This window comes from Amycolatopsis sp. NPDC051061 (assembly GCF_040682935.1).
GTDB lineage: Bacteria > Actinomycetota > Actinomycetes > Mycobacteriales > Pseudonocardiaceae > Amycolatopsis.
The window spans coordinates 1-56,273 of the sequence record NZ_JBFBBZ010000006.1 but is presented as its reverse complement, the minus strand read 5'-3'; the positions used below and the strand labels follow the sequence as shown (position 1 = coordinate 56,273).

Genomic DNA, 56,273 nt, shown 5'->3' with positions numbered 1-56,273 from the left:
GTCGGCGACCTGGTCGCGACGTGCTCGTCGCCGCTTTCGCGCAACCGGACGTTCGGCGAGCGCCTCGGCCGCGGCGAGACCCTCGAACAGGCGCAGGCGGCGGGCGGGGGACAGGTCGCCGAGGGCGTCATGTCGTGCTCGTCGATCCGGGCGCTGGCCACGAGCGTCGGTGTCGACATGCCGATCACCGACGCGATGCACCGCGTGTGCCACGAGGGTGTCGACCCGCGTCAGGCGGGCGCGGAGCTGCTGGGCCGCTCGCAGAAGCACGAGTGGTCCTGACGCGAAAGCCGTGAAGGCCTCCTTACCGGCCCAAGATGCCGTGAAGGGGGCCTTCACGGCCTTTCGCCCGGCGGTGTGACCTACCGCCCGGATGCTGGGAGCGGCTTGACCGGGCCGCGGTGGTGCGGAACTCTGGTCGCCATGTTCGCGCACGAGATGACTGAGCTGCGGGGCCGCCACGGCCTCGGCGCCGTCATGTGCGCGTGTCGCTGTTGTCGGTGAACCCCGCCCCGGCCCAGTTCGACACTCCCCTTTCTCTGCCGTGAGGACCCTCATGTTCGCCGTTCCGGACAACACCCTGCTGCGTCCCGAGAACCCCGCGTTGCGCCACCCGGTGCGCGTCGCGCTGGAGGTCGCCGCCGATCGCGACCGCTGGAAGCACCTGCTGCGCTACGACCCCGACCAGCGCTTCGCGACGCTCGTCGAGAAGGACGAGCAGCAGGAGGTCTGGCTGATGAGCTGGCTGCCCGGCCAGCGCACCGACCTGCACGACCACGCGTTCGCCAGTGGCGCGTTCACGCTGGTCAGCGGCCACCTGACGGAGGCGGTGGCCCGCCGCGCGCCGGGCGGCCGCGCGGTCACCGAGCTGCACGCGCTCTCGGCGGGGCAGTCGCGGGTGTTCGGTCCGGGGTACGTGCACGAGGTGCGCAACGACGGCCCGGACCCGGCGATCTCGATCCACGTCTACCGCGACGCGGAGCGCGCGATGCGCTCGTACCACCTCGACGCACTGGGCGGCCCGGTCCTGGACTGACGACCGGCTCGCGCTGTTGGCGGCCCGCCAGCGCCCCAAGGCGGCCTTCGGTGCGTTCAACGCACCCAAGGCGGCCTTCGGTGCGTTCAACGCAACCAAGGCCACATTGGGGCGCTCGGGGCCTGCCTAGTCCAGGTCGCCGCGAGCGCGGAACTCGCGCTCGATCGCCTCCCGGTCCGCGCCGCCCGCGAGCAGCGTGTGCAGCAGGATCCGCGACTTGCGCGCGTCCAGCCAGCCGGCCATCGTCGCGCCCATCGCGATCAGGCTCGACTCGGAACCGTGGAAGCCGTACGTCGACCGCAGCGTCGGCCCCGCGCCCGTCCGGGACGCGACGACCACCGGCACCGACGCCACCAGTCGCGAAATCACATCCGCCGTCGCGGAAGACACGTGGCCCGCGCCCGTCGCCGCCACCACGACTCCGCGCACGCCCGGCTGCGAAGCCACGTGCGAGAGCACCGCGCCCGAGTCGTCCAATCCCGCTTCCACCACCGGGACCAGCCCCGAAAAGTCCGTCCCGGACAAGGCGGGCGGCCGCGGCGGCGACGGGTGGAACCAGTGCACCGCCCGCTCGACGAGCATGCCGAGCGGACCCGCCGGCGCCGACGAAAACGCCTCCAGGTGGCTCGAATGCGCCTTCCGCACCCAGCGCGCCGCGTGGACGTCGTCGTTCAGCGTCACCAGCACGCCGCGGCCGCGGCTGCGCGGATCGGCCGCCACTGTCAGGGCGCCCCGCAGGTTCGCCGGGCCGTCCGGGCTGAGCAGGCCCGCGTTGCGCATCGCCCCGGTGATCACCACCGGGACCTCCGACGGCCAGCACAGCTCCAGGAAGTACGCCGTCTCCTCCAGGGTGTCCGTCCCCTGCACGACGACGAACCCGTCGGCGTCCTGCCGCAGCCCCCACTCGCGGCACCGCAGCAGCGTCGCGAAGTCCAGTGACGCGCTGCCGATCCCGGCGAGGGTCTCGGCCAGCACGTCCATCGGGAGCTCGCCGAGGCCACCGAGCAGTTCCGAAGCGCCGAGGCGGGGGACGGCGCCGCCCTCACCGGAGACGGGGGCCATCGAGATGGTGCCGCCCAGCGTGGCGACGGCGATCAAGGGACGTGCCATGCCGTCACCCTATTCAGCCGCCCTTGACCGCCTGGAGCGTGTAGCTCGCGGCCACCCGCGACGGCGTGTCCGTCATCCGCCACTCGTCCGCGGCCTCGTCGCGCGTCATCTGCCCGGGGATCGCGTTCCACGGGACGCTGTCGTGCTCGGTGAACCCGGTCAGCGCCAGGCCGTTCTCCAGCAGCGCCGTGATGATCTCGCCGAGGGAGTGGTTCCACGAGTGGCTGATGCTGTTCTCCAGCTTCCGGTCGACCGCGACGTACGTCTCGGGCTCGTCGAAGACCAGCGGTTCGGCGTGCTCGAAGTACGGGTACCGCGGCCACGCCGGGTCCGCGGTCTCGTCGAGCGCCCACAGCATCGGGTGGCCTTCGCGGATGAAGAGCCGGCCACCGGGCCGCAGCAGACCGGCGACGACCGACGCCCAGCGTGCGATCGAAGGCAGCCAGCACAACGCGCCGATCCCGGTGTAGACCAGGTCGAACCGCCCGGCACCGAGCACTTCGACGGCGTCGTAGACGTTGGCTTCGTGGAAGTCGACCGAAGCGCCCGTGGTGGACGCGAGCCGCCGCGCCGCCGTCAGCGCCGCGCCCGAGAAGTCCAGTCCGGTCATCGAAGCGCCCAGCCGCGACAGCGAAACGGTGTCCGTCCCGAGGTGGCACTGCAGGTGGACCGCCCGCAGCCCGGTGATGTCGCCCAGGCGCGGCCGGTCGAACCGGACGACGCCGCTCAGGTACGCGGGGTCCGCCGCGAGGGCCGCGTAGCTGTAGTCCGGCGATGCCGCGTGCAGCACCGCGCGTTCGTCCCAATTGGCCTTGTTGACGGCGAACGAGTCCGTCACGGCGTCGCCGCTCGCTCGGCCGCGCTGCGCAGCACGCAGAACTCGTTGCCCTCGGGGTCGGCGAGCACGGCCCAGCCCTTGCCGTCCGGCTTGCGGAGGTCGTTCACCAGCGTGGCGCCCAGGCCGAGGATGCGCTCGACCTCGTCGTCGCGCGGGTCGTCCGGCTGCAGGCAGACGTGCAGGCGGTTCTTGACCGTCTTCGGCTCCGGGACGCGCAGGAACAGCATGTCGATCCCGCCTTCGAGCTCGATGCCGCACTCGTCGTCCCCGGGCTGGTCCTCGTCGGGGACCGGTTTTCCGGTGACCTGGCTCCAGAACTGGCAGAGCGTGTAAGGGTCGGCGCAGTCGACGGACACGTGCAGGACGGACGACGGCATGGCACTCCTCGAGGTCGGGTGGTCCCGAGTCTGGCCGAGCGTCCGCGCGAGGTCGAACCGATTCAGGACGCCAGGGCGAGCCCGGCCGTCCGGTGCACGCGGCGGCTGTCGTCGACGATCAGGATCTCGCAGTCCGGCCGGTCGGCCGCCCAGGTGATGCCCTCGGCACCCATCGCGAAGGCCGCGGTGGCCAGCGCGTCGGCGGTGACCAGGTCGCCGGCCACGACGGTGACGCTCAGCAGCCCGGTCGCCGGCGTCCCCGACCGGCCGTCGAGGATGTGCGAGCCGCGCTCGTAGGCCGCCGACGTCGCGATGGCGCCGTTGCGCGACTCCAATACTGCGCACACGGCGAGGGGCTGCTCGGGGTGGCGCACGCCGACCCGCCACGGACGTCCCGGCTCCGGCTCGCCCGCCGTGACGACGTCGCCGCCGGCGTTAAGGCAGAACGTCCTCGCGCCGTCGGCCTTGAGCAGCTCGGCGGCGCGCTGCACCGCCCAGCCCTTCACGACCGCGCACGGGTCGAGCCCCCGGCCGGGCAGCCGCGCGCGGAACGCGCCGCCCGAGAGCTGCTCGTAGTACGCGCAGAGCTCCAGGACCTCCAGGAGATCGTCGGTCAGCTCGTCGGCCGCGAGCTCGCCGCGGTCGTACCGGCTGACCTCGCTGTCCTCCTTGAACGGGCTGAACCGGGCGTCGACGTCGCGGAACCAGGCGAAGACGTCGTCGACGATCTCGGCGAAGTCACCTTCGTCGCGCAGGTCCAGGGAGATCGGCAGGCCCATCACCTGCTCGACGCGGGTGGTCATCTGTTGCCCCGGGCGTCGATGGCGGCCTGCAGCGACGTCTTGTACGACTCGCTCGTCTCGGTCGCGCCGGTGATCGTGTCGATGTCGGCGCTCTGCGCTTTCATGGCTTCTTCCTGCAGACGCGGCAACGCGGTGAGCGCGCGGCCGTCGTCCGGGGCCTGCAGGAGCGTGACCGCGACCATCCGGGTGCCGGTGAACGTCACCGAGACCTGGACCGTCCCGTAGTTGCTCGACTGGGGCGTGCCCTGCGTGGTCACCGTCGCGTTTGCACTGTCCGGAGTGGACGGAACGGCGCCCGTCGAAGCCGGCGGGGCGGGCGCTGTCGACGGTGCGGCGACGCTCGGCGGCGGTGCGGCGACGGCGGTGTTGTGCACCGGCCCCGGTTCGAACCGCCAGACCGCGATGAACCCCGCGACCGACAGCGCGACGACGAAGATGGTCCGTTTCACGACAAGTCCCCTCTAGGCCGCGAGGCTGAAGCGTTCGGCGTGGACCTGGGCCTTGGGCACCCGCAGCTCGCGCAGGCTGCGCAGCACGGCCGACGTCATCCCCGGCGGGCCGCAGACGAACACGTCCCGCTCGTGCACATCCGGCACCATCATGTGCAGGTTCGCCGGGCCGAGCATCACCCCGCGCGGGCCGACCGCCTGGTCCGATCCGGTCAGGACGCTCACCACCGCGCCGCGGGCCTTGGCGAGCCCGTTGAGCTCGGGCAGCAGCACCGCGTCGGCCTGGGTGCGCACCCGGTACAGCACGACGACGTGGCCGTCGATGTCCTCCAGCAGCGCGCGGATCGGCGTGATGCCGACCCCGCCCGCCACGAGCAGCGCGTTGGGCCGCTGCTGGTGGATCGTCGTGAACGCGCCGTACGGGCCTTCGGCGAACACCCGCGTCCCGATCCGCAGGCTGCGCAGCGACGCGCTGGAGTCGCCGAGCGCCTTCGCGGTCAGGCGCAGGGTGCGGCCGTCGGGCGCGGCGGACAGCGAGAACGGGTTGGCCTGGTACCAGCGGTCCTTCGTGAGGAACCGCCACAGGAAGAACTGGCCCGCGCGCGCCGGCATCTTGTCGAGGTGCTTGCCGGTCATGTACACCGAAACGACGTCCGGGGCCTCGGAAACGACCGCGGTGACGCGCAGCTGGTGGCGCAGGTTCCGCCACAGCGGGAGCACGACGCGCCCGGCGAGCACGGCGGCGCCGGCACCCAGCCAGAGCGTCCACCAGTAGGCCTTGGCCGTCGGGGCACTGGCGAACGACGTGCCGAGCGCGATCTGGTGCGTGAACGCCAGCACGATCGCGGCGTAGGTGTAGAGGTGGATGAAGTGCCACGTCTCGTAGGCGAGGCGCTTGCGCGCGAACTTCGCCGAAGCCGCGCCCACGATGAGGATGACGGCGAACGCGACCAGCGCCCGCAGGATCCCTTCGAGCGTGTCGGCCATCTCGACCAGTTCGTCGACGACGCCCTTGCTGGAGACCTCCGCGTACCCGAACGCGATGAACACCAAGTGCGCCAGCAGGGTCCAGAGGATCGTGAAGCCGGTCCACCGGTGCCACGTCGTGAGCCGGTCCATCCCGATCCGCCGGTCCAGCCAGGGCAGCCGGGCGATGAGCAGGAGCTGGAAGGCCATCGCCAGCGCGCCGTACATCCCGGCGAGCCTGCCGATGCTGATCAGCACGTTCTGCGACAGCCCGGCTTCGGCGAAGAGCAGCGTGACGGCGGCCACGTTGGCGCCCAGGAAGGTGAAGAGGCCGGATTTCGCGGCGATCCGGGGGCGGATCGCCGGGCGCGTGGCCTCGGCGGTCTGCGTCATGCTGGTCACACGGATCCCCTTCGGTTTCGGTTCACGAAGGCCAGCTTCGCCACGGAGCCTATGGCGAGTCTGGGTAACGGCTGTCGGATTCCTGTCGGCCCGCGCCACCGCCTCGCCCCTCGCCCGCGCGCCGGGAGAAGATGGGGTGGTGCAGCCCTCCGAGCCCGTGCGCCTGCTCGTCGTCGACGACGAGCCGCACATCGCCGACCTCGTCGCCACCGTCGCCCGGTACGAGGGCTGGCACGCGGTCACGGCCGGGTCCGGCCGGGCCGCGCTGGCCCAGGCCGCGGAGTTCGGGCCGGACATCGTCGTGCTCGACCTGATGCTGCCCGACCTGGACGGCTTCACCGTGCTCGACCGCCTCCGGGAGAACGGCAGCACGGTGCCCGTGGTGTTCCTCACGGCCAAGGACGCGACGGCCGACCGGATCGCCGGGCTCACCCGTGGGGGTGACGACTACCTCGTGAAACCGTTTTCCGTCGAGGAGCTGATGGCGCGGCTGCGGGCGGTGCTGCGGCGCAGCACCGGTGTCGCGCACCAGGCGGCGGCGCGCGGTGCCGTGCTGCGCGTCGGCGACCTGACGCTGGACGAGGACACCCGCGAGGTCCGCCGCGGCGAGCAGCCGCCCGCCGAGCTGACCCCGACCGAGTACGAGCTGCTGCGCTACCTCATGCGCCGCTCGCCCGCGGTGCTGACGAAGGCGCAGATCCTCGACCACGTCTGGGAGTACGACTTCGGCGGAAGGTCCAATGTGGTCGAACTCGTCGTCTCGCACCTGCGGCGCAAGGTCGACGCGGGCGACGGCGAACCGCTGATCCACACCGTGCGCGGCGTCGGGTACGTCGTGCGCCAGGTCAACCGGTGAAGCGCTTCTTCCGGAAGTGGTACGGGGCCTGGCAGCGCACGCGGCTGGGCACCCGGATCACCCTCGGCCTCGGCGCGCTCGCGCTGGTCGTGTTCGCGGCCGTCGGCGTCACGATGGTCGGGATCATGCACGGCTACCTCGACCGGCGGCTCGACGAGCAGCTGTCCAAGAGCCAGAACACCCAGCTGCCGCAGCTGCGGGAAACGCACGGCTCGCCGCAGTCGATCTACTCGTGGTACTCGGCGCTGTACAAGGTGCGCGACGGCGTCGCGTCGCCCGAGCCGGGCGGCCGGCTGCCCGGCGACGCCAAGCAGCTGGCGGAGATCGCCGCCGACGCGGCCGGCGGCGACGTCACGCGCAACATCTACCTGCACGACGACGGCCCGTACCGCGTGCGCGCGTGCCCGGTCGACAACGGTTCGGTGCTGCTGTCGGCCGCGCCGCAGAAGGACCTCGACGGCACGGTCCGGCAGTTGATCTGGGTCGAGGTCGGCGCGTTCGCGTTCGCGCTGGCCGTGCTGGTGGTCGTCGGGCGGCTGGTGCTGAGCCGCGGCCTGCGTCCGCTGGCCGACATGGCAGGCACCGCACACGACATCGCGTCCCACGACCTCGCCGCGAACCCCGCCCTGCCGGTCCGCGCGGCGGGCACCGGCGGCGGCGCCGAAGTCGAGGAGCTGCGGACGGCGTTCAACGTGATGCTCGCGCACATCGACACGTCCCTGGCGGCGAAGACCGAGGCGAACGAGCGGCTGCGCCGGTTCGTCGCGGACGCGTCCCACGAGCTGCGGACGCCGCTGACGTCGATCCGGGGCTACGCCGACCTTTTCCGCTACGCGGCGGCGAACGAGCCGGCGGAGCGGGAAGCGCACCTGGCGAAGATCCGTTCCGAGACGGCGCGGATGAGCGTCCTCGTCGACGATCTTCTGCTGCTGGCCCGGCTCGACGCGCGCGCGGCCGAGACGCCGTTGCGGCCGGAGCGCGTCGACCTGGCCGAGCTGGCCGGCGACGCGGCGGACGCCTTCACCGCCGGGCGGCCCGATCACCCGCTGACGACTTCCCTGGACGCGGCGCTGGTGGACGCCGACCCGGTGCGGCTGCGGCAGGTGTTCGACAACTTGCTGACCAACGCCGCCGTGCACACCCCGCCCGGGACCGCGGTGCACGTCTCGGTGGCCGCTTCGGACTCCGAAGCGGTCGTGCGGGTGACCGACGCGGGGCCGGGGATCGCGGTGGCCGATCAGGAGCGGATCTTCGACCGGTTCTTCCGCGTCGACGACTCGCGCACCCGCGGCAACGGCGGCACCGGGCTGGGGTTGTCGGTGGTCCGGTCCCTGGTGACGGCGCACAGTGGCACGGTCGCGGTGTCCTCGGAGCCGGGCCGCACGACGTTCACGGTCAGGCTCCCGCTCGCCCGCTGACGTGGTCCGGCGTCGACCAGCCGGGGGAGAGGTCGGCCGACGGCTCGGGTGCGCCGAAGACCGTCCGCACCGGGAGAACGCCGGCCCAGGCGGCGTCCGCGTCGAGGTCCTCCGGCTCGTCGTCCGGGCCCTCGGCGCGCATCTTCACCGACGCCTCGGCGAGGTCGAGGGAGAGGAGGCTCACCGCCGCGAACTCCTTGGCGTTGACCTCGCGCGCGTGCTCCCACGAGCCCGGCGCGAGGTGGTCGGTCAGCACCTTCAGACCGTGCATCTTCGCCTCGGGATCGGTGACCGGCGTCGCCTTCCCGAAGACGACCGCGCTGCGGTAGTTCATCGAGTGGTTGTTCACCGACCGCGAGTAGACGACGCCGTCGAGGAGCGTCACCGTGACGCAGACGTCGAAGTCCCGCGTCGCCGCGCGCAGGCTCGACGCGCCGGTCGACCCGTGCAGGTAGAGCGTGTCGCCGTCGCGGCCGTAGCCGGTCGGGAGGACCACGGGCGCGCCGTCGCGGACGATGCCGAGGTGGCAGATCAGGCCCTCGTCCAGGACGGCGTACAGCATCGAGCGGTCGGTCACGGCCCGGTGCTTCTTGCGGCCGAGCGTGGTGCGGGGCGTGGTGGACAGCATGCGACCAGCGTCTCCCAGCACAGTGGCATCGGGAAACGTCCACTTCTCGTACACTTGGGAAGTCCACTCGAGGAGGTCCCGTGACCCACGCCGACACCGCGCTCCCGGTCAGCCTCGACCGTGCGGCCGTGACGCCGCTGGCCGTCCAGCTCGCGGACGCGCTGCGTGAAGCGGCCGCTTCAGGCCACCTCCGGGGCGGCGACCGGCTGCCGTCGACGCGGGCCCTGGCCGGGCGCCTCGGCGTCAGCCGCACGGTGACGTCGGCGGCGTACGAGCAACTGCACGCCGAAGGGTGGATCGCCGGGCGCCACGGCTCCGGCACGTACGTGACGACGCCGCCTTCGTCGTCGGCTTCGGAGGTCCCGGCGCCTCCCGTTCCGGCGCCCGAGACCGAAGCGCCGTCGCTGCTCGACCTCGGCCCCGGCACGCCGTGGGCGGACGGGCTGGACCGCGCGGCCTGGCGCCGCGCCTGGCGTGCGGCGGCCGACCCCGACCCGCTGGTCCGCGCGCACCGCGCCGGGCTGCCGGAGTACCGCGCGGCCGTGTCGGAGCACCTGCTGCGCCACCGCGGCCTGGCCGCCGGTTCGGTGCTGGCCACCGGCGGGACGACGGCGGCGGTCGTCGAGCTGGCGGCGGCGGTGCTCGAACGCGGGGACGTCGTCGCCGTCGAGGAGCCCGGGTACCAGCGCGCGGTGCAGGCGTTCCGCCGGGCGGGCATGCGGGTGGTGGGCGTGCCGGTGGACGACGAGGGCCTGCGGCCGGACGCGATCCCGGCGGGTGCCCGGGCGGTGTACTGCTCGCCGGCGCACCAGTACCCGATGGGCAGCCGGCTGAGCGCGGCGCGGCGGGTCGCGCTGGTGGAGCGGGCGCGTGCTTCGGCCATGTTGGTGATCGAGGACGACTACGACGGCGAACTGCGCTTCGACGTCGCCCCGCTGCCGATGCTGGCTTCGCTGGCACCGGACGTCGTTGCGCATTTGGGGACGACTTCGAAGATCCTCACGCCGACTTTGGGGGCGGGGTGGATGGTGGCGCCGGAGGCGATCACGTCGGCGGTGCTGGCGTACCGGGATTCGACCGGGACGCGGCCGTCGCCGGCCGGGCAGCGGGTGTTGTACGAGTTCGCGCGGAACGGGGACTTGGGGCGTCACCTGCGGAAACTGCGCCGGGAGATGGCCGAGCGGCGGACGTTGCTCGCGGGGGCGTTGGCCGCGGCCGGGGTTCCGGTGCGCGGCGACGACGCGGGGGCACACCTGGTAGTGCCGTTTTCGTCGGCTTCGGTGGAGGTTTCGGTGATCGCTTCGGCCGAGCGGCGCGGGATCCGGCTGGACGGGCTGGCGCGGCACTTCGCGGGGGAGCCGTCGGCGCACGGGGTGGCGATCGGGTACGCGGGTTGTGCGCGGGAGGCTTTGGTGGCGGCGCTGCCGACGCTGGTCTCGTTGCTGCGCTGAGGCGTTGTCCACAGCCCGGTCGTGATGTGGACAACCGTGCCCTGGCGAGGGCTTTTCCCGATTTTCGTCGGTCGGTCTCGGTACGCTGGAGCGGGGATGGTCCCCCTGGGGAGGGCGGGCTCCGGCGAGGGTGGGCTCCGGCAAAGTCGGCGCGGCCCGAGTGCCGGCCGCTCGGCAAAAGTCTTGAATGAGTCATTCAAGACCTCCCAAGACCTGGGCTCCGGCAAAGTCACGGCCGCGCGCGGAGTCGGGTGTCGCGAATGAGTCATTGGGGGCGCCGGAGGTCGCGAATGAGTCATTCGCGACGTTGGCGGGGGGTTGGCGACGTCATGAACGACTCTTTCCTGTCGTCCAGCGTCATGAACGACCCTTTCATGACGTCCCGCCCGGCAAACGCGACTTGGCCGGAGCCCCTGGGGAGGGCGGGCTCCGCCCGGGCCCACCGGTGCCTCGATGTACCAGACGCGACAACGCCCGCGCAGGTTGCGCCGGCCGCCCGCGACGGTCCGCCCGGCGCACGGGGCTCGGCTGTTCGCCGAGGTCACCGGGTACGGTGGCTCACCATGAGCGAGAAGATCCGGGTGGCGGTCGTGTTCGGCGGGCGCAGCAGCGAGCACACCATCTCCTGCCTGTCCGCCGGCAGCGTCCTGGGGAACCTCGACCCGGAGCGGTTCGAAGCCGTCCCGGTCGGCATCACCCGCGCGGGCCGGTGGGTGCTCGGCAGCGGGGACTCCGCTCAGCTCGCCATCCGCGGCCGCGAACTGCCGTCCGTCGACGACGGCAAGGGCCTCGTCCTCGCCGGTGATCCCTCCAGCCAGGGTCTCGTGGCCGTCGAAGCGGGCCGCGAGAGCGAACTCCTGTCCCAGGTGGACGTCGTCTTCCCGGTGCTGCACGGCGCCTTCGGCGAGGACGGCACCATCCAGGGCCTCCTCGAGCTCGCCGGCATCCCGTACGTCGGCCCCGGCGTCCTCGCCAGTGCCGCCGCCATGGACAAGGAAACCGCGAAGAAACTCCTGGCCGCCGAAGGACTTCCGGTCGGCACCTTCGCCGCACTGAAGCGCAGCGAGTCCACTTTGGACGAACAAGACAAGACCAAGCTCGGCCTGCCCGTCTTCGTCAAGCCGTCGCGCGCCGGGTCGTCCGTCGGTATCAGCCGCGTCACCGACTGGGACGACCTCGACGCCGCCATCGAGCTCGCCCGCGCCACCGACCCCAAGGTCCTCGTGGAGGCCGCGGTCGTCGGCCGCGAGGTCGAGTGCGGGGTCCTCGAGTTCCCGGACGGCCGCGTCGAAGCCTCGCTGCCCGCCGAGATCCGCGTCCTGTCCGAGGACGAAAACGCTTGGTACGACTTCGAAACCAAGTACCTCGGCGACGACGCGGAGCTGGACATCCCGGCCAAGCTCGACGACGCGCTCACCGAGAAGCTCCGCGCGATGGCGGTGAAGGCCTTCCGGGCGCTCGACTGCCAGGGTCTCGCCCGCGTCGACTTCTTCGTCGGCGCCGACGGCGAGCTGACCATCAACGAGGTCAACACCATGCCCGGCTTCACGACGAAGTCCGCCTACCCGAAGATGTGGGAGGTCACGGGCGTGGACTACGCGACGTTGCTGACCACGCTCATCGAGACGGCCATCACCCGCGGCACCGGCCTGCGTTAAGAGAACCGCAGCGGCCGCGGCGGCAGCTTCGCCGCGACCGTGTCCGAGATCTGCTGCAGCGGTCCCGTCCCGGCGCTGTCCGGCACCGTCAAAGCGGCGTAGACCTCGCGGTCCACCACGTACCACGTCGAGGCGCCGTCGCCCGGCACCTGCAGCCACTGCACCTTGTTCACCAGCCGCAGCGCCGCGGTGGGCGTCAGCTCCGGGGGCCGGTCCAAGCCGCACCGCAACACCAGCGGGTCGGCCGAACCCCAGGCCACCGTGGCCGGCGGGGCCGGGTCCGCCAGGGTGCGCACCTTCAGAGAAGTCCCGTTCGACGTCAGCTCGGTCGGCACCGCGCCCAGCAGCGTCGTGCAGCCCGGGGCCGTGGCGAAGGGCGCCGGCACGGGGACGAGCGGCAACGGGCCGTCCGAAGAGTCCGAGGAATCCGAGGAGCGCTGGGTCAGCGCGAAGACGGCGACGGCGACCGTCAGGGCCACGGCGAGCGCGGCCGCGGTGACGAGCACCACCCTGGGCGGGGCACCGGTCTCGGAGTCAGGCACCCGCCCACTACACCACAGTGACATTGCACGGGGGTCGACCCCCGGACCCCCGGAACCCCGAAGTCAGAGATGTACGACCGGGCAGGTCAGCGTCCGCGTGATGCCTTCCACGTTCTGCACCTTCGCGACCACGAGCTGGCCCAGCTGGTCGACGCTGTCGGCGGCCGCGCGGACGATCACGTCGTACGGTCCGGTGACATCCTCCGAACTGGTGACGCCCGCGATGCTGGAGATCTCGGCAGCCACCGCGGCCGCCTTGCCGACCTCGGTCTGGATGAGGATGTATGCGTGGACCACGGCGCGCCCTTTCGTCGAGATCGGTCAGCTCAGGTAGGAACGTATAGCCAGCTCACCGAAAAACATAGGGCATCCGACTATCGGTGATCGATCTTTGTCCCGGTAGAGAAAGCAGAGGTGACCGGTGTCACCGAACGACGCGACGGTCGCCGAGACCGGGGAGTTCGCGCTCATCCGCGCCGTCACCGAAGGACGGCGCCAGCCGCCGGGCACGCTGCTCGGCCCGGGCGACGACGCCGCCGTCGTCGCCGCCCCCGACGGCCGCGTGGTCGCCAGCACCGACGTGCTCGTCCAGGGCGTCCACTTCCGGCTCGACTGGTCGCCGCCCGAGTACGTCGGGCGGAAGGCCGTCGCGGTCAACCTGGCCGACATCGCCGCCATGGGCGCCACCCCGACCACCGTCCTGGTCGGCCTCGCCTGCCCGCCCGACACCCCGCGCGAGCTCGTCACGAGGCTCGCCGACGGCATGTGGGCCGAGGCCGAGCGCGCCGGCGTCGGCGTCTCCGGCGGCGACATGGTCCGCGCCGACCAGCTCGTGATCAGCGTCACCGCGCTCGGTGACCTGGGTGATCGCGAGCCGGTGACGCGCTCGGGCGCCCGCCCCGGCGACCTCCTCGCGGTGTGCGGGAAGCTCGGCTGGGCCGCCGCCGGCCTGGCCGTGCTCGGCCGCGGGTTCCGCTCCCCGGTCGGCGTCGTCAACGCGCAGCGCTGCCCGGAACCGCCCTACGACGCCGGTCCGCGCGCCGCCCTCGCGGGCGCCACGGCGATGATCGACGTCTCCGACGGGCTCCTGGCCGACCTCGCCCACATCGGCGCGGCCTCCGGCGTCGGCATCGACGTCCGGACCGCCGACCTCGACGTTCCCGCGCGGCTCACCGAAGTCGGCGCCGCGCTGGGCGCCGATCCCCTGGACTGGGTGCTCACCGGCGGCGAAGACCACGCCTTGGTCGCCACGTTCCCGCCCTTCGCCGAGCTGCCGGAAGGTTGGCGCACGATCGGCGTCGTCACGATGGCGGACTCCGGGATCACCGTGGACGGCAAGCCTTTCTCGCGAGAAGGCGGCTGGACCCACTGGCGCTGATCTAGAGTCGGTGGACGTGAGAATCGTTCCGGTCCCCTACGACCATCCCGACGCGGCCAAGCTCATGTCCGCGGTGCAGCAGGTGTACGTCGAGCGCTACGGCGACGAGGACATGACCCCGATGAGCCCGGCGGACTTCGATCCGCCGCAGGGTGTGTTCCTCGTCGGTTACCAGGGCGACGAAGCGGTCGCCTGCGGGGCGTGGCGCGCCCACGACGGCCCCGAGCCCGACTTCCAGGAGGGCGACGCCGAGTTCAAGCGGATGTACGTCGCCGATTCCGCGCGCGGCCGCGGCTTCGCGCGGATGATCCTGTCCGAGCTGGAGCGCACGGCGGCGCTGTGCGGCCGCAAGCGCGCGGTGCTGGAGACCGGCACCAAGCAGCCCGAGGCGATCGCGCTCTACACGTCTTCGGGGTATGCCGAGATCCCGAACTTCGGCGTCTACAAGGACGAGCCGGAAAGCCGCTGCTACGGCAAGGACCTCACCTCGGTGTGAGCTTCAGCAAGGCCGCGGCGTGCGGGCGCAGCGACGCCGAGACGTCGGTGCCGACGTCCTGGTGCGTCCACAGGTCCCGCACGCTCCAGGCGCCCGGGATCGCCGCGGACACGGTCGCGGTGGTGGTGCCGGTGTTGAGCAGCACCACCGCGAACCCGCCGTCGCTCAGCGGTTTCCCCCACACCTGGTAGCCGGGACCCGCGGCGAGCTGCCGGCCCTGGCCGCCCGCGAAGTCCTGGTCGACGGCGATCGCCTCGGCGTTGCCGAGCGTCGCGAGGTCGGTGTCGCTCAGCTTCGCCGGGTCGGTGCCGGCGAACAGGGGCGCGTTCAGCACGGCCCAGACGCTGAAGTGCGCGCGGGCCTCGTCCGCGGTGAGCGTGCCGTTGCCGACCTGCAGCATGTCCGGGTCGTTCCAGCCGCCCGGGGCGCCGCTGTGCGGGGCGACGGCGGCCTGCTGGTCGATCGTCGCGAGCACCGAGTCCCAGGTCGCGACGAGGTCGTTGGTCGTCCGCCAGAGGTTCGCCACCGGCCGCGCCCAGGTCCACGGGCTGGAGACGCCGTATTCGGAGATCGCGTAGACGATCGGGCGGGGCAGCGCGACGAGCTCGTCGCGCATCTTCTCGAAGGCCGCTTTCCGGTCGAGGCCGTCGACGGTGTCGGCGTTGCACCAGTCGTACTTGAGGTAGTCGACGCCCCAGCGGCCGAACGCCTCGGCGTCCTGGCGTTCGTGGCCGAGCGAGCCGATGCCGGACGCGGGGTAGGCGTCGTTCGCCATCGCGCAGGTCCGGCTGCCGGGCACGGCGTAGATGCCGAACAACAGGCCGCGGGAGTGCACGTAGTCGGCGAGGTCGGCGATGCCGTGCGGGAAGCGCGTCGGATCGGCCTGCAGCGAGCCGTCGGCGGCGCGCTGGGGTGCTTGCCAGCAGTCGTCGACCACGACGTAGCGATAGCCGGCATCACGCAGGCCCGTGTCGGCGAGCGCGTCGGCCGCCTTCTTCACGACGTCCTCGGTCAGGTCGTAGCAGCGGACCTGGTTCCAGCTGTTCCAGCCCATCGGCGGCGTCGTGGCCAGGCCGTTCGCCAGGGCCGGGGACGCGGTCGGCAGGCTGAGCACCCAGGTCAGCACGACGAGGAGGAGCACGAGGGCCGTGCTCCCGGTACTGGCTTTCCGGTCCGTGGTGATGCCGTGATCCAATCGCAGAACACGTGAAACCGCAGTTGTCAGGAGGTGGCATGCCGATCTACGCACTCGGTGATCTCGAGCCGACGATCCACCCCGACGCCTACGTCCACCCGGACGCGACGGTGATCGGCGACGTCCGGATCGGCGCGCACGCGTCGGTCTGGCCGCAGACGGTGCTGCGCGGCGACCACGGCTACATCGAGATCGGCGAGCGGTCCAACGTCCAGGACGGCTGCGTCCTGCACTGCACCGAGCGGCACCCGACGATCCTCGGGCCGTCGTCGGCGATCGGGCACGCGGTGCACGTCGAGGGCGCGACGATCGGCACCGGCTGCCTGATCGCGTCCGGCTCGGTGGTGCTGAACGGCTCGGTGATCGAGGACGGCGGCATGGTCGGCGCGGGTGCGGTGCTCTCGTACGGCTCGCACGTCAAGGCCGGGGAGATCGCGCTGGGCGTGCCGGCGAAGACGCGCGAGAACAAGTCGTTCAGCTCGGCGAACATCGCCATGGTGGTCGATTCGTACGTCGAGCGCGGCCGGCGGTTCCGGACCGAGCTGAGGCGGCTCGACCCGCTCGGGTGACGTCGGCCACGCCCGGTAGGCTGGCGCGCCGTGACCGCACGACCGCTGCAGGACATCGTCGAGGCAGGCTGGGCGCAAGCCCTCGAACCGGTGGCGCCGCAGGTGTCCGCGATGGGGGAGTTTCTCCGCGCGGAGATCGCCGCCGGCCGGACCTACCTCCCGGCGGGTGAGCACGTGCTGCGGGCGTTCAAGCAGCCGTTCCACGACGTCCGGGTGCTGATCGTCGGCCAGGACCCGTACCCGACGCCCGGGCACGCGGTGGGCTTGAGCTTCTCGGTGGCGCCGGACGTCCGGCCGATCCCGAAGAGCCTGGTCAACATCTACAAGGAGTACGCCGAGGACCTCGGCCACCCGCTGCCGTCGAACGGCGACCTGACGCCGTGGGCCGACCAGGGCGTGCTGCTGCTCAACCGGGCGCTGACGGTGCAGCCCGGCAAGTCGAACTCGCACCAGGGCAAGGGCTGGGAAGACGTCACCGAGCAGGCGATCAAGGCCCTCGCCGCGCGGTCGGAGCCGATGGTGGCGATCCTGTGGGGCCGCAACGCGCGGAACCTGCGTCCGATGCTGGGCGAGGTCCCGTGCATCGAATCGGCCCACCCGAGCCCGCTCTCGGCGCACAACGGCTTCTTCGGGTCGCGGCCGTTCAGCCGGGCCAACCAGCTGCTGGAGCAGCAGGGCGCGGCGCCGGTCGACTGGAAACTTCCGTAGGTTCGGTGTCCGGAACCGTGTGACGGCTCCGACCAGGGGAAAACGGAATCTTGGAGGAACCCATGAACGTCACCTCGGCCGACGGCACCCCGATCGCCTTCGACCAGACCGGCGCGGGCGCGCCGGTGATCCTGGTCGGCGGCGCGTTCAACGACCGGACGACCGTGGCCGGCCTGGCCGAAGTCTTGTCGAGCGACTTCACGGCGATCGCGTACGACCGCCGTGGCCGGGGCGCGAGCGGTGACGCTCCCGCGTACGAGGTCGAGCGCGAGATCGAGGACATCGCGGCGCTGATCGCGCACGTGGGCGGCTCGGCGTCGGTGTTCGGGCACTCGTCGGGGGCGGTGCTGGCCCTGGAAGCGGCGGCGGCCGGTCTCCCGATCGACAAGCTGGTGGCGTACGAGCCGCCGTACGCGACCGACGAGCACGCGCGGGGCGACGTCCTGGAGCAGGTGCAGGCGCAGCTCGCGGCGGGCGACCGGGACGGCGCGGTGGCGACGTTCCTGATGGTCGCGGGCACGCCGGCGGAGATGGTCGAGGGCATGAAGCAGGCCCCGGTGTGGGGCTGGTTCACGGCGCTGGCGCACACGCTGCCGTACGACCTGACGATCTGCGGCCCGGGTGCGCGGCCGCGCACGGACCACCTGGCGAAGATCTCGATCCCGACGTTGGTCATCGGCGGCGGCGCGAGCCCGGACGCCCTCCAGGCGGGCGCCCGCGTAGCGGCCGACGCGGTGCCGGGGGCTCGTCACGAGACGCTGGAGGGCCAGGACCACGGGGTGCTGCAGTTCCCGGAGACCCTCAAGGACCTCCTGACCGGCTTCCTCAAGTGAGGCGACTGCTCAAGCGACCCCGCCGGGGGTCCAGGGGGCTTGCCCCTGGCGGGGGTCTGGGGGTTCGACCCCCAGGAGGCACGTAAGGCGAAAAAAATGGCGAGCGCTCTCCGCGAGCACTCGCCACCCTTCTTTTCGCCTTACCCGCGAACGACCTTGCCCGCCTTGATGCACGAGGTGCACACGTTCAGGCGCTTGCGCTGGGAAATACCCACCTTGGCGTGGACGGTCTGGATGTTCGGGTTCCACCGGCGGTTGGTACGCCGGTGGGAGTGCGAGACCGACTTGCCGAAGCCGGGTCCCTTGCCACAGACGTCGCACACGGCAGCCACGTCGAACTCCTTTGGATCTGGGTCATGGAGATGAGCCCAGACGTGCTGGGCAACTCGACCATAGTAACCAGCGGCTTCCCGGGCCCGAGCACCGGGTCGATACGCTGCCCGGGACCGGTCAGGAGGTTACGGGGTGCGGGTGCTGGACACGGCGATGGTGTCGGCCTGGGCAGCGGGCTGTGTACGCACTCTCGCGAGCCTGCGGCCGGCCATCGACGAGATCAACGTCTACCCCGTCGCGGACTCCGACACCGGCTCCAACATGCTCTTCACGATGTCCGGCGCGGCCCAGGAACTCGAGAAGTCCGAGCCCGCAACAGCCGCCGAAGCGCTGAAGATCCTCGCCCGGGGCGCCGTCGCTTCGGCCAAGGGCAACTCCGGTGTGATCCTTTCCCAGGTCGTCCGCGGGCTCGCCGACAGCGCTCAAGGAGAGCTCGACGGCGAGTGGCTGGCGAAGGCGCTCGGGCACGCCGATGAGGTCGCCACCGGCGCGGTGAGCCGCCCGGTCGCCGGCACCATCCTCACCGTCCTGCACGCCGTCGCCCTCGCCGTGCGCGGCGAGACCCGGTCCCTCGCCGAGGTCGCCCAAGAGGCCGCGAAGGAAGCCGCGCACGCCCTCGAGAAGACGCCGCTGCAGCTGCCCGCGCTGGCCAAGGCGGGGGTCGTCGACGCTGGCGCCCGCGGGCTCGTCGCCGTGCTCGACGCCCTGGTCGGCGTGCTCACCGGCGCCCCGCTCCAGCAGGAGCACCCCCTCGAGGTGCACGCGATCCCGCAGGCCGCGGCCTACGCCTGGGAGGTCATGTACCTCCTCGACGGCGTCGAGGAGGCGAGCCTGCCGACGCTGCGCAAGGAGCTGAGCGGCCTCGGCGACAGCGTCACCGTGGCCGGCGACGGCTCGGGCAACCACGCCGTGCACGTCCACTGCGCCGACATCGGCGCCGCCATCGAAGCCGGGCTCACGCTCGGCCGTCCGCGCAAGATCCGCGTCGAGCCGCTGCTCACGCCGACGCCGATCGAGCTGGCCACGACGCCGATCGACCGCACGGTCGTCGCCGTCGTGCACGGCGGTGAGCTGGCCGAGCTGCTGCGCGCCGAGAGCATCCCGGTGCTCGCCGTGCCCGAAGGCGGAACCCCCAGCGTCGAGGACGTGATCAGCCTGCTCAACGAGGCCGCGGGCCGGCACGTCACCGTGCTGCCGGGCAGCGTCGCCCTCACCTCGGCGGTCGACACGGCGGCCGGGCACGCGATGGCCGCCGACCGGGACGTCGTGGTCATCCCGTGCGTCTCGCCGGTGCAGGTCCTGGCCGCCCTCGCCGTGCACGACGCCGGCCGCCGCACCAACGACGACGTCGTCGCGATGGCCGAAGCGGCCGCCGCGACCAGGCGTGGCGAACTGCGGATCGCGCGGGAGGAGTCGCTAACCTGGGTGGGCCGGGCCCAGTCCGGCGACGTGGTCGGCCTGGTCGACGACGAGGTGGTGCTGATCGAGCCGGCACCGGCGTCGGAGACGAACCTGGTCGCGGCCGCGATGAAGGTGCTGAACCGGATGCTGGCGCTGGGCGGCGAGCTGGTGACGGTGCTGAGCGGGGTCGCCGCCCCGCCGGGGGTCGCCGAGGAGCTCGCGGAACAGCTGCGGCTGGAGCACCCGGAGGTGGAGCTGACCAGCTACGCCAGTGGCCAGGCGGAAGCCGTGCTGCTGATGGGAGTCGAATAGCCGATGGCCGGACTGCGCGACAAGCTGCCGCTGCTGCTGGGCGCCAAGACGGCGAAGGCGCTCGCCACGGCGTTGGACATCGAGACGGTCAGCGACCTGCTGCGCCACTACCCGCGCCGCTACGCCGAGCGCGGCGAGCTCACCGACATCGCCGGCCTCGAGCTGGGCGAGCACGCCACCGTGCTGGCGCGGGTCGAAAAGGTGAGCAAGCGGCGGATGAAGTCCCGCAACGGGACCATCCTCGACATGGTGATCACCGACGGGAAGCGGCGGCTCACCTGTGCCTTCTTCAACCAGGCGTGGCGCGAGAAGGACCTCGTGCCCGGCAAGACCGGCCTGTTCGCCGGCAAGGTGTCCGCCTTCCGCGACACCCTGCAGCTGACCAACCCCGAGTACGAGCTGTTCGAGGCCGACCGCGAGGCCGAGGCGATGGACGACTTCCTCGCCGCGATCATCCCGGTCTACCCGGCGGCGCAGGGCATGCCGACGTGGTCGATCGCGAAGTGCGTGCGCCAGGTGCTCGACGTCCTCGAAGTCGACGACGACCCGATGCCGGCGGAGCTGCGGCGGCTGCACAAGCTGTCGGACCTCGACACCGCGCTGCACGGCATCCACCGCCCGGCCAACTGGGCGCACCTCGAGGCGTCGAAGAAGCGGCTCAAGTGGGACGAGGCCATGGCCGTCCAGCTGATCTTCGCGCAGCGGCGTCACTCGGCCATCTCGCGGCCGGCGAAGGCGAACCCGCACGTCAGCGGGGGCCTGATGGACGCTTTCGACAAGCGGCTGCCGTTCGATCTGACCGCGGGCCAGCGGGGGATCGGCGACGAGATCGCCACGGACCTGACCTCCGAGCACCCGATGAACCGGCTGCTGCAGGGCGAGGTCGGTTCCGGCAAGACGATCGTCGCGCTGCGGGCCATGCTGCAGGTCGTCGACAACGGGCGGCAGACCGCGATGCTGGCGCCGACCGAGGTCCTCGCCGCGCAGCACGCGCGGTCGCTGCGGGAAATGCTCGGTGACCTCGGCCAGGCGGGCGAGCTGGGCGCCGCGGAGAACGCCACCAAGGTCACGCTGCTCACCGGGTCGATGGGTGCGAAGGAACGCAAGAAGTCGCTGCTGGAGATCGTCAGCGGCGAAGCCGGCATCGTCGTCGGCACGCACGCGCTGATCCAGGACCACGTCGAGTTCGCCGACCTCGGCCTCGCCGTCGTCGACGAGCAGCACCGGTTCGGCGTCGAGCAGCGGGACGCGCTGCGCACCCGCGGCGCCGGTGACACCAGCCCGCACGTCCTCGTCATGACCGCGACGCCGATCCCGCGCACGGTCGCGATGACTGTGTACGGCGACCTGGAGGTCTCCGCGCTGCGCGAGATGCCGGTCGGGCGGTCGCCGATCAAGACCACGGTCGTGCCGGTCGCCGAAAAACCGGCCTGGTTCGACCGGATCTGGCAGCGGGTCCGCGAAGAGGTCGGCAAGGGCCACCAGGCCTACGTCGTGTGCCCGCGGATCGGCGACGAGCCGCCGTCGGACAAGAGCGACAAGCGGCCGCCGCTCGCGGTCCTCGAAGTCGCGCCCGAACTGGAGCACGGCGCGCTTCAGGGGCTGAAGATCGGTGTGCTGCACGGCCGGATGCCGGCCGACGAGAAGGACGCCGTGATGCGGGCGTTTTCCGCGGGCACCCTCGACGTCCTCGTCGCCACCACGGTGATCGAGGTCGGCGTCAACGTCCCGAACGCGACCGCGATGGTGATCATGGACGCCGACCGCTTCGGCGTCAGCCAGCTGCACCAGCTGCGCGGCCGCGTCGGCCGGGGCAGCGTGCCGGGGGTCTGCCTGCTGGTCACCGAGGCCCTCGACGGCACCGCGACGCGCGAACGGCTGGCGGCGGTCGAGTCGACGACCGACGGCTTCGAGCTGTCGCAGCTGGACCTCGAGCTGCGCCGCGAAGGCGACATCCTCGGCGCCGCGCAATCCGGCAAGCGCTCGACGCTCAAGCTGCTGTCGCTGCTGCGGGACGAGGACGTGATCGCCGCGTCGCGGACCAGCGCGCAGGAGATCATCGAGAAGGACCCGGACCTGAAGAAGTACCACGGCCTGGCGCAGATGGTCGCCGACGTCGTCGACGTCGACCGCGCGGAGTACCTGGAGAAGAGTTGATCATCCGCGACGCCGAGGTGGCCGACGCGCAGGCGATCGGCGAGGTCCACGTGGCGTCGTGGCAGGCGGCGTACGCGGGCCTGATGCCGGAGGACTTCCTCGCGCGCCTCTCGGTCGAGTCGCGCGTGGCGTCGTGGGGCCGGCGCATCGACGGGAACGTCGGCCGGGTGCTGGTCGCCGAGGAAGACGGCGTCGTCGCGGGGTTCGCCGCGTTCGGGGACGCGCAGCTCTACGCGCTGTACTTGCTGCCGGAGTACTGGGGCCGCGGCCTCGGCCGGGCGCTGCACGACCGGGTCCTCGAAGAACTGTCCGGCGACAGCGCCGTCCTGTGGGTGCTCTCGACGAACGAGCGGGCGAAGGCCTTCTACGTCCGGCAGGGCTGGGCGCCCGACGGCGCGACCCAGACCGAGACGATCGACGAAGGGCGCGTCACGCTGGAGGAGATGCGGTTCCGGCGTTCGCTGCCGTGAAGATCCCCGCTTTGGCCGCCGCGGTGGCCGCGGCGGCGGCGATCCCGGCGTCCCGCGGCGTCACGCCTTCGCGCGAGACGAACAGGCGGTAGAAGATCGGTCCGCACGCCACGCGCACGACCTCGACGGCGTCCGTGCCGGGCGGGACCTCGCCGCGCTCGACGGCCCGGTCGACCACCACCGCCGAGCGCGCGTGGCGGTCGACGTAGAACTCCTGCAGGGCGTCCGCCGCGCGGGAGGAGAGGAAGGCCGCCGAGATCGACGCCGTCGGCAGCTCGCGCTCGCCCGGCGAGGTGAAGTAGTGCACCAGCTCGAGGTTGATCCCGCGCAGGTCGCCTTCCAGGGAACCGGTGTCCGGGGCCGTCCACTCCTGCTCGGTCCCCATCAGCAGGGCCGCCGCGACCAGGCCTTCGGCGGACTCCCAGCGGCGGTACAGCGTCGTCTTGTGCACGCCGGAGCGTTCGGCGACCGCCTCGACGGTCAGCTCGGCGTACCCGCGTTCGCCGAGCAGCTCGAGGGTGGCGTTCAGGGCGGCGAGGCGGGTCCGCTCGGTGCGTCCGCCCGGCCGTCTCGTGCCGGAAATCTCGGTGGCCAACTGCTACTCCTGTTGCGTTAGTGTGCCCAGTATGCCAGAACCGGGGTCCATCGACGTCACGTCCATCGCCGACCTGATCGGCGACGCCGAGGTCGTCGCGATCGGCGAGAACAACCATCACATCCGCGAGTTCGGGGTGCTGCGCGACCGCCTCCTCCGGCACCTGGTCGCCGAGCGCGGGTTCACCGTCCTCGGCTTCGAAGGCGGGTTTCCCGAAGGGCACCTGGTCGACACGTGGCTTCGGGGTGGCCCTGGTGACGTCGCCGACATCGCACGGGACGGCTTCACGTTCGGCCTGGGTGACTCGGCCGAGGTGCACGAGATGCTGACCTGGTTGCGCGGCCGCGGTGTCCGGTTCGCCGGTCTGGACGTGCCGGGTTCCGCGGGGTCGCCGGTGCCTTCGCTGCGCGCGGTCCGTGAAGTCCTGTCGCGGGTCGATCCCGCCAACGTGTCCCTTGTGGATACAGCGCTGACAGCCTGCGAGCCGTACGCGTCCGTGAGCAGTGCGGTCGCGCCGGGAAGGTACAAGGAGATGAGCGTCGCGGCGCGGGACGCGGCCACCACGGCGCTGACTGTCCTCAAAGGACACGTCGAGTCGCTGGCGCCCGACGCCGCGCATGACGCGGAGGGCGCGCTGCGCGTCGACCTCTACCTGCGAGAGCTGGACGCGCTGATGGCGGGCCGCGCGCCCGAGCCGCAAAGTTCGTCGCGGGACGCGTACATGGCGGCCACCGTGCGGCTGCTGCGGCGGCTGCACCCCGGTGAGAAGCTCGTCCTGATGCTCCACAACGGACACCTCCAGCGCGTGCCGTTCTCGCCGATGCCCGGCATGACGGCACCGTCGGCGGGCACCCACCTCGCCGCGGAACTGGGGGACAAGTACTTCGCCCTGGCGCTCACCGCCGTCTCCGGGACGACCACCGGCCTCGTGCCCGCTCCGGAAGCCCGGCTCGGCTTCCGGATGTTCGAGCAGGCCCTGGCGGCGCCCGCGGAAGGCAGCGTGGAGGCGGTATTGGCGTCTCGGGCGCCGTGCGTGGTCGCGCACCCCGTGGCGTCGAGCATCCGGCACGCGCACGTGGCGCCGGCGGTCGACGTGGCGGCCGCGTTCGACGCCGTCGTCTGCCTGAAAGGGCAGGAAACGATTTTCCAGGCCGCCGCCGGATAGGTCTGCCCGTTCGGCTGCTTGCCGTAACGCGCCGGTGGGCGTTTCCTTCCGGTATGGGCGGGCGGAGGCGGGCGCTGATCGTCGCCAACGGCGAGTACGACAACGCGGGGCTGCAGCGGCTGGGCTCCCCCGCGGCGGACGCGGACGCCCTCGCCGGGGTGCTGGCCGATCGTGCGGTCAGCGACTTCGAGGTCCGCGTGGTCCGCAACGAGACCGCGCACGTCGTGCAGGCGGAGATCGAGGACCTCTGCCTCGAGGGCAGGCCCGACGACGTACTGTTGCTGCACTTCTCGTGCCACGGCCTGAAGGACGGCACCGGGCAGCTGTTCTTCGCCGCCCGCAACACCCGGCCCGACCGGCTCGGGTCGACGGCCGTGCCCGCGCACTTCGTGCAGCAGTGCATCCGGCAGAGCCGCTCGCGCAGCGTCGTCCTCCTGCTGGACTGCTGCTACGGCGGGGCGTTCGGGGAGGGCGTGGCGGTGCGGGCGTCGGGCGACGCGAACGTGCTCGACAGCTTCCGCGGCGGCCGCGGCCGTGCGGTCATCACGGCGTCGAACTCGATCGAGTACGCCTTCGAGGGTGCCCGGCTGGCCGAGGGGCAGCCCGCGCAGCCGTCGGTGTTCACGTCGGCACTGGTGGAGGGGCTGCGCACGGGGGAGGCCGACCGCGACGAGGACGGCTGGATCGCGCTCGGCGAGCTGTACGAGTACCTGTTCGACCGCGTCCGCGAGCGCAACCCGAAGCAGACCCCGAGCCGCGACATCGAGATGCAGGGCGAGCTGTACCTGGCGAAGAGCAGGCGCCGCCGGATCAAGCCGTCTCCGATCCCGGCGGACCTGGCGGCCGCGATCCAGGCGGAGAACCCGTTCACCCGGCTGGGCGCGGTGGCGGAGCTGCGGCGGCGGTTGTCGAGCGACAACCTGCCGGTGGCGATGGGAGCGTTCGAGGCGCTGAAGGTGCTGGCGTCGACGGACATCGAGCACGTCGCGGCGGCGGCGTCGGACGCTTTGGGTTCCGCGGTGGTGCGGGTGGATGTTTCGTCGGTGCGGCTGTCGGCGCCGGCGGGTTCGCGTGCTTCGGCTTCGCTGCGGGTTTCGGGCCCGCCGGTGGCGCGGGAGGTGCGGTTCGAGGCGTCGCACTCGTGGATCGCGGTGGCGCAGACGGCTTCGGGCGCGGAACTGTCGGTCACGGCCGGGGAATCGGGGACGCGGCAAGGGAAGGTCGTGGTGACCGGGCCGACCGGCGATGTCGTGGTGGCGGTGGAGATCGAGGCGGTCCCCGTCGCCGAGCCCGAGCCCGAGCCCGTCGCCGAGGAGCCGCCACCGGCCGGACCCATCGAGCCCGAGCCGCCGGTGGCTGCCCCGCCCGAGCCGGAACCCGACCCAGTGCCGGAACCCGAGCCGGTGAAGCGCCCCAATGTGGCCTTCGGTGCGTCAGACGCACCGAAGGCGGCCTTGGGTGCGTCAGACGCAACCAAGGCCACATTGGGGCGCTCCCCCGAACCCGTGGCGGCGGATCCGGTGGCCGGGACCGCCGGGATCGTCGCCATCGCCGGCGCGGTGTTCGCGGTGACCGGCCTGGGCCTGGACTACCGCTACGGCGAGTACAGCCTGGCCGAGTACCGGCCGGGGATGCAGATCTACGCCGTGGTCGTGGCGGTGTGCGCGGTCCTCGCGGGAATCCTGACCCTCGCGCCGCGGACGAGGCAGTGGGTCGGTCCCGCGCTGCTGGTGGGCGTCGGCTTCGGTGCGCTGTTCGGGTTGCTGCGCTTCCTCGGCGAGATGATCACCCTGGCCGACGGTTCGGGTACCGAGCTGGGCGCGGGGTTCGCCTTCGAGCTGCTCGCGCACCTCGCGCTGGTGGTCGCGGCGGCGTGCGCCCTCGCGGCGCTGCGCCGAGCGGGCCGGCTCGGCGCCGGCAAGGTGAGTGGCTGGGAAGCCTGGGTGGCGATCGTGCTCGGGCTGGTGGTCGCGAGCGGATGGATCACCCAGCTCGCCGAGCTGTCCGAACACGACACCAGCGAAAGCGGGCGGGCGGCGGCCTACTACATCCTCGGTGCGCTGCTCGTCGTCGCACTCACGGTCTTCGCGGCGATCCTTCGCCCGCGTCCGGTCGGTGCCGCCGTGCTGGCCACCGGCACCGTGGGACTCGCGGGCGTGCTCGCGCCGACGATCGCCGGGTTGGCGGAGTACTCCTCCCTGACCTTCGCCGGAGCGGCGATCGCCGGATCGGGGCTCGTCCTGCTGGCCGTCGACATCGGGGTCCTGGTCATCCGGCTCCGGCGGAATCAGCCGATCGAGCGACAGTCCTGAGTTGTCGCCCGGGCACCGCCGGGGTACCACGACGATCATGAGGATGCTGCTCGCCGCCGTGGCCGTCGTGTTCGCCGGACAGACCCCGGCGGTCGCCGCCGGTGGGGTGCAGCCGGATCCGCCCAGCTGGGGGCTGGACCGGATCGACCAGCGCGCCGGGCTCGACCACGCCTACCACTACGCGAGCGATGCCTCCGGGGTCACGATCTACGTGATCGACAGCGGCGTCGACGCGAAGCACCCGGACTTCGAGGGCCGCGTCGCACCCGGGCGGGATTTCCTGAACGGCGGTTCCGACACCGCCGACACCAACGGCCACGGCACGCGTCTCGCCGGGATCGCCGCGGGCAAGGCCTACGGCGTCGCGAAGGGCGCGCAGATCGTGCCGGTGCGGGTGCTCGACAAGGACGGCGGCGGCGCCACCGACCAGATCATCGCGGGCATCGACTGGGTCGCGCAGAACGCCCAGCAGCCGGCGGTCGCCGTCCTCGGCATCGGCGGTGTCCCGAACGACCGGCTCGACGCGGCGGTCGAACGGCTGGCGGCGGTGGTCCCGATCGCGGTCCCGGCGGGCAGCGAGACGGCGGACGCGAGCGGCTTCTCCCCGGGCCGGGTGCCGGAGGCGCTGACGGTCGGGGCCACGGACACCCGGGACCACCCGGACCAGGCGTCGAACTTCGGCCAGGACGTCGACCTGTACGCGCCGGGCGTCGATGTCCCGGGCCCGATCGCCGGCGGCACGGGCGCGGGCCCGGAGTCGGGCACGTCGATGGCGGCGGCGTTCGCGGCGGGAGTGGCGGCGGTGTACCGCGCGCAGCACCCGGAAGCCGCGCCCGACCAGGTGGACCAAGCGCTTGTTCAGGCCGCGACCACAAACGCGTTGCAAGGAGTTCCGGACGGCACCGCCAACCGGCTCCTTTACGCGCTCGCGGGATCCTGAGAAGCTGCCCGGACGCTCTCCCGGCCAACCTTCCGCGGCGCATGATGTCCATCACCTGGTACTGAACTCCCGCAGAGCGGGAAGAACCGGGTAACGTGCGTTGACTTACCGATCCATACGGGAAGGACCGGGCATGTTCCGCAAGGTGCTGGTGGCCAACCGCGGGGAGATCGCGATCCGAGCGTTCCGCGCCGGCTTCGAACTGGGCGCGGGGACCGTCGCCGTGTTTCCGCACGAAGATCGCAACTCCCTGCACCGGCTGAAGGCCGACGAGGCGTACGAGATCGGCGAGCCCGGTCACCCCGTGCGCGCCTACCTCTCGGTCGACGAGATCGTCGCCGCCGCGAAAAAGGCGGGGGCCGACGCCGTCTACCCCGGTTACGGCTTCCTCTCCGAGAACCCCGATCTCGCGCGCGCGTGCGAAGAAGCGGGCATCACCTTCGTCGGGCCCAGCGCCGACATCCTCGAGCTCACCGGCAACAAGGCCCGCGCGGTCAAGGCCGCGCGCGAGGCCGGCGTGCCGGTGCTCGGGTCGTCCGAGCCCTCCAGCGACCTCGACGCGCTGGTCGCGGCGGCCGAGGACCTGGGTTTCCCGGTGTTCGTCAAGGCCGTCGCCGGTGGTGGCGGGCGCGGGATGCGCCGCGTCCAGGAGCCGGCCCAGCTGCGCGAGTCCATCGAGGCCGCCGCGCGCGAGGCCGAGTCCGCCTTCGGCGACCCGACCGTCTTCCTCGAGAAGGCCGTCGTCGAGCCGCGGCACATCGAGGTGCAGATCCTCGCCGACGGCGCGGGCAACATCATCCACCTCTACGAGCGCGACTGCTCCGTGCAACGGCGCCACCAGAAGGTCGTCGAGCTGGCGCCCGCGCCGAACCTCGACCCCGAGCTGCGGGACCGGATCTGCGCCGACGCCGTCAAGTTCGCGAAGCAGATCGGCTACCGCAACGCCGGCACCGTCGAGTTCCTGCTCGACAAGCAGGGCAACCACGTCTTCATCGAAATGAACCCGCGCATCCAGGTCGAGCACACGGTCACCGAAGAGGTCACCGACGTCGACCTCGTGCAGTCGCAGCTGCGGATCGCCTCCGGCGAAACCCTCGACGACCTCGGGCTGAGCCAGGACAAGATCTACCTGCGCGGCGCCGCGCTGCAGTGCCGCATCACCACCGAAGACCCGGCCAACGGCTTCCGCCCGGACACCGGGATGATCTCCGCCTACCGCTCGCCGGGCGGCTCGGGCATCCGGCTCGACGGCGGCACCGCCTTCTCCGGCACCGAGATCAGCGCCCACTTCGACTCGCTGCTGGTGAAGCTCACCTGCCGCGGCCGCGACTTCGAGACCGCCGTCGGCCGCGCGCGCCGCGCCGTCGCCGAGTTCCGGATCCGCGGTGTGGCCACGAACATCCCGTTCCTGCAGGCCGTGCTCGACGACCCGGACTTCCGCGCGGGGCGCGTCACGACGTCGTTCATCGAGGAGCGCCCGGGGCTGCTCACGGCGCGGCAGTCCGCCGACCGCGGCACGCGGCTGCTGACCTACCTCGCCGACCAGACGGTCAACAAGCCGCACGGCGAGCGCCCGAAGACACCGGACGCCACGCTGAAGCTGCCGAAGCTCGCGAAGGACGCCCAGCCGGCCGACGGCTCGAAGCAGAAGCTCGTCGAGCTGGGCCCGGGCGGGTTCGCGGAGTGGCTGCGGAAGTCGCCGCACATCGGCGTCACCGACACGACGTTCCGCGACGCACACCAGTCGCTGCTCGCCACCCGCGTCCGCACGAAGGACCTGCTCGCGGCGGCGCCGGTCGTCGCGAACACCCTGCCGCAGCTGCTGTCGCTGGAGTGCTGGGGCGGCGCGACCTACGACGTCGCGCTGCGGTTCCTCGCCGAGGACCCGTGGGAGCGCCTCGCCGCGCTGCGCGAGGCCGTGCCGAACATCTGCCTCCAGATGCTGCTGCGCGGGCGCAACACCGTCGGCTACACGCCTTACCCGACCGAGGTGACGCACTCCTTCGTCCAGGAGGCCACGAAGACCGGCATCGACATCTTCCGGATCTTCGACGCCCTCAACGACGTCGAGCAGATGCGCCCGGCCATCGAAGCCGTGCGCGAGACCGGCTCCGCCGTCGCCGAGGTGGCGCTCTGCTACACCTCGGACCTGTCGGACCCGGGCGAGAACCTCTACACGCTCGACTACTACCTCAAGCTGGCCGAGCAGATCGTCGGCGCGGGCGCGCACGTGCTGGCGATCAAGGACATGGCCGGCCTGCTGCGCGCGCCCGCGGCGACCAAGCTGGTCACCGCGCTGCGCAAGGAGTTCGACCTGCCGGTGCACATCCACACCCACGACACCGCGGGTGGCCAGCTGGCCACCTACCTCGCGGCGATCAACGCGGGCGCGGACGCCGTCGACGGCGCGGTGTCGTCGATGGCGGGCACGACGTCGCAGCCGTCGCTGTCGTCGATCGTGGCGGCCACCGACCACTCCGACCGCACGACCGGGCTGGACCTGGACGCGATCGGCGAGCTGGAGCCGTACTGGGAGAGCGTGCGCAAGATCTACGCGCCGTTCGAGGCCGGGCTGGCCTCGCCCACCGGGCGCGTCTACCACCACGAGATCCCGGGCGGGCAGCTGTCGAACCTGCGCACGCAGGCCATCGCCCTGGGCCTGGGCGACCGGTTCGAGGACATCGAAGCGATGTACGCCGCCGCCGACAAGATCCTCGGCCACCTGGTGAAGGTGACGCCGTCGTCGAAGGTCGTCGGCGACCTCGCGCTGCACCTGGTCGGCGCGGGTGTCTCCCCGGCGGACTTCGAGGCGGAGCCGAACAAGTTCGACATCCCCGACTCGGTGATCGGCTTCCTGCGCGGTGAGCTCGGCGACCCGCCGGGCGGCTGGCCGGAGCCGTTCCGCACCAAGGCCCTCGAAGGTCGTGCGGCCGCGAAGCCGGTCGTGGAACTGTCCGAAGAGGACCGTTCATCGCTGGCCGAGCACCCCCGCCGGACGCTCAACCGGCTGCTGTTCCCGGCGCCCACGAAGGAGTTCGAGGCGCACCGCGAGGCCTACGGCGACACGTCCGTGCTGCCCAGCAAGGACTTCTTCTACGGGCTGCGGCCGGGGGAGGAGTACGCGGTCGACCTCGAGCCGGGCGTGCGGCTGCTCATCGAGCTGGAGGCCATCGGCGAGGCCGACGAGCGCGGCGTGCGCACGGTGATGTCGACGCTCAACGGTCAGCTGCGGCCGATCCAGATTCGCGACCGCTCGATCGCCTCGGACATCCCGGCGACCGAGAAGGCGGAGAAGGGCAACCCGAAGCAGGTCGCGGCACCGTTCGCCGGCGTGGTGACGCTGCAGGTTTCCGAAGGCGACACGGTCGAGCCCGGTGCGACGGTCGCGACGATCGAGGCCATGAAGATGGAGGCGTCGATCACCGCGTCCGCCGGGGGCAAGGTCGGCCGGCTGGCGATCAACTCCGTCCAGCAGGTCGAGGGCGGTGACCTGCTGCTGGTGCTGGAGTGACGCTGGTCAACGCGGTCCCGCAGCGCCAGGGCGCGGTGGGGCCGCGGGCGGCGGAGCTGCCGGAGGGCTGCCTGGCGCTCGCGGAGCTGGCCGGGCACGTGCTCGGCCGGCCCGTGCACCACGTCCGGCAGACGCGCTCGGTGTCCGAAGCAGACCGGGGTGTTTTTTCTCGCGCGGAGCTGACGGGCCCGAACCGCGCGGCGCAGCTGGCGGCGCTGGAGGCCCCGGGCGGCCCGGTCCTGACGATCGGCGGCGACTGCGGGGTCGAGCTGGTCCCGATCGGCGTCGCCCGCTTCCGGCACGGGCCGGGCCTGGGCGTCGTGTGGTTCGACGCGCACGCCGACCTGAACACGGCGGAGTCGTCACCGTCGGGCGCGTTCCACGGGATGGTGCTGCGGTCGCTGTTCGGCGAGGGCGACCCGGAGTTCGCGGCGGACCCGGCTTTGTCGCCGGGTCAGGTGGCCCTGCCGGGGACGCGCGTGTTCGACCCGGAGGAGCGGGCGGCCGTCTCGCGGGGCTTGGCGGTCACGTCGGTGGATGCCCTGGTGAGTGTGGAGAAGCTGTACGTCCACGTGGACCTGGATGTGCTGGACCCCTCGGAGTTCGCGGGGCTCAATTACCCGGAGCCGGACGGTTGGACGATCCCGCAGCTGGTCTCGTCGCTGGACGCGCTGGCGGCCTACGACGTCGTGGGCGCGGGCATCACCGAGTGCGTGGGGACTTCGCGCGAGGTCGAGGTGCTGAAACCCGTCCTTGAAGCGGTGGGTCGGCTTCTCGTGAGTGTTTAGGGCGGTTCTAACCGCCCTAAACACTCACGACCGGTAAGCCGCGCGGACCGCGGTCACCGCCGCTTCGACGTCCGCGCCGAGGTCCCGCGCCCGCGTCGCGTACTCGATCGCCGCCGTGAGGAGCAGGGCCGTCGGGTCGGGACGGTCCGTGGGGGTCGTGACCACCGTGCCGCGCGCGCGGGCTGTGGCCACCCAGCCGCCGGTTTCCAGCTCGCGGTACGCGCGGGCCACCGTTCCGGACGCCAGTCCCAGGTCCCGGGCCAGCTGGCGGATCGGCGGCAGGCGCGACCCGTCCGGGAGCGCCCCCGCCGTCACCGCGCGGACGATCTGGTCGTGCACCTGCCGCCACGGCGCCAGGCCGTTTTCGGTGTCGACGACGATCTTCACGCCGCGGCCGGCTGCCGTTTCACCGGCGCGGTCACCGCCAGGAACGCGGCCAGCCCGGCGACGACCGCCAGCAACGACCCGAAGTTCCCGGCCGGCCAGCCGATCGCCGCGCAGCCGGCGATCCCCAGCCCGATCGCGACCCGCCCGCTGCGGCGGCGCAGGGCCAGGTCCGCCCGCGGCTCCCCGGCCGCCGGGCGGCGCACCGCCAGCACGGTGATCACCCAGCAGACCACCGTGGTGCCCACGGCCGCCGCCAGCAGCGTCCACTGCGCGGTCCAGACCAGCCGCACGATCGCGCCCGCCGACGCCAGCCCGCTGAGCACGAGCGCCCAGACCGGGACGATGCCGGTCAGCGTCCGCGGGGCGAGGACGGCCTCGCGGCGCGGGGCGCGAGCCGGCCGCTGGGCCAGCAACTCGGCGATCAGGCCGCCCACCAGCAGCGTCGTGATGATCGTGCCCGGCCCGGTGTCGCCGAGCGCGGGCGGGATCGCCAGGTAGAGCCACGGGTACCAGAGCCGGCGCCGCTTGAGGTACCGGACGGCGAGCGCCACCTCGGCGGCGTCCGGATCCGGCACGCCCCAGCGTTCGAGCAAGCGCTTTCCGTGCTTCTCGCCGGGCCACAGCACGATCAGGATCGCCAGGCCGATCAGCCCGCTGAAGAGCGCCACCGCCAGCACGTTGTCCCAGGGCATGTCCGGACCTCCTCGCTTGTATCAACCACACGATACAAGCCTCGTCAGCGCGCCGCGACCCGGTGGGACTCGATGACGGGCCGCATCGGGCGCATCCGCAGCCGGGTCACCGCGATGGCCAGCACGAACACCACGACGAGCGGCACTTGGGAAAGCCACACGGACTCGTCCACGCGCTCGGGCGGCAGGCTGTAGACGACCACGACGCGGAAGACCGCGTCGAGCGCGAAGGCGCCGGCCCACACCGCCGTCACGCCGCGGACGGTGCGGCGGAAGCGGTCCGACCGTTCCCAGGCCCGTTCGTAGGCCTCGGCGAGCGCGGGGTCGCCCCGGGTGGCGAACGGCTTGCCGGAATCCAGCACCAGCGGCCGCCCGGTGAAGCAGGGATGTCCCGGGGGTCATCCGCCGCTTTGCCGGCTGTCGGGCTGGCTCCGCCGTTCGTACGCACAATCGTGAGCACTCGGCGGGGTGCTTGTCAGCGCTCCGCAGCCGAGCCTCGTGAACTTGTCACGAAGTTGACAAGAAATCGGTTTCCCTTCGAAGGTGTGACACGTTCGGGACTACTTTTTCGATGTGTCCGGTGTCACCCCGCACCAGGCGGTGTGCGCGAACCGGGGTCCCGGGCGGAGCGAAGGAGCTGCGATGTCGGTCGAGCGCGGATTCGATCACGCTGCGCCGCCGCCCGCCGCACTACCCCGCAAGCTCGCCGACATCCTGCGTCCCGAGCTGGCCAGCCTCGCGGCCGAGATCGTCGACGAGATCCGCGCGACCATCCCGGCCTACGCCCGCCCGCTCGAGGGCCCTTACGGCAAGTCGATCCGGGCCGGCGTCGAGTACGCGATCACGCTGTTCGTCGCGCAGATCGCCGACCCGACGGTGTCCAAGGAGCAGTCCCACGAGGTGCACCACCGCCTGGGGCAGAACGAAATGCGCGAAGGCCGCAGCCTCGACACGCTGCAGTCGGCCTACCGGGTCGGCGCGCGCGTGTCGTGGCGGCGGATCATGCGCGTCGGGCGCCGGAGCGGGCTCTCGTCGGCGGTGATGTCCCAGCTGGCCGACGCGATGCTGGCGTTCATGGACGAGCTCGCCTCGGTCGCGCTCGACGGTTACCTGGAGGCGAAGGCGCGCACGGCGGGCGCGCTCGACACCTGGCGCCGCAAGCTGCTGCACCTGATCCTGGAGACGCCGCCCGCGTCCCCCAAGGCGATCGCCGAGCTGGCCCAGCTGATCGGCTGGCCGGTGCCCACCGACGCGACGCCGGTGGCGGTCTGCCCGGCCGACGGCGTCGCCCCGGCGCGCCGCCACGCCGGGCTGGACGCGGACATCCTCGCCGAGCTCGACACGCCCGACCCGAAGCTGGTGGTCCCCGGCGAGCTCGGCGGCGCCCGGCTGGCGACGCTGCAGGTGGCCTTGCCGGACTGCCGGCTCTCGATCGGCCCGTGCGTCCCGCTCGCGTCGGTGGCGGATTCCCTGCGCTGGGCCCGGAACGCCCTGCACCTGGCCGAGCGCGGGGTGCTGGTGCCGCGTCCGGTGCTGCGCGCGGAGGAGCACCTGGCGACGTTGCTGGTCAACTCCGACACGGGCCTGGTCGGCACGCTGCGGCACCGCCTGTTCGCGCCGCTGGCGGACATGACGGGCAAACAGCAGGAGCGGCTGCTGGAGACGCTGCGGGCGTGGCTCGACAGCCAGGGCAACGTGGTGGAGATCGCGGAGCGCTTGGGTGTGCACCCCCAGACGGTCCGCTACCGCATGAGGCAGCTGCAGGCGACGTTCGGCGACAGCCTGCGCGACCCGGCGGCCCGCTTCGAGATGGAGCTGGCGTTGCGCGCGGGGGCGGCGCCGTTGCCGTTGCGGTACCCCGTGAGCGAGCTGCTGCCGTCCCAGCGCGCCGGGGTCACGCGTCCACAGTGGACGTCCAGCTAGGTCTCCCGCGCGGGTTCACCCGATCGGCAGGGCGGGGGTGAAGGCGGTGTCCTGACCCGCCGCCTGCGCGCAGGCGAGGCTCGGGCCGGCGGGAGCGCCGTCCGGGCGGTGCAGCGACAGGGCCACCGCCAGCCGGCCCGCGTGGAACGTGATGGGGCCCGACGCCCCTGCCTGGTGCGTCTCTTTGCCGTTGTGGAAGTCGATTGACCACCGGGTCGTGCAGCTCACCGTCCAGACGCTCCCCGTGCCGGTGGCGCGAATTCGACCGAGCCCGCGTTCTTGACCGTGAACGGTTCGGCGAAGGTGCCGCGCACGGCGTCGTAGCCGGCCACGCGCAGCAGCGCGGTCAGGGTGAAAAGGTAAACGTGCTGTGCCGATGGGGAAACCGCGAACGGCTGCCGGGGGTGCGGGTCGGTGACCGATCTTCATGCGTCCCCTCAGTTCGAGTGCTTGACCGCCTTCTTCGCGGCCGCTTCCGGCGGGGGTCCGTCGGATCCCGGCGGGCACTGGGTGTGGTCGGGTTCGGTGCACACGATCAGGTTGTAGGTGTCGACGAAGGCCTGGTTGCCCGGGCCGGAGCTCATCCCGGTCAGCAGCGGGGTCAGGTCCTGGCCACCGGCGGCGCAGCCGCGGAAGGCGGGCAGGGTGAAGCCCTTCTCCGGGTCGGTCCGGATGTGGCCGACGCCGAACGCTTCGTACGGCCCGTTCAGGGACAGCGTCACCTTGTCGCTCGTGACGCAGTCCGGCCCCAGGTCGAGCGGGACGCCGTCGACCTTCGCGTTGCTCAAGCGGGCCATCACCTGGAGCGTCGTGTCGAGGTAGGTGTTCTGGTCCTCGTGCGTGGTGATCTTGCCGGCGAACTCGATGACCTTGCTGTTCCGGTAGTCGACGGGCAGGAACTCGACGGTCGCGGTCACCGGGACGAACCCGAAGCCCAGGAACGACGCGGTCGCCGGCGCGAACGTGGTCGAGCCGGTGACCCGGGAGTCGTTGGTGATCAGGTTGAGGATGAACAGGCCGTTGAACAGGAACGCGGGATCGGCGGTGACGGTCGCGCCGAGCTTCTTGACCGTCGACTTCGTCAAGATCGTGACGAGGCTCAGGGGTACCGCGAACTCGTCTTCGGTCGGGGGATCGCCCGGGCCGGGCTCGTCGGCCGCTGCGGCCTGCTGCTCCGCCTTCTTGCCCGGCGTCACCTTCGGCAGCACCAGCACCTTGCCCAGCGTCGTCTGCTGCTCGGGGTCCAGCGCGCACGCGACCGGCTTCGCGGCCGGATCCGCGGGCGGTGGCACGGCGGCGAGCGCGAGCGACGGCGCGGTGACGTCGAAGGTGACGGCGCCGACGGTGTTCAGCGCGATGTCGGGCACGGTGCCGGTGGCCGTCAGGGTGACGTCCCCGGTTTCCGGCAGCGCGGTGGCCGGCACGGTGAGGGTGACCGGGACCTTGTCCGCGCGGTCGTCCTGGTGCACGTCGAGGTCGAGCGTCAGTTCGCCCGCCAGCGAGCCGGCGGTGGCACCGGCCGGGAGGTACGACGCCGCGACGTCGCGGGGGAGCGTGAGCTTCGTGGAAAACCCGCCGAGGGTCAGCGAGGTCCCCGTTCTCGCCTGGGCGGGGAGCGTGGCCGACGTTTCGACGGTGAGCGCGCGGGCGCCGAGCGGGTCGGCGAAGGGGCACGTCACCGAAACCGACGCCGTGGCCTTCGTGTCCGGCGGGACGGCGGGCGCGGGGGCGGCCGAGCCGACTCCGGTCAGCGCGCCGTTCACCGCGGAGAGCAGGCCGGCGGCCGCGAGCGCGGAAACGGCGAGGGTGCGGGGCCGGGCTCGACGTGGCATCAGGTTCCCTGGGTGCGTGCGGAAAGGGACGGAACGTCCCGGTGCGGGCCAGGGGACGGGCCCGCACCGGGACGGCCGGTCAGGTGACGGGGATGCTCGGGCTGAAAGCGGTGTTCTGCGCCGGGTTCGTCACCTTGAGGGTGCAGTTCATCGTCCACGGCGACCACGCGCCGGTCGACTTCTTGTGGAACTCCAGGTTCGCCGACAGCCCGCTCGTCAGCGACAGCGTGGCGCTGCCCGCGGTGGCCGGGGCGGTCCACGTCGGGATGGTGGACGTCGCGACCTGCGAGATGTTCACCGTGATCGGCCCGCCGGTCGGGTAGATGACCTCCGGGATGTTCAGCCCGGTGGCCGACGGCTGCGACAGCGTGCCGGCGTCCACGGCCACCGGCACCGTTGCGATGCCGCGGATGCCGTCGTAGCCGACCGCGGTCAGCAGCGCGTGGACGGTCGCGCTGATCGTGGCGGAGCCACCGACGTTGTCGGGCGTGACGGAGCTGCTCGCCGGGACCGAGTCGGGGGCGTCCAGGTGCGCGGTGATCGCGACCGGCTGCGGCGAGATGCCGGGGAAGGTGCAGTTGTAGGTGACGCCCGTCGTGCCCCCGGCGGTGTAGGTGGCGGTGGCGGCGGCCGCGGTGCCCGCGGTCAGCACCGCGATGGCGCCGATGGCGGTTGCGGTCGTGGCGAAACCGGCGGACAGCCTGCTGAGTCGGGACATACCTGTCATCTCCTTTGATTCAGTTCAGTCTCGGCTTTGGCTGATCGATTGCTCGCCGCCGTGAGCCCCCCATCGCGTTCACCGTCCCCTTTTGCCCCGGGCGGCGGGTCGCGATTTCATCGGCGTGCGAGGTGGAGGTCCATCTGCCGGAATCGAGGCTACTCGCCAGTTCAGTAAGGAACAAGACTTCGCGTCGGCGTGGGTGATACCCCGGTGGGTTCTTGTGCGCGACGGCGTAGCCGCGCGACCGGATTTGGCGGATTTTGACAAAGAACGGCCGCCGCGGCGATCTGCCGTTCGCTACGGTCTACCATTTGTGATCTTGTCGAAGCAATCCCGGATAACGAAACCGGAGAAATGAGGCTACCGTGCCGGGTAGTTCCCGTTGTGGACGGGTATCACTGAAGGGCGCCGCATTCACGGTGACGGCGGCGATGGCCGTCTCGGCGCTCGCACAGCCGGCGACCGCGGCCACCGTCGGCGGCGTGATCGCCTGGGGCAAGCCGGACTACGACGTCACCATCCCGCCGCCGGACGCGCTGACGGGCGTCACCGCGGTGTCGGCGGGGGGCACGACCGCGCTGGCGCTCAAGGGCGGCGCGGTCCTCGCGTGGGGCGCGAACAACTGGGGTGCCAACCAAATCCCGGCCGCGGCCACGTCCGGGGTCGGCCAGATCGCGTCGGGCTGGGGGCACGAGCTGGCCCTCAAGAACGGCAAGGTCCTGGCGTGGGGCAACAACTGGTACGGCCAGACGACGTTGCCCGCGTCGGTGTCGAGCGGGGTCATCGCGATCTCGGCGTCCAACATGCACAGCCTGGCGCTCAAGCAGGGCGGGCAGGTGGTCAGCTGGGGGTCGCGGACCGACGTGCCGGCCACCGCGCAGTCGGGTGTCACCGCGATCTCCGCCGGGGGCGACCACAACCTGGTCGTCAAGAACGGCGGGGTGCTGGCCTGGGGCAGCAACACCTACGGGCAGGCGACGGTGCCCGCCGGGCTTTCTTCGGGGGTCACGGCGGTTTCCGCCGGTTTCTTCCACAGCCTGGCGCTCAAGGACGGCCGCGTCTACGCCTGGGGCCGCGACAACTTCCACCAGACCGAGGTGCCGCCGGAAGCGCTGTCGGACGTCGTGGCGGTCGACGCCGGGTTCAACCACAACGTCGCCCTCAAGGCCGACGGCTCGGTGGTGACCTGGGGCTCGAACCTCGTCGGTGAGACGTACTTCCCCTGGTGCGGTCCGGTGTTCGCCGTTTCGGCCGGCGACAACGACAGCTTCGCGCTGAAGGAAGATCCGAACGCGGCTTGCTGACGCCCGGTGGGTGGCGGGCCCGCGCGGCCCGCCACCCGTGGCCGCATCAGGTGGCGTCGCTGGCCAGGTCGAGCGAAATGGTGTTGCCCGGCCCCGAAATCAGGGCACCGAGGGCGATGTCGGCGATGAAGCAGTTGCTGAACTCGGGGATCGTGTACGTGCCGGTCACCGTGATGGCCGGCGCGGTGATGTCGATGTCCTGCGCGGACAGCGTCAGGTCGAGCGGGGTCTTCGTCTTGCAGCTGCCCGGCACGGTCGGCAGCGGGAAGATCGGGATGATCGGGCCGGCCCAGATGTCGTAGATCTCCATGTTGGCCTTGGCCTTGGTGACGAGGGTGCCGTCGGCGATCGTGCCGGTGGCCGGGCCGAGCGGGGTCACCTTGACCTTGGCCTTGATCCGGAAGATGCCGGACAGCAGGGAGATGTCGGCCTGCGCCGGCGGCAGCGCCAGGTCCGCGCTGAGCCCGACCGTGCCGGTCTGGTCGTCGATCAGCAGGTTGCCCTTGAGCGAGCCGGGGCCGAGCTTCATGGCGCTGCCGGTCTTCTTCACCGTGGTGCTGCCGGTCACCTTGTAGGAGACGGGGATCGGGATGACGTCGGCCGAGGCCGGGGTCACCACGACCCCGGTCAGCACGACGGCCGCCGCCGACGTGAGCACGGCCATTCTCCTCAGCTGCGTTGCCACGGACATGGTTGTCCTCCTTGTGCGTTTCCCGTCCGTTTCCGGGTGCTTCCGGAAACGGTGAAGTGTTCGTCGTTCAGCGCGGTTCGAGTTCGGTGACGACCCAGCCGTCACCCGTGTGTTCCGCGGTCACGGAAAGCTGCGCCGCGGCGCTGTCGGTCGCATTGTTGTCAGCCCGGACGGCTGATTGATCGAGAAAGACGAGTAACCGCGCGTGACCATTCCGGAGTTCTTGGACGGCGATCGCCGAAACGCGGGAAGTGAGTACGAGCTTTTGTTCGGGTGCCTTCTGCCTGACTTGGGCGAAGAGCTTGTCGTAGGAATCCTTGGCGGACCCCCGCAACACGGCGGCGGCGGCCTTTTCGGTGACGTCGGTCTTGTCGTAGGAATAGGAGAAGATCCGGTTCATCGCGAGGGTGACGGCGGAGGTGACATCGGCGGTGGCGCCGACATCGGTGAGCGCGAGGTTCGCGGCGGCGGGGTTGCCGGCGGCCGAGCGGGCTTCGAGGGTGAACCAGGCACCGGCGCCGGTGAGGACCAGGGCGGCGGCGAGCAGGAGGGCGGGGAGGCGGAGCCAAGCCGGGCGGGCTTTGGCGGGCGCCTCGCTTTCGCCTTCGGTGGGTTCGCTGTCGGCAGCTTCGGCAGCTTCGGCAGCCTCGGTGGGTCGGGCTTCGTCGGCGGTGGCCGGCGACGCCTGCTCCACCTCGGTCTCGATCGTCTTCGCGCGGTTCATCGGGCCCCCACCGGCAGCTGGTCCAGCGCGCTCAACTTCCACCCGTCCGCCGTCCGTGACAACGCCGCCGCGAAGCGGTTGCGCTTCACCGCCGGGGCCGTGCCTTCCTTCGCCATCGTGATCTCCACCGAAGCCAGCATCTTCGCCGTGCCCGCGTGCTCGTCCAGCTCGCTCAGCGCCGCGTCCAGGACCCGGCCCGTCGCCACCGTCGCGTTCGCCGACAGGGTCTTCTTCGTCGTGTCGTCCGTGCGGGCCAGCTGGTCGTGCAGCGGGCCCGTCGAAGCCGACAGCCACCGGCCGATCCCGCCGTTCACGTCGTGGTAGTCGAGGCTGCTCAGCTCCGCCACCAGCGTCCGGCCGCTCGACAACGCCTCGTCGCGCGCCACCCCGTACGTCAGCGACGCGTCATGCGACGCCGCGTACCACGAGTAGCCCGACCAGCCCGCGAACACCGCCGCCGCGGCCGCCAGCCCCAGCGCCCCCTGCTTCAGCGCAGCCACAGCATCTCCTCGAGGCTCGTCGACGTCGCCTGCCCGTCGAGTCCGGTCAGCCCGCCCGGCAGCGCCGGCTCCGGCACCGGCGGGTGCGGCGCGTTCTGCACGCCGCGCACCGAACTCTCGTTGCCGTACGGCAACGTGCACGCCGCGTCCGTGTTCAGCGGCAACGGCGTCACGTCGTCGCTCGACCGGTGCGGTGTCGCCCCGTAGCCCTGGACGCACGGCGGCGGGTTGTCGAAGTTCAGCACCAGCGCCATCCGCAGCGCGTCGCCTTGGGGGTTCAGCGCCGACCCCACGCCCGCCACCGCGCGCGGCATGTTCGCCAGCAGCGACTCCTCCGCCGCGGTGCGGGTGCCGAACACCCGGGCCGTCGTGAGCAGGTTGGCCAGCAGGATCGGCAGGCCGGGGTCGTTTTCCTTCAGCACCGAAGCAAGTTCCGTCGCCGCCGGCGGTGCGGTCGCGATCAGCCGCCGCAGGTCGCCATCGGAGCGAGCCAGCTGCTGGGCGAAGACACGGGCGTTGCTGCTGAACGAGCGCCACTCCGACGACGAGTCGACCTGCGTCCGCAGCACCGTCGCGCCGTCGTTGATCAGCTTCGACGTCTGCGGCAGGTTCGCGCTCGCGTCGTGCGTGAAGGTCGTCGCCGCGTCCATCAGCGTCTGCAGGTCCGGGCCGGCGCCGCGCAGGGCGTCGTCGAGCTCGTCGACCACCGTGCGCAGGTCCTGGGTCGGCACCGATGCGGTGAACGAGTCGAGGTCCGTCAGCAGGTTGTTCACCGGCAGCGGCAGCGTCGTCGACTCGCGCCGGATGACCGAGCCTTCGCCGAGGTAGGGCGCGTCGGCCGTGCGGGGCTGCAGGTCGACGTACTGCTCGCCGACCGCCGACCGGTTCGCCACCACCGCGCGGGAGTCCGCCGGGATGGGCGGGGCGCCATCGTCGATCAGCAGGTCGGCTTCCGTCCCGGTGACGGTGAGCCGCAGCTCGCCGACCCGGCCGACGGCGACGCCGCGGTAGGTCACCTCGCCGTTGGTGAACAGCCCGCCGCCCTCGGCCAGCTCCAGCTTCACCGCGTAGCTGCCGGACCCGAACAGCCGGCCGAGCCCGGCGTAGTTCGCACCGACGAACGCCGTGGTGGCCAGGGCGATCACGACGAACAGCACGACCTGGACCCGCACTCTGCGCGTCAGCATCACTGGCCTCCCGAGGGGATCGGGAGCGGCGGCAGGCCCGGCGGCACGCCCTCGCCGGGCGCGGGCAGCGGCACTCCGGGCGCCGGGATCATCGACGCGTAGGCGTTGACGTAGTCGCCCTTGATCGCCGGGATCACGGAGTCGGGGAAGGGGAACGTCGGCAGCATCTGCAGCGACTTCGGCAGGTCGGCGCCCGCGTCCGCGAGCTGGTCCAGGATCGGCGCGAGCGCCCGCAGGTCGGCCACCAGGTCGTCGCGGCTGCGGTCGACGACGTCGGTGGCCACCGTGGAGAGCCGGTCGAGCGCCTGCAGCATCGAGACGAGCTGGGTGCGCTGGTCGGTGAGCGTCTGCAGGCCCGGCGTGAGGTCGGTCAGCGCGCCGGACACCTGCTCGTGCCGGTTCGCGAGCGTCGTGGACAGCCGGTTCAGGCCGTCCAGCGCTTCGGTGATGTCCGACCGGTGCGCGTCCAGGTCGGTCATCAGGGTGTTCACCCCGGACAGGAACGAGCGGATCTGTCCCTCGTTGCCGTCCAGCACCTTCGACAGCTCGCGGTTGATGGTCTGCAGCTGGCCGATCCCGCCGCCGTTGAGCAGCAGCGAAAGGGCGCCGAAGATCTCTTCGAACTCGGGGTTGCGGTTGGTGCGCGCCAGGGGGATCGTGGCGCCGTTCGCCAGCCGCGCACCCCCCGCGTTCTGCGCTTCCCCGTCCGGCGCGGCCAGCTCGACGAACTTCTCGCCGAGCAGGCTGGACTGGCGCAGCCGCGCGACGGCGCCGGCCGGCAGCACGACGTCGCCGTTGACGTCCAGTACCGCTTCGGCCGTCCACCCGTCGCCGCCGAGCCGGATCTCCCGCACCCGCCCGACCGGGACGTCGCCGACCTTGACGGCGGCCTGCGGCACGAGGTCGAGGACGTCGGCGAACTGCGCGGTCACCGCGTACGGGTGGTCGCCGAGGTCGGCGCCGCCGGGCAGCGGCAGGTCGTAGACGCCCTTGAACTCGCCGGGGGAGCAGCCCGCGAGGGCCAGGCACCCGATGGCCACGGCGGTGAGCACCCGCTTCATCGGCCGCTCCCGTTCGTGTAGACGTCGCCGGTGGCCGGCAGCGGCATCGGCGGGTAGTACTCGAGGACGTTGTCGCGGCCCATCAGCCGGCCGGTGGCCGGGTCGATCGCGTTGAGGACGTTCGACACCGCCAGCGGCACCCCGTCGAGCGTCTCGGCCAGCGACTGGCGCTGTTCGACGAGCGTCCGCGTCGTCGTCACCAGGTTGTCCACAGTGGACTTGAGGGCACCGCGGTTGTCCCGGATGAACGCCTGGACGTCGCCGAGCGCCAGGCCCAGGCTGTCGAGGGCGTGGGCCAGCTCGCCGCTGTTGGCGGCCAGCGTGCCGGAGATCTGCGACAGCTGCTGGTTGACCCCGCTGACCTGCTGGTCGTTGGTGGCGAGCATGGTCGTGAACCGCTGCAGCTCGTCGACGGTGCCGAACAGGTCGTCCGAGTTGCCGGCGAGCGTCCGGGCGAGCTGGGCGAAGTTGCGGACGCTGTCGTTGAACGCCTGGCCGTTGCCCCGCAGGTTCTGCGCACCGGTCTTGAGCAGGTCCGACAGCGCGCCCTGGGAGTTGGCGCCGTTCGGGCCGAGGGCCTTCGACAGCGTGTCGAGGCTCGCGTAGAGCTGGTCGAGCTCGACCGGGGTGGCGGTCCGCTGCACCGGGATGGACGCGCCGTCGGGCAGCCGCGGCCCGCCGCGGGCCGGCTTGGCGAACTGGACGTAGCGGTCGGCGACGACGCTGGGGGCGATCACCAGCACCGTGGTGTCCTCGGCGATGCCGACCGAGCCGTCGATCGTCATGCCCACCTGCACCTGCTCGCCGCGCGGGGTGACCGAGTCGACCTGGCCGATGCGGACGCCGAGCACGCGGACGTCGGAACCGGCGTAGACGCCCACCGCGCGGGAGAAGAACGCCGTGACGTGGTGCTGGCCGCTGCCCGAGAACACCCACCACAGCGCGGCCGTGACGACCAGCGCGAGCAGGATCGCGGCGGCGACGAACCGGGTGGTCAGTACCCCGGCCCGGGTGGTGGTCAGCGCGCTCACTTGGTGCCTCCCGGCGCGGTGCAGGGGTCGTGGTTCTCCGGCAGCAGGCCGCAGAGGTAGGCGTCGATCCAGCGGCCGTTGCCGGTCGTGTTGGTGACGACGCGGAAGTACGGCCCGGCCAGCTGCAGGCCCCGGGTGAGGTTGTCGTTCTGCTTCTTCAGCAGGTCGGTCACCTGGGAAAGCGACTGCAGCGCCTTCTTGAGCGGATCGGAGTTCTCCGCGACCAGGCCGCGGAGCTGGTCGGCCAGCCGCGCCGAGCCGGCGAGCAGGTCGTGGATCGCGTCGCGGCGGCGGTTCAGCTCGGTCAGCAGCAGGTTGCCGTCGTCGATCAGCTTCTCGAAGTCCTCGTTCGAGTTCGCCAGCGTCGTGGTCAGCTTCCGCGCGTTGGCCAGCAGTTCGGCGATCTCGCCGTCGCGGCTGGAGACCGTCTTGGACAGCTGCGACAGGCCGTCGAGCGCGCTGCGGACGTGCTCGGGGGAGTTGCGGAAGGTGTCGGACAACGTGGTGAAGCTGTCCGCGAGCTGCTGGGTGTCGATCGCGCCGACCGTGTCGGCCAGGCCGTTGAACGCGTCGGTGACGTCGTAGGGCGTGACCGTCCGGGTGCGCGGGATCGCCTGGTCCGGGTCCTGCACGCCGTCGCCGGTCGGGTTCAGCGAGAGGAACTTGCGGCCCAGCAACGTCTTGATCTTGATGTCGGCGGTCGTGCGGTCGCCGATCCACGCGTCCTTGACCCGGAAGGACACGAGGACGTGGTCGTCGGCCAGCTCGACGTCGCGGACCGCGCCGACCTTGATGCCGGCGATCCGCACCTCGTCGTCCGGCTGCAGGCCGGCGGCTTCGGAGAACTCGGCCTCGTAGGTGGTGCCGCCGCCGACGATCGGCAGGTTGTCGTAGTTGAACGTGACGGTGAGCAGCGCGGCCAGCGCGACGCTGCCGACCACGCCGAGGGCGAGCGGGTTGCGCTCCTTGAAGGACTTCACGAGTCGCACCTCGCCGTCGGGACGTACACACCGCGCGGGGGTGTCGTTTGGAGCGTGGCGCGGCAGAGGAAGAAGTTCATCCACGTGCCGTACGTTGCGACGCGGCCGATTTCGGTGAACTTGATCGGCAGGTTCGTCAGGAAACTGTCCACATCGGACTGGTTGGTCACCAGGGTGCCGGCCACCCGCTGCAGCCCGGCGATGCTCTCCTTCAACGGCGGGCGCGCCTGCTCGAACAGGCCGGCGGTCGACTGCGTCAGGTCGCCGATCCCGCTGATGGCGTCGCCGATCGCGACGCGGTCGCCGGCCAGGCCGGACACCAGCTGCCGCAGCGTGGACACCAGGTTCGCGAGCGCGTCACCCTTGCCGTTGACGGTCTTGAGCACCGAGTTGAGGTTCCCGATCACCTCGCCGATCACCTTGTCGCGCCCGGCGAGGGTGGTGGTGAGCGAACCGGTGTGGGCCAGCAGGCTTTCGACGGTGCCGCCTTCGCCCTGCAGCACCTGGACGATCTCGCCCGAAAGCTCGTTGACGTCGTTCGGCGACAGCGCCTGGAACAGCGGCTTGAAGCCGTTGAACAGGTCGGTGAGGTCCAGGGCGGGGGTCGTGCGGTCGAGCGGGATCTCGCCGCCCTCGGGCAGCTGGTCCCGGGTGCCGGTGGTGCCGCGTTCGAGGGCGATGTAGCGCTGCCCGACCATGTTGCGGTACTTGATGACCGCGTGGACGTCGGCGGGCAGCCGGCGGCCCTGGTCGAGGGAGAACCCGACGAGCGCCCGGTTGTGGTCGCTGATCTCCAGCGACTCGACCTGGCCGACGCGGACGCCGGAGATGCGCACGTCGTCACCGTCGTTGAGCGAGGTGGCGTCGAGGAACTTGGCCGTGTACCGCTGCCCGCCGCCGACGCCGGAGTTCGTGATGGACACGGCCAGCAGCGTCGTCGCGAGGACGGTGACGACGATGAAGATCAGGCTCTTGATGAGCGGGGAGGCGATGTTCCTCACTTGAGCTTCACCTCCGTGCCGCGGTAGAGCGGCCCGACGAGCACGCTGCTCCACTCCGGGACCTGCGCGGCGGGCACGCCGATCGAGGGCGCGACCAGCGTGGCCAGCAGCTGCTCCTCCTGCGGGGAGTTCGCGACGCCGAGGTCGCCCTGGCCGCCGGTGAGCAGCGGGTGCCCGGTGCTGCCGGGGGTCGCGGCAGCGGTGCCGGTGGTCGGGGCGACGCCGGAGGGGTAGCAGCGCGGCTCGCCGCCGCCGGTGAAGCGCGGGTCGTCCCGGCCGGGCAGGTACTTGCCGCTGTCGGTGGTCACCGAGACCTCGGCGTGCAGGCCCGGCTCCTTGCGCGTGACGCCGAGGACCTTGTCCATGGATCCCTTCAGGGCGCTCAGCGAGCTGATGGTGCAGGCGAAGCTGGGGGAGTACTTCGCGGCGATTTCGAGCGGCGCCCGGCTGTCGGCGGCCAGGGCGATGAGGTTGTCGCGGTTGTTCTGCAGGAAGGTCGTGACCTCCTGGGACGACGACGTCACCTGCTGGTAGACCCCGGCGAGGTCGGCCTGCTTCTCCTTGACCGTGTTGAGCGTGACGGCGGAGGAGGTGAGCGCGTCGAGCAGGTCCGGGGCGATGTCGCCGTAGAGGTTCGAGACCGTGGCCAGGTCGTGGATGTCCTGGGTGAACGCCGGCAGGTCGGGGTTGAAGTCCCTCAGGTAGTCCGCGGCGGTGCCGATCGTCTGCCCGAGCTGCTCGCCGCGGCCCTGCAGCGCCGTCGACACCGCGGTCAGCGTCGTCGCGAGCTTCTGCGGCTGAACGGCCTTGAGCAGCGGCAGGAGGTTGTCGAAGACGCGTTCCAGCTCGATCGCGTTGGCCGAGCGGTCCTGTTCGATCGTGTCACCCGCGGCCAAGTGCGGGGCCGGGGCACCGTCCGGGATGGACAGCTGGACGTACCGCTCGCCGAACAACGTCTTGGGCACCAGCAACGCGGAGACGGTGCGCGGCAGCATGTCCACCTTGCCCGGCTCCAGGGCAAGCGCTATCTCGGCGCCCCGCGGCGTCGCCCGGACTTCGCGGATCTCGCCGACGAGCACGCCGCGGGCCTTGACCTGCCCGCCCGGGGAGAGCTGGTTGCCGATGCGGCTCGCCTCGAGCGTCACCGGGACCGTGCTGACGAAGTCCTTGTCGTACACCTTGATGGAGAGCGTCACGAGCACGCCCATCACCACCAGGAACAGCACGCCCGCGGTGCGGATCCCGGCCTTGCGGCGGGTCTCCCGTCTCATCCGGCCACCTGCACGGTGGTCGTCGCACCCCAGATCGCCAGGGACAGGAAGAAGTCGAGGACGCTGATCGCGACGATCGCGGTGCGCACCGCGCGCCCGACCGCCACGCCGACGCCGGCCGGGCCGCCGCTCGCGCGGAAGCCGTAGTAGCAGTGGGCCAGGACCACGACGACGCTGAAGACGAGCACCTTCCCGAACGACCACAGGACGTCGCCGGGCGGCAGGAACAGCAGGAAGTAGTGGTCGTAGGTGCCCGCGGACTGGCCGAAGAACCACACGGTGACCTGCCGGGAGGCCAGGTAGCTCGACAGCAGGCCGATCGCGTAGAGCGGGATGACGGCGAGGAAGCCGGCGATCACCCGCGTCGTCACCAGGTACGGGACGCTGGGAATGCCCATGACTTCGAGGGCGTCGATCTCCTCGGAGATCCGCATCGCGCCGAGCTGCGCGGTGAAGCCGCAGCCGACGGTGGCGGACAGGGCGAGGCCGCTCACCAGCGGGGCGATCTCGCGGGTGTTGAAGTAGGCGGAGACGAACCCGGCGAACGCCGACGTCCCGACCTGGTTGAGCGCGGAGTAGCCCTGCAGGCCGACGACCGTGCCGGTGGCGACGGTCATCCCGATCATCACGCCGATCGTGCCGCCGATGACGGCGAGCGCGCCGCTGCCGAAGCTGACCTCGGCCAGCAGGCGGACGACCTCGCGCAGGTAGCGGCGCAGCGCCCGCGGCGTCCACGCGATCGCGCGGAGGAAGAACAGGATCTGGTCGCCGAGGGTGTCGAGGAAGCCGAACCGGCGGTCGACGGCTTCGCGCACGCGCGCGGTCTTGGGGACTTCCGTGGTCGTCACGCTCAGCTCCCCTTGGGCGGCACGAGTTGCAGGTAGACGGTGGTGAGCACGAGGTTCAGCACGAACAGCAGCAGGAACGTGATGACCACGGACTGGTTGACGGCGTCGCCGACGCCCTTCGGGCCGCCCTTGGGGTTCAGCCCGCGGTAGGCGGCGACGACCCCGGCGACGAAGCCGAAGATGAGCGCCTTGATCTCGCTGATCCACAGGTCGGGCAGCTGCGCGAGCGCGGAGAAGCTGGCCAGGTACGCGCCCGGCGTCCCGTGCTGCATGATCACGTTGAAGAAGTAGCCGCCGAGCACGCCGACGACGCTCACCATGCCGTTGAGGAAGACCGCGACGCCCATGGCGGCGAGCACCCGCGGCACGATCAGCCGCTGGACGGGCGAGACGCCGAGGACCTCCATGGCGTCGATCTCTTCGCGGATGGTGCGCGAGCCGAGGTCCGCGCACATGGCGCTGCCGCCGGCCCCGGCGATGAGCAGCGCCGTCACGATCGGGGCGGCTTGCTGGATGATCGCGAGCACGCTGGCCGCGCCGGTGAAGGACTGCGCGCCGATCTGCGTGGTCAGCGACCCGATGTGCAACGCGATCACCGCGCCGAACGGGATGGAGACCAGCGCCGTCGGCAGGATCGAGACGCTCGCGATGAACCAGAACTGCTGGATCAGCTCACGCAGCTGGAACGGGCGGCGGAACGTCAGCCGGACGACGTCGAGGCCGAGCCCGTAGAGCCGTCCGGTCTGCCGCAGCGCGGCGGCCCCGGGGAACGACGTCGTCGTCGTCCGTTCGGCCATTCGTGTGCCTCCCCAGCGGTTTCGACGGCACGTCGAATACACCCGAGTCGAGCAAGGGGAAATGGTCCGAACGGGGTAACAATTGCCGGCCATTCACGGTCTCGGGGGTCGCCGTGCCGTTTCCTACTGGTCGGTACGCTAACCACGGCCCTGCTGGGAGACAAGAACTTGAGCAGGATCGCGCGGTCACGGGCTGGTAACCGCGCATTTCTTGTCCGACGCTGACAAACGGACCGGATCTTGTTGTCAAAAATGGAAAAGAAAATCCCGTCCCGGATGTGTAACGAGCCGGAGGGCACCTTTGTAGCACCGGATACGCCGAAGGGCACCTTCGTCGCGTCTCATGGGACGAAGGTGCCCTCCGGCTCGTTCGTCAGGACTTGAGGCCGGCCAGCAGCTCGTAGGAGCGGACGCGGTCGGCGTGGCCGTGGACCATCGTCGTGACCATCAGCTCGTTCGCGCCCGTGTCGGCCAGGAGCTGTTCGAGTCCCTTGTGGACCGTCTCCGGCGAGCCGACGATGCTCGAGCCGAAGCGCTCGGCCAGGAACGCGCGGTCCATCTCCGTGTACGGGTACTCGGCCGCCTCCTCCGGCGTCGGCAGCGCGATCGGGCGGCCGCGGCGCAGGCTCAAGAACGTCAACCCGGACGGCCCGGCCAGGAACTGCGCGCGGTCGTCGGTCTCGGCCGCGACGACCGACACGCCGAGCATCACGTACGGCTCGTCGAGCACCCCGGGCCGGAAGTTCTCCCGGTACAGCTGCACCGCCGGGACCGTGTTCTCCGCGGCGAAGTGGTGTGCGAAGGAGAACGGCAGCCCGAGGCGTCCGGCCAACTGGGCGCTGAAGCCGCTCGAGCCCAGCAGCCACACCGGCGGCTGGTTGCCCTCGGCCACCACCGCGTTGACGCCGCGCGCCTCCGAGTGGGTGAAGTAGCCGATCAGCTCCTGCAGGTGCTCCGGGAAGTTCTCCGCGGACAGCCCGCCCGGACCGCGCAGCGCCAGCGCCGTCCGCTGGTCGGTGCCCGGCGCGCGGCCGATGCCGAGGTCGATGCGGCCCGGGTGGAACGCCTCCAGGGTGCCGAACTGCTCGGCGACCACCAGCGGCGCGTGGTTGGGCAGCATGATCCCGCCCGAGCCGACGCGGATGCGCTCGGTCGCGCCGGCGACGTGGCCGATCAGCACGGCCGTCGCCGAGCTGGCGATGCCGGGCATGTTGTGGTGCTCGGCCAGCCAGTAGCGGTGGTAGCCCAGCCGTTCCGCGGCGCGGGCGAGGTCCAAGGTGTTTCGCAGCGTCTCGCCGACGGTGTTCCCCTCGGAAACGGGGGACAGGTCGAGCACGGACAGCGGCACGTCAGGCAGTGAGCTCACAACCGGGGTCAACGCCCCGGTGCCGCCATTGCTTCCCGCAGGGCGGCCGGATCTGCGCCCTGCCAAGCCACGACGCCGTCCGGGCGCACGAAAAGCGCCTCGGCCGGGGCGTCCGCACAGTCCGCCGTGACGATCTTCACGTCCGGGCCCGCGGCTTCCCGCAGGTCGGCGCGGTCGGCGAAGTCGAACAGCACCGGACGCGCCGCGCGCATGACCTCGGCCACACGGGTGGCGCGGCCGCCGACGGTCAGCGGCAGGTCGGGGACGTACGGCAGCTCGTCGGCGTCCCGCAGCAGCCCGGCGAGGTGCCGCGTCGCCTGGGGAAGCGCCGCCAGCTCGCCGAAAAGCGTCCGCAGCGCGTCGCCGTCTTCGCCGGTGAGGCGGTCCAGAAGGGCCTGGACACGGGTCTGCGTCAACGTCCGCGCGGCGACCGGGTGCCGTTCCGCGTGATAGCTGTCGAGCAAGGACTCGTCGGAAGCACCGCGCATGACGGCGGCGAGCTTCCAGCCGAGGTTGACCGCGTCCAGCAGCCCGACGTTCAGCGAGGAGCCCCCGGCCGGGAAGACGTGCGCCGCGTCCCCCGCCAGGAAGACGCGCCCGGCGCGGTAGCGCTCGGCGAGCCGGGCCGAACTGACCGTCCGCGACAGCCACAGCGGCTCGTCCAGCGGCAGGTCGGTCCCGAGCACGCGCCGCACGGCGTCGCGGAACTCGCCGAGCGTCGGCTCCCCGGACGGTTCCGATGACACCTCAGTCACCTCCCGGACGCCGGCGACGACGACGCCCGGCGTCAGCGACGTCACCAGCACCCGGCCGCCGGGCCGGCGGTTCCAGCCCCGCACCAGGCCCGGCACCGTCGAGAAGAGGCCGACGTCCGCCCGGAAGTGCCCGAGGCGCATCAGCTCGCCGTCGGTGGTGCCGGGGAACTCGATCCCGGCCAGCTCGCGGACGCGGCTGTGCGCGCCGTCGCAACCGACGATGTACCGCGCCTCCAGGGGGTATGAGCCGTCCGGACCGCGGACGGTGTCGAGGTCGATCAGCTCGTGCCCGCGCCGGATCTCGGCGCCGAGTCCGAGGGCGCGTTCGGCCAGCAGGGCCTCCATCCGCGGCTGCTGCAGCATCAGCCCGGGCACAGGCGTGGTCAGCGGCACCGGTCCGAACGGGAAACCGGGGAGCGGCCCGGCGAACCCGGCTTCGGCCCGGAACCGCTCGAGGAGCCCCCGGTGGTCCAGCTGCTCGACGATCCGGCCGCCGAGCCCGTTCGCCCGCGGCCGCTGGTCCGGCTCGATCCGCCGCTCCAGCACCACCACCTCGGCCCCGCCGAGCCGCAGCTCCGCCGCCAGCATCAGGCCCACCGGGCCCGCTCCGATCACCGCGACATCCATGACGCCCTCCTCGTGCCTGCCGGAACGTCAGTTCAAACTGACGTGCCCTGTCAGGCTAGACTGACGCACCATGGAAGCGGAAGAGCTTTCCGGGCGCATCTCGGAAACCGACCCCGCGGTCGCGCTGCGGGCGGTCGGCGCGCTGCACCGGCTCGCCGAGCAGGTCGAGGCGGCCGCCGTCGCGCACGCGAGGGAACGCGGCTGGTCGTGGGAGCAGATCGGGGACGCCCTCGGCGTCGCCCGCCAGTCCGTGCACGCGAAGCACGGGAAGTGAGGCCGTGGTGCTCGACCGACTGATCGCGAAGAGCCCGTTCGCCGTCGTGGTGACGGCGGCCCTGGACGAGTCCCGCCGCCGCGGCGACCGGCGCCTCGGCACCGAGCACCTGCTGCTCGGCCTCCTCCACGACCCGGACAGCGCCCGGGCGCTCGGCAAGACCGTCGAAGAGGCGCGCGCGGCCCTCGACCGCCTCGACCGGGCGGCCCTGGCGGCGCTCGGCATCGAGGTGGACGGGCTGCGGCCGGCGCGGGTCTCGGCGAAGCGGGGACGGCTGTCCCCGGGCGCGCTGACGTCGAACGCCCGCGCGGTCGTCGACAAAGCCATCCGCGGGAGGCCGCGGGAACCGGCCGAGCTGCTGCGGGCGCTGCTGACGGTGACCCCGCCCGATCCGGCCGCCGACCTGCTCGCGGAACTCGGCGTCGACGCCGGAGCCGTCCACCGGCGGCTGGTTTCGCCGAACGAACCCTGACGCGGCGCGGCATTCGATACCGTTGGTGAGAAACCGGCGGAACAAGGGAGGACGGGGTGCCGCGTCCGGAACGACCCTTGGATCCCGGCGACGACCCGCTGACCGAATTCGCCGCCGAACTCCGGCGTTTGCGGGAGAGCGCCGGTAATCCGACCTACCGCGAGCTCGGCCGCCGCGCGCACTACTCGGCGGGGACCCTTTCGGAGGCGGCCGGCGGGCGGAAACTCCCCAGCTTGGCCGTGACTTTGGCCTACGTCCGGGCCTGCGGCGGGGTTCCCGGCGAATGGGAAGAACGCTGGCACGCCGTCGCCGACGGCTCGCGCCGCGACGGTGAAGAATCACCACCCGAGCCGGAATCCGGGGAAAAGCCGCCCTATGTCGGGCTGAGCGCATTCGGCCCCACCGACGCGAGCCGATTCTTCGGCCGGGAACGGCTGGTCGAAAAGCTCGTCGGCCGGCTATCGAGACAGCGTTTTCTCGCCGTCCTCGGCGCGTCCGGTTCGGGGAAGTCGTCGCTGCTGCGAGCCGGCCTGCTGCCGACGGTGAAGGACCCCGTCGTGCTGCTCACCCCGGGCGCCCGGCCGCTGCAGGAGTGCGCCGTGAAGTTCGCCGCCGCGCTCGGCCTCGCGCCCGGCGCGCTGCTCGACGACTTCGCCGCGCACGCGCGCAACCTCGGGCTCGCCGCGCGGCAGCTCGCTGACGTGGACAACACCGACGTCGTCGTGGTCGTCGACCAGTTCGAGGAGATCTTCACCCTCTGCCAGGACGACGAGGAGCGCGCGCGGTTCCTCGGCGCGCTCGTCACCGCGACCACCGAGCCCGGCAGCCGGACCCGGGTCGTCCTCGGCATCCGCACCGACTTCTACACCCACTGCGCGCGGCACGCGGACCTCGCCGAAGCCATGCAGGACGCGCAGGTCCTCGTCGGCCCGATGACCACCGAGGAGCTCCGGCAGGCGATCTCGCGGCCCGCGGTCGACGCCGGGTACCGCGTCGAGAACGCCTTGGTCTCACGGCTCGTCGCGGACGCCACCGGCCAGCCCGGCGTGCTGCCGCTGCTCTCGCACGCGCTCCTCGAAACGTGGCGGCGCCGGCGCGGCACCACGCTCACCCTGGCCGGGTACGAGTCCACCGGCGGCATCGAGCGGGCCGTCGCGCAGACGTCGGAGGGAACGTTCGCCACGCTCTCGGCGCGTCAGCAGCGGCTGGCGCGGCAGATCTTCCTCCGGATGACCGCGCTCGGCGAAGGCACCGAAGACACCAAGCGCCGGATCACCCGCGCCGAGCTCGACACCGACGACGAGGACACCGCCGTCGTGCTCGGCGAGCTGGCCGCGGCGCGGCTGCTCACCCTCGACGACACCGGCATCGAGATCGCCCACGAGGCCCTCATCCGCGGCTGGCCGCGGCTGCGCGAGTGGCTCACCGAGGACCGCGAAGGCCTGCGCGTGCACCGGCAGCTCACCGAGGCGACCGGTGCCTGGGAGGCCGTCGACGAGGATCCCGGCTGGCTCTACCGCGGCACCCGGCTGGCCGTCGCGCGCGAGTGGGCCGAGCGCCAGGACACCGGGCTTTCCCAGCGGGAACGCCGGTTCCTCGACGCCAGCATCGCCGTCGAGCACGCCGAGCAGGAGCGCGACCGCCGTCGCACGCGGCGGCTGCGGCAGCTCGTCGCGCTGCTCGCCGTGTTGCTCGTCGTCGCCGTCGCGGCCACCGCGTACGCCGTGCGCGCGGAGAGCACGGCCACCGACCAGCGCAACAGCGCGCTCGCCCAGAAGGTCGCCGGCCAGGCGCTGGCCATGCGCGCCACCAACCCCGCGCTGGCCGCGCAGCTCGCGCTCGCCGCGTACCGCCTCGACCCGGGCGCCGACGCGCGCAGCAGCGTGCTCGGCATGTTCGCGACGCCGTATTCGACCCGCGTCACCGGGCACACCGGCCGGGTCAACACCGTCGCCCTCCGCCCCGACGGGCAGGTCCTCGCCACCGCCAGCTGGGACGGCACGGCGCGGCTGTGGGACGTCCACGACCCGCACCACCCCGCACCGCTCGGTGTCCTCACCGGGCACACCGGCAACGTCAACAACGTCGCCTTCAGCGCCGACGGCCGGACCGTCGCCACCGCCGGTTTCGACGGCACCGTCCGGGTCTGGGACGTCGGCGACCCGGCCCGGCCGGGGCCCGGGATCGTCGTCGAGCGCCACGATGGAAAGTCCTACGCGGTCGCGTTCAGCCCGGTGGGGCCGCTGCTGGCGACCGGCGACGTCGCCGGCACGCTCCGGCTGTACGACACCACCGACCCGGCCCACCCGCGGCCGGCGGGGGAGCTGACCGGGCACACGTCGTACGTCAACAACCTCGCCTTCAGCCCCGGCGGCCGGCTGCTCGCTTCCGCGTCGGCCGACAAGACCGCGCGCGTCTGGGACGTCGCCTCGCGGCGTCAGCTCGGCGTCGCGACCGGGCACACCGACGTCGTGCACTCGGTCGCGTTCAGCCTCGACGGGCGCACCCTCGCCACGGCGAGCCAGGACCAGACCGCGCGGCTGTGGGACGTCACCGATCCGGCCGCGCCGGCGCAGCTGTCCTCGCTCGGCGCGCACCAGGCGATCGTGCGGTCGGTCGCGTTCGCCCCCGACGGCCACACCCTGGCCACGACCGGTTTCGACCGCACCGCGCGGTTGTGGGACGTCGCCGACCCGCGGCGGCCGCGCGAGCTGGAGTCCCTGCCCGGGCACACCGGCGCGATCGGCTCCGCGGTGTTCTCCCGCGACGGCCGCACCCTCGCCACGGCCAGCGACGACCAGACCGCCCGGCTGTGGGACCTGCCCGGTCCCGCGATCCCCGCCCACACGGCGCAGGCGTGCCACGCCGCGTTCGGCCGCGGCCTGCTCGCCACCGGCGGCTACGACGAGGCGGTGCGGCTGCACGACCTCACCGACCCGGCCGCGCCCCGGACCGTCGCCACCGTCGGCGGCTTCGGCGACGCGGTCTGCGGCGTCGCGATCAGCCCGGACGGCCGGACGCTGGCCACCGGCAGCTGGGACCACACGATGTCGCTGCGGGACATCACCGACCCGGCCCACCCCGGGCCGCCGGTGGTGTTCTCCCGGCCGCACGACGACATCGACGCGGTCGCGTTCAGCCCCGACGGGCGGATCCTGGCCACCGCGGGCGACGGTCACACGGCCCGGCTCTGGGACCTCGCCGACCGCCTGCACCCGGTGGAGATCGCCAAGCTGGCGGGCCACGAGGACGACGTCCACACGCTCGCGTTCAGCCCCGACGGCCGGACCCTGGCCACCGCGGGCTGGGACCACACCGCGCGGCTGTTCGACGTCTCGGTGCCGCGGGCGCCCCGGCCGCTGTCGAAGCTCGAAGGGCACACCGACACGATCTTCTCGGTCGCCTTCAGCCCCGACGGCCGGACGCTGGCGACCGCCGGCGCCGACCGGACGATCCGCCTGTGGGACGTCACCGACCCCGCCGCCGCGCGCGTGGCGGCGGTCCTGTCCGGGCACACCGACATCGTCATGTCGGTGTCCTTCGGCGGTGACGGCCGCGTGCTGGCCTCGGGCAGCTACGACCGCACGATCCGGCTGTGGGACGTCGCCCGGCGCGAGCCGTACGCGGTGCTGCCCGAGGAAGCCGACCGGGTCTACGCCGTGCAGTACGCCCCGGATGGCCATACGCTCGTCGGAACCGTCGCGGACGGCACGGCGCGGTTCTCGGAGACCGACCCCGACCGGGCGGCGACGAGGATCTGCGCGGTCACGGCGCCCCGGATCACCCCGGCGGAGTGGTCGGCGGGTCTGCCGGGCATCGATTACGCCCCGCCCTGCCCCTGACGGATTGTTCGGCGTTGTTGTTCGGTGCGGGTGCGCGGACACCGAACAACGATTGTCCACTAGACATGCCCTCGGACGGGTTTCGTCCGCGAGACGTTTCTTCACCGGGGGTCTGAAGGGCTCCTTCAAGGGCACGGGAACCCCGCTCCCCGCCCCTCGAAGGGGCCCTTCAGCGTGTCCAGGCGGCCGGCACCAAGCGCCCCAATGTGGCCTTCGGTGCGTTCAACGCACCGAAGGGCCCCTTGGGTGCGTTGTACGCAACCAAGGCCACATTGGGGGGGTCCGCCGGC

General features: G+C 71.9%; 54 protein-coding genes and 1 pseudogene (1 of these 55 running past the window's edge). 24 read left to right on the top strand and 31 right to left on the bottom strand.

Features of this window, described 5'->3' with window-relative positions:
- Both AB0N03_RS10070 and AB0N03_RS10065 read left to right on the top strand, forming a co-directional pair.
- On the top strand, positions 1–282 hold the end of the coding sequence (locus AB0N03_RS10070; RefSeq protein WP_364368264.1) for an NAD(P)H-dependent glycerol-3-phosphate dehydrogenase. 735 nt of this gene lie to the left of the window's left edge; the window shows 282 of its 1,017 coding nt (coding positions 736–1,017); the start codon falls outside the window, past its left edge; its stop codon occupies positions 280–282.
- A 274-nt stretch (positions 283–556) separates the two neighbouring features.
- Positions 557–1,036, top strand: coding sequence for a cysteine dioxygenase family protein (locus AB0N03_RS10065; protein ID WP_364368261.1), 480 nt, complete (start codon positions 557–559; stop codon positions 1,034–1,036).
- Positions 1,037–1,162: 126 nt separating this feature from the next.
- On the opposite strand, the gene AB0N03_RS10060 is transcribed toward AB0N03_RS10065, so the two are convergent.
- From AB0N03_RS10060 to AB0N03_RS10035, 6 genes are all read right to left on the bottom strand, one after another.
- Complete coding sequence (locus AB0N03_RS10060; RefSeq protein ID WP_364368258.1) at positions 1,163–2,146, bottom strand: asparaginase; 984 nt, start codon at positions 2,144–2,146, stop codon at positions 1,163–1,165.
- A 13-nt stretch (positions 2,147–2,159) separates the two neighbouring features.
- Positions 2,160–2,984, bottom strand: a complete 825-nt coding sequence (locus tag AB0N03_RS10055) for a class I SAM-dependent methyltransferase (protein ID WP_364368255.1) — start codon at positions 2,982–2,984, stop codon at positions 2,160–2,162.
- Positions 2,981–3,361, bottom strand: coding sequence for a VOC family protein (locus tag AB0N03_RS10050; protein ID WP_364368253.1), 381 nt, complete (start codon positions 3,359–3,361; stop codon positions 2,981–2,983). Before AB0N03_RS10050 ends, AB0N03_RS10055 begins: the two co-directional genes overlap by 4 nt.
- A gap of 62 nt (positions 3,362–3,423) precedes the next feature.
- Entirely contained in the window at positions 3,424–4,164 is a 741-nt protein-coding gene (locus AB0N03_RS10045) for an FAD:protein FMN transferase (RefSeq protein ID WP_364368250.1), read from the bottom strand.
- A complete protein-coding gene (locus tag AB0N03_RS10040) occupies positions 4,161–4,613 on the bottom strand; it encodes an FMN-binding protein (protein WP_364368244.1) in 453 nt (150 codons plus the stop codon). Before AB0N03_RS10040 ends, AB0N03_RS10045 begins: the two co-directional genes overlap by 4 nt.
- Before the next feature lie 12 nt (positions 4,614–4,625).
- Positions 4,626–5,972 carry a ferredoxin reductase family protein gene (locus AB0N03_RS10035; protein WP_364368966.1) on the bottom strand — a complete coding sequence of 449 codons (1,347 nt, stop codon included), beginning with the start codon at positions 5,970–5,972 and terminating at the stop codon, positions 4,626–4,628.
- A gap of 148 nt (positions 5,973–6,120) precedes the next feature.
- On the opposite strand from AB0N03_RS10035, the gene AB0N03_RS10030 reads away from it, so the two are divergent.
- Together AB0N03_RS10030 and AB0N03_RS10025 are read left to right on the top strand one after the other, a co-directional pair.
- On the top strand, positions 6,121–6,837 hold the full coding sequence (locus AB0N03_RS10030) for a response regulator transcription factor (protein ID WP_364368963.1): 717 nt from the start codon (positions 6,121–6,123) through the stop codon (positions 6,835–6,837).
- A complete protein-coding gene (locus AB0N03_RS10025; RefSeq protein WP_364368241.1) occupies positions 6,834–8,255 on the top strand; it encodes a HAMP domain-containing sensor histidine kinase in 1,422 nt (473 codons plus the stop codon). The genes AB0N03_RS10030 and AB0N03_RS10025 overlap by 4 nt, the downstream gene beginning before the upstream one ends.
- On the opposite strand, the gene AB0N03_RS10020 is transcribed toward AB0N03_RS10025, so the two are convergent.
- Entirely contained in the window at positions 8,233–8,883 is a 651-nt protein-coding gene (locus tag AB0N03_RS10020) for a pyridoxamine 5'-phosphate oxidase family protein (protein ID WP_364368239.1), read from the bottom strand. The two genes, AB0N03_RS10025 and AB0N03_RS10020, sit on opposite strands and share 23 nt — an antisense overlap.
- Before the next feature lie 80 nt (positions 8,884–8,963).
- On the opposite strand from AB0N03_RS10020, the gene AB0N03_RS10015 reads away from it, so the two are divergent.
- The gene (locus AB0N03_RS10015) at positions 8,964–10,334 is read left to right on the top strand and encodes a PLP-dependent aminotransferase family protein (RefSeq protein WP_364368236.1); all 1,371 of its coding nucleotides are present in this window, start codon (positions 8,964–8,966) and stop codon (positions 10,332–10,334) included.
- Between the two features lie 563 nt (positions 10,335–10,897).
- Positions 10,898–11,992, top strand: a complete 1,095-nt coding sequence (locus tag AB0N03_RS10010; protein ID WP_364368233.1) for a D-alanine--D-alanine ligase family protein — start codon at positions 10,898–10,900, stop codon at positions 11,990–11,992.
- On the opposite strand, the gene AB0N03_RS10005 is transcribed toward AB0N03_RS10010, so the two are convergent.
- Entirely contained in the window at positions 11,989–12,534 is a 546-nt protein-coding gene (locus AB0N03_RS10005; RefSeq protein ID WP_364368230.1) for a DUF3515 domain-containing protein, read from the bottom strand. The two genes, AB0N03_RS10010 and AB0N03_RS10005, sit on opposite strands and share 4 nt — an antisense overlap.
- 63 nt (positions 12,535–12,597) lie before the next feature.
- Complete coding sequence (locus AB0N03_RS10000) at positions 12,598–12,831, bottom strand: Lrp/AsnC ligand binding domain-containing protein (RefSeq protein WP_155545137.1); 234 nt, start codon at positions 12,829–12,831, stop codon at positions 12,598–12,600.
- Between the two features lie 124 nt (positions 12,832–12,955).
- On the opposite strand from AB0N03_RS10000, the gene AB0N03_RS09995 reads away from it, so the two are divergent.
- Together AB0N03_RS09995 and AB0N03_RS09990 are read left to right on the top strand one after the other, a co-directional pair.
- Entirely contained in the window at positions 12,956–13,912 is a 957-nt protein-coding gene (locus tag AB0N03_RS09995; RefSeq protein ID WP_364368227.1) for a thiamine-phosphate kinase, read from the top strand.
- 16 nt (positions 13,913–13,928) lie between these two features.
- Positions 13,929–14,408 carry a GNAT family N-acetyltransferase gene (locus tag AB0N03_RS09990; RefSeq protein WP_364368224.1) on the top strand — a complete coding sequence of 160 codons (480 nt, stop codon included), beginning with the start codon at positions 13,929–13,931 and terminating at the stop codon, positions 14,406–14,408.
- Here the strand turns inward: AB0N03_RS09990 and AB0N03_RS09985 are convergent.
- A complete protein-coding gene (locus AB0N03_RS09985; protein ID WP_364368221.1) occupies positions 14,395–15,549 on the bottom strand; it encodes a glycoside hydrolase family 27 protein in 1,155 nt (384 codons plus the stop codon). The genes AB0N03_RS09990 and AB0N03_RS09985 overlap by 14 nt on opposite strands.
- Before the next feature lie 92 nt (positions 15,550–15,641).
- Between AB0N03_RS09985 and AB0N03_RS09980 the strand changes: the two genes are divergently transcribed.
- The 3 genes from AB0N03_RS09980 to AB0N03_RS09970 all read left to right on the top strand — a co-directional run bounded on the left by AB0N03_RS09980 (position 15,642) and on the right by AB0N03_RS09970 (position 17,713).
- A complete protein-coding gene (locus AB0N03_RS09980; protein ID WP_364368218.1) occupies positions 15,642–16,172 on the top strand; it encodes a gamma carbonic anhydrase family protein in 531 nt (176 codons plus the stop codon).
- Between the two features lie 30 nt (positions 16,173–16,202).
- Positions 16,203–16,880, top strand: a complete 678-nt coding sequence (locus AB0N03_RS09975) for a uracil-DNA glycosylase (RefSeq protein WP_364368215.1) — start codon at positions 16,203–16,205, stop codon at positions 16,878–16,880.
- A 62-nt stretch (positions 16,881–16,942) separates the two neighbouring features.
- Entirely contained in the window at positions 16,943–17,713 is a 771-nt protein-coding gene (locus AB0N03_RS09970) for an alpha/beta hydrolase (RefSeq protein WP_364368212.1), read from the top strand.
- A gap of 140 nt (positions 17,714–17,853) precedes the next feature.
- On the opposite strand, the gene rpmB is transcribed toward AB0N03_RS09970, so the two are convergent.
- A complete protein-coding gene (gene rpmB / locus AB0N03_RS09965; RefSeq protein WP_247062089.1) occupies positions 17,854–18,045 on the bottom strand; it encodes a 50S ribosomal protein L28 in 192 nt (63 codons plus the stop codon).
- A gap of 133 nt (positions 18,046–18,178) precedes the next feature.
- On the opposite strand from rpmB, the gene AB0N03_RS09960 reads away from it, so the two are divergent.
- Genes AB0N03_RS09960 through AB0N03_RS09950 form a run of 3 tightly spaced genes read left to right on the top strand, consistent with a single transcriptional unit; the run spans position 18,179 to position 22,386 of the window.
- Positions 18,179–19,759 carry a DAK2 domain-containing protein gene (locus AB0N03_RS09960; RefSeq protein WP_364368209.1) on the top strand — a complete coding sequence of 527 codons (1,581 nt, stop codon included), beginning with the start codon at positions 18,179–18,181 and terminating at the stop codon, positions 19,757–19,759.
- A 3-nt stretch (positions 19,760–19,762) separates the two neighbouring features.
- Positions 19,763–21,916, top strand: coding sequence for an ATP-dependent DNA helicase RecG (recG, locus tag AB0N03_RS09955; protein WP_364368206.1), 2,154 nt, complete (start codon positions 19,763–19,765; stop codon positions 21,914–21,916).
- A complete protein-coding gene (locus AB0N03_RS09950) occupies positions 21,913–22,386 on the top strand; it encodes a GNAT family N-acetyltransferase (protein ID WP_364368203.1) in 474 nt (157 codons plus the stop codon). Before recG ends, AB0N03_RS09950 begins: the two co-directional genes overlap by 4 nt.
- Here AB0N03_RS09950 and AB0N03_RS09945 read toward each other — a convergent pair.
- Positions 22,346–22,981, bottom strand: coding sequence for a TetR/AcrR family transcriptional regulator (locus AB0N03_RS09945; protein ID WP_364368200.1), 636 nt, complete (start codon positions 22,979–22,981; stop codon positions 22,346–22,348). The genes AB0N03_RS09950 and AB0N03_RS09945 overlap by 41 nt on opposite strands.
- A 31-nt stretch (positions 22,982–23,012) precedes the next feature.
- On the opposite strand from AB0N03_RS09945, the gene AB0N03_RS09940 reads away from it, so the two are divergent.
- The 5 genes from AB0N03_RS09940 (at position 23,013) to AB0N03_RS09920 (ending at position 31,697) form a co-directional block, all read left to right on the top strand.
- Positions 23,013–24,146 carry an erythromycin esterase family protein gene (locus AB0N03_RS09940; RefSeq protein WP_364368197.1) on the top strand — a complete coding sequence of 378 codons (1,134 nt, stop codon included), beginning with the start codon at positions 23,013–23,015 and terminating at the stop codon, positions 24,144–24,146.
- Between the two features lie 53 nt (positions 24,147–24,199).
- Positions 24,200–26,458 (top strand): caspase family protein, encoded by a 2,259-nt coding sequence (locus tag AB0N03_RS09935; RefSeq protein WP_364368194.1) that lies wholly within the window; start codon positions 24,200–24,202, stop codon positions 26,456–26,458.
- A 43-nt stretch (positions 26,459–26,501) separates the two neighbouring features.
- A complete protein-coding gene (locus AB0N03_RS09930; protein WP_364368960.1) occupies positions 26,502–27,398 on the top strand; it encodes a S8 family peptidase in 897 nt (298 codons plus the stop codon).
- 133 nt (positions 27,399–27,531) lie between these two features.
- A complete protein-coding gene (locus tag AB0N03_RS09925) occupies positions 27,532–30,909 on the top strand; it encodes a pyruvate carboxylase (protein ID WP_364368191.1) in 3,378 nt (1,125 codons plus the stop codon).
- Positions 30,906–31,697, top strand: a complete 792-nt coding sequence (locus AB0N03_RS09920; RefSeq protein WP_364368188.1) for an arginase family protein — start codon at positions 30,906–30,908, stop codon at positions 31,695–31,697. The genes AB0N03_RS09925 and AB0N03_RS09920 overlap by 4 nt, the downstream gene beginning before the upstream one ends.
- A gap of 24 nt (positions 31,698–31,721) precedes the next feature.
- On the opposite strand, the gene AB0N03_RS09915 is transcribed toward AB0N03_RS09920, so the two are convergent.
- The 3 genes and pseudogenes from AB0N03_RS09915 to AB0N03_RS09905 form a co-directional block, all read right to left on the bottom strand.
- Positions 31,722–32,084, bottom strand: a complete 363-nt coding sequence (locus AB0N03_RS09915) for a GntR family transcriptional regulator (protein ID WP_364368186.1) — start codon at positions 32,082–32,084, stop codon at positions 31,722–31,724.
- Positions 32,081–32,776, bottom strand: coding sequence for a hypothetical protein (locus AB0N03_RS09910; protein ID WP_364368183.1), 696 nt, complete (start codon positions 32,774–32,776; stop codon positions 32,081–32,083). Before AB0N03_RS09910 ends, AB0N03_RS09915 begins: the two co-directional genes overlap by 4 nt.
- 44 nt (positions 32,777–32,820) lie before the next feature.
- Positions 32,821–33,147, bottom strand: a pseudogene (locus tag AB0N03_RS09905) (VC0807 family protein); the annotation flags it as partial.
- Positions 33,148–33,418: 271 nt separating this feature from the next.
- Here AB0N03_RS09905 and AB0N03_RS09900 point away from each other — a divergent pair.
- A complete protein-coding gene (locus AB0N03_RS09900; protein ID WP_364368180.1) occupies positions 33,419–34,699 on the top strand; it encodes a helix-turn-helix domain-containing protein in 1,281 nt (426 codons plus the stop codon).
- Positions 34,700–34,714: 15 nt separating this feature from the next.
- On the opposite strand, the gene AB0N03_RS09895 is transcribed toward AB0N03_RS09900, so the two are convergent.
- The 3 genes from AB0N03_RS09895 to AB0N03_RS09885 all read right to left on the bottom strand — a co-directional run bounded on the left by AB0N03_RS09895 (position 34,715) and on the right by AB0N03_RS09885 (position 37,249).
- A complete protein-coding gene (locus AB0N03_RS09895; protein WP_364368177.1) occupies positions 34,715–34,927 on the bottom strand; it encodes a hypothetical protein in 213 nt (70 codons plus the stop codon).
- 209 nt (positions 34,928–35,136) lie between these two features.
- Positions 35,137–36,531 (bottom strand): DUF6801 domain-containing protein, encoded by a 1,395-nt coding sequence (locus AB0N03_RS09890; protein ID WP_364368174.1) that lies wholly within the window; start codon positions 36,529–36,531, stop codon positions 35,137–35,139.
- Between the two features lie 79 nt (positions 36,532–36,610).
- Positions 36,611–37,249 carry a DUF6801 domain-containing protein gene (locus AB0N03_RS09885; protein WP_364368171.1) on the bottom strand — a complete coding sequence of 213 codons (639 nt, stop codon included), beginning with the start codon at positions 37,247–37,249 and terminating at the stop codon, positions 36,611–36,613.
- A gap of 434 nt (positions 37,250–37,683) precedes the next feature.
- Between AB0N03_RS09885 and AB0N03_RS09880 the strand changes: the two genes are divergently transcribed.
- On the top strand, positions 37,684–38,556 hold the full coding sequence (locus AB0N03_RS09880) for a hypothetical protein (RefSeq protein ID WP_364368168.1): 873 nt from the start codon (positions 37,684–37,686) through the stop codon (positions 38,554–38,556).
- A gap of 46 nt (positions 38,557–38,602) precedes the next feature.
- Here AB0N03_RS09880 and AB0N03_RS09875 read toward each other — a convergent pair whose 3' ends face one another.
- The 13 genes from AB0N03_RS09875 to AB0N03_RS09815 all read right to left on the bottom strand — a co-directional run bounded on the left by AB0N03_RS09875 (position 38,603) and on the right by AB0N03_RS09815 (position 51,395).
- Positions 38,603–39,247 (bottom strand): hypothetical protein, encoded by a 645-nt coding sequence (locus tag AB0N03_RS09875; RefSeq protein ID WP_364368165.1) that lies wholly within the window; start codon positions 39,245–39,247, stop codon positions 38,603–38,605.
- 67 nt (positions 39,248–39,314) lie between these two features.
- The gene (locus AB0N03_RS09870; protein WP_364368162.1) at positions 39,315–39,971 is read right to left on the bottom strand and encodes a hypothetical protein; all 657 of its coding nucleotides are present in this window, start codon (positions 39,969–39,971) and stop codon (positions 39,315–39,317) included.
- The gene (locus tag AB0N03_RS09865) at positions 39,968–40,471 is read right to left on the bottom strand and encodes a hypothetical protein (protein WP_364368159.1); all 504 of its coding nucleotides are present in this window, start codon (positions 40,469–40,471) and stop codon (positions 39,968–39,970) included. The genes AB0N03_RS09870 and AB0N03_RS09865 overlap by 4 nt, the downstream gene beginning before the upstream one ends.
- A complete protein-coding gene (locus AB0N03_RS09860) occupies positions 40,459–41,658 on the bottom strand; it encodes an MlaD family protein (protein WP_364368156.1) in 1,200 nt (399 codons plus the stop codon). The genes AB0N03_RS09865 and AB0N03_RS09860 overlap by 13 nt, the downstream gene beginning before the upstream one ends.
- Positions 41,658–42,719, bottom strand: coding sequence for an MCE family protein (locus AB0N03_RS09855; RefSeq protein WP_364368153.1), 1,062 nt, complete (start codon positions 42,717–42,719; stop codon positions 41,658–41,660). The genes AB0N03_RS09860 and AB0N03_RS09855 overlap by 1 nt, the downstream gene beginning before the upstream one ends.
- Positions 42,716–43,750 (bottom strand): MCE family protein, encoded by a 1,035-nt coding sequence (locus tag AB0N03_RS09850; RefSeq protein ID WP_364368150.1) that lies wholly within the window; start codon positions 43,748–43,750, stop codon positions 42,716–42,718. Before AB0N03_RS09850 ends, AB0N03_RS09855 begins: the two co-directional genes overlap by 4 nt.
- Positions 43,747–44,730: an MCE family protein gene (locus tag AB0N03_RS09845; protein ID WP_364368147.1), complete on the bottom strand. Its 984-nt coding sequence runs from the start codon at positions 44,728–44,730 to the stop codon at positions 43,747–43,749. The genes AB0N03_RS09850 and AB0N03_RS09845 overlap by 4 nt, the downstream gene beginning before the upstream one ends.
- Positions 44,727–45,731 carry an MCE family protein gene (locus AB0N03_RS09840; RefSeq protein ID WP_364368144.1) on the bottom strand — a complete coding sequence of 335 codons (1,005 nt, stop codon included), beginning with the start codon at positions 45,729–45,731 and terminating at the stop codon, positions 44,727–44,729. Before AB0N03_RS09840 ends, AB0N03_RS09845 begins: the two co-directional genes overlap by 4 nt.
- Positions 45,728–47,002 carry an MCE family protein gene (locus tag AB0N03_RS09835; protein WP_364368141.1) on the bottom strand — a complete coding sequence of 425 codons (1,275 nt, stop codon included), beginning with the start codon at positions 47,000–47,002 and terminating at the stop codon, positions 45,728–45,730. The genes AB0N03_RS09840 and AB0N03_RS09835 overlap by 4 nt, the downstream gene beginning before the upstream one ends.
- On the bottom strand, positions 46,999–47,850 hold the full coding sequence (locus AB0N03_RS09830; RefSeq protein WP_364368138.1) for an ABC transporter permease: 852 nt from the start codon (positions 47,848–47,850) through the stop codon (positions 46,999–47,001). The genes AB0N03_RS09835 and AB0N03_RS09830 overlap by 4 nt, the downstream gene beginning before the upstream one ends.
- Before the next feature lie 2 nt (positions 47,851–47,852).
- On the bottom strand, positions 47,853–48,647 hold the full coding sequence (locus AB0N03_RS09825; RefSeq protein ID WP_364368136.1) for an ABC transporter permease: 795 nt from the start codon (positions 48,645–48,647) through the stop codon (positions 47,853–47,855).
- Between the two features lie 373 nt (positions 48,648–49,020).
- A complete protein-coding gene (locus AB0N03_RS09820) occupies positions 49,021–50,013 on the bottom strand; it encodes an LLM class flavin-dependent oxidoreductase (RefSeq protein ID WP_364368133.1) in 993 nt (330 codons plus the stop codon).
- An 8-nt stretch (positions 50,014–50,021) separates the two neighbouring features.
- Complete coding sequence (locus AB0N03_RS09815; RefSeq protein ID WP_364368130.1) at positions 50,022–51,395, bottom strand: FAD-dependent monooxygenase; 1,374 nt, start codon at positions 51,393–51,395, stop codon at positions 50,022–50,024.
- Between the two features lie 70 nt (positions 51,396–51,465).
- On the opposite strand from AB0N03_RS09815, the gene AB0N03_RS09810 reads away from it, so the two are divergent.
- The 3 genes from AB0N03_RS09810 (at position 51,466) to AB0N03_RS09800 (ending at position 55,983) form a co-directional block, all read left to right on the top strand.
- Entirely contained in the window at positions 51,466–51,669 is a 204-nt protein-coding gene (locus AB0N03_RS09810; RefSeq protein WP_364368127.1) for a helix-turn-helix domain-containing protein, read from the top strand.
- Positions 51,670–51,673: 4 nt separating this feature from the next.
- Complete coding sequence (locus AB0N03_RS09805) at positions 51,674–52,141, top strand: Clp protease N-terminal domain-containing protein (protein ID WP_364368125.1); 468 nt, start codon at positions 51,674–51,676, stop codon at positions 52,139–52,141.
- A 77-nt stretch (positions 52,142–52,218) separates the two neighbouring features.
- On the top strand, positions 52,219–55,983 hold the full coding sequence (locus AB0N03_RS09800; protein WP_364368958.1) for a hypothetical protein: 3,765 nt from the start codon (positions 52,219–52,221) through the stop codon (positions 55,981–55,983).
- Positions 55,984–56,273: the final 290 nt, after the last annotated feature.

What these genes read in the sequence shown, in the direction of transcription:
- AB0N03_RS10065 (WP_364368261.1), top strand. Translation starts at nt 557, where the DNA reads ATGTTCGCCGTTCCGGACAACACCCTGCTGCGTCCCGAGAACCCCGCG.
- AB0N03_RS10060 (WP_364368258.1), bottom strand. Translation starts at nt 2,146, where the DNA reads ATGGCACGTCCCTTGATCGCCGTCGCCACGCTGGGCGGCACCATCTCG.
- AB0N03_RS10050 (WP_364368253.1), bottom strand. Translation starts at nt 3,361, where the DNA reads ATGCCGTCGTCCGTCCTGCACGTGTCCGTCGACTGCGCCGACCCTTAC.
- AB0N03_RS10045 (WP_364368250.1), bottom strand. Translation starts at nt 4,164, where the DNA reads ATGACCACCCGCGTCGAGCAGGTGATGGGCCTGCCGATCTCCCTGGAC.
- AB0N03_RS10035 (WP_364368966.1), bottom strand. Translation starts at nt 5,972, where the DNA reads ATGACGCAGACCGCCGAGGCCACGCGCCCGGCGATCCGCCCCCGGATC.
- AB0N03_RS10020 (WP_364368239.1), bottom strand. Translation starts at nt 8,883, where the DNA reads ATGCTGTCCACCACGCCCCGCACCACGCTCGGCCGCAAGAAGCACCGG.
- AB0N03_RS10010 (WP_364368233.1), top strand. Translation starts at nt 10,898, where the DNA reads ATGAGCGAGAAGATCCGGGTGGCGGTCGTGTTCGGCGGGCGCAGCAGC.
- AB0N03_RS09980 (WP_364368218.1), top strand. Translation starts at nt 15,642, where the DNA reads ATGCCGATCTACGCACTCGGTGATCTCGAGCCGACGATCCACCCCGAC.
- AB0N03_RS09970 (WP_364368212.1), top strand. Translation starts at nt 16,943, where the DNA reads ATGAACGTCACCTCGGCCGACGGCACCCCGATCGCCTTCGACCAGACC.
- recG (WP_364368206.1), top strand. Translation starts at nt 19,763, where the DNA reads ATGGCCGGACTGCGCGACAAGCTGCCGCTGCTGCTGGGCGCCAAGACG.
- AB0N03_RS09940 (WP_364368197.1), top strand. Translation starts at nt 23,013, where the DNA reads ATGCCAGAACCGGGGTCCATCGACGTCACGTCCATCGCCGACCTGATC.
- AB0N03_RS09935 (WP_364368194.1), top strand. Translation starts at nt 24,200, where the DNA reads ATGGGCGGGCGGAGGCGGGCGCTGATCGTCGCCAACGGCGAGTACGAC.
- AB0N03_RS09930 (WP_364368960.1), top strand. Translation starts at nt 26,502, where the DNA reads ATGCTGCTCGCCGCCGTGGCCGTCGTGTTCGCCGGACAGACCCCGGCG.
- AB0N03_RS09925 (WP_364368191.1), top strand. Translation starts at nt 27,532, where the DNA reads ATGTTCCGCAAGGTGCTGGTGGCCAACCGCGGGGAGATCGCGATCCGA.
- AB0N03_RS09910 (WP_364368183.1), bottom strand. Translation starts at nt 32,776, where the DNA reads ATGCCCTGGGACAACGTGCTGGCGGTGGCGCTCTTCAGCGGGCTGATC.
- AB0N03_RS09900 (WP_364368180.1), top strand. Translation starts at nt 33,419, where the DNA reads ATGTCGGTCGAGCGCGGATTCGATCACGCTGCGCCGCCGCCCGCCGCA.
- AB0N03_RS09890 (WP_364368174.1), bottom strand. Translation starts at nt 36,531, where the DNA reads ATGCCACGTCGAGCCCGGCCCCGCACCCTCGCCGTTTCCGCGCTCGCG.
- AB0N03_RS09885 (WP_364368171.1), bottom strand. Translation starts at nt 37,249, where the DNA reads ATGTCCCGACTCAGCAGGCTGTCCGCCGGTTTCGCCACGACCGCAACC.
- AB0N03_RS09880 (WP_364368168.1), top strand. Translation starts at nt 37,684, where the DNA reads ATGGCCGTCTCGGCGCTCGCACAGCCGGCGACCGCGGCCACCGTCGGC.
- AB0N03_RS09875 (WP_364368165.1), bottom strand. Translation starts at nt 39,247, where the DNA reads ATGTCCGTGGCAACGCAGCTGAGGAGAATGGCCGTGCTCACGTCGGCG.
- AB0N03_RS09870 (WP_364368162.1), bottom strand. Translation starts at nt 39,971, where the DNA reads ATGAACCGCGCGAAGACGATCGAGACCGAGGTGGAGCAGGCGTCGCCG.
- AB0N03_RS09860 (WP_364368156.1), bottom strand. Translation starts at nt 41,658, where the DNA reads ATGCTGACGCGCAGAGTGCGGGTCCAGGTCGTGCTGTTCGTCGTGATC.
- AB0N03_RS09855 (WP_364368153.1), bottom strand. Translation starts at nt 42,719, where the DNA reads ATGAAGCGGGTGCTCACCGCCGTGGCCATCGGGTGCCTGGCCCTCGCG.
- AB0N03_RS09835 (WP_364368141.1), bottom strand. Translation starts at nt 47,002, where the DNA reads ATGAGACGGGAGACCCGCCGCAAGGCCGGGATCCGCACCGCGGGCGTG.
- AB0N03_RS09825 (WP_364368136.1), bottom strand. Translation starts at nt 48,647, where the DNA reads ATGGCCGAACGGACGACGACGACGTCGTTCCCCGGGGCCGCCGCGCTG.
- AB0N03_RS09815 (WP_364368130.1), bottom strand. Translation starts at nt 51,395, where the DNA reads ATGGATGTCGCGGTGATCGGAGCGGGCCCGGTGGGCCTGATGCTGGCG.
- AB0N03_RS09810 (WP_364368127.1), top strand. Translation starts at nt 51,466, where the DNA reads ATGGAAGCGGAAGAGCTTTCCGGGCGCATCTCGGAAACCGACCCCGCG.